Source organism: Caulobacter vibrioides, assembly GCF_002858865.1.
GTDB classification, from domain to species: Bacteria; Pseudomonadota; Alphaproteobacteria; order Caulobacterales; family Caulobacteraceae; genus Caulobacter; species Caulobacter vibrioides.
This window is the reverse complement of sequence record NZ_PJRR01000016.1, coordinates 109438-164448: the sequence shown is the minus strand read 5'-3', so window position 1 is coordinate 164448 and position 55011 is coordinate 109438. Positions and strand designations below refer to the sequence as shown.

The 55011-nt window shown below is 68.1% G+C and carries 53 protein-coding genes, 4 pseudogenes and 1 riboswitch (2 of these 58 cut by a window edge); of the genes and pseudogenes, 21 read left to right on the top strand and 36 right to left on the bottom strand.

Features of this window, described 5'->3' with window-relative positions; all coding sequences use genetic code 11:
• The 4 genes in view from CVUC_RS12765 to CVUC_RS12750 are tightly spaced (at most 55 nt apart) and all read left to right on the top strand, a layout consistent with a single transcriptional unit that may run on beyond the window.
• Positions 1–1048: the 3' portion of a winged helix-turn-helix domain-containing protein gene (locus CVUC_RS12765; protein WP_096034387.1), read on the top strand. The gene continues 182 nt to the left of window position 1, outside the view; the window shows 1048 of its 1230 coding nt (coding positions 183–1230); the start codon falls outside the window, past its left edge; it ends in the stop codon at positions 1046–1048.
• Positions 1049–1103: 55 nt separating this feature from the next.
• Positions 1104–1916 (top strand): response regulator transcription factor, encoded by an 813-nt coding sequence (locus CVUC_RS12760; protein ID WP_024265940.1) that lies wholly within the window; start codon positions 1104–1106, stop codon positions 1914–1916.
• Positions 1883–3256, top strand: coding sequence for a FecR family protein (locus CVUC_RS12755; protein ID WP_096034388.1), 1374 nt, complete (start codon positions 1883–1885; stop codon positions 3254–3256). Before CVUC_RS12760 ends, CVUC_RS12755 begins: the two co-directional genes overlap by 34 nt.
• Complete coding sequence (locus CVUC_RS12750; RefSeq protein ID WP_096034389.1) at positions 3253–5538, top strand: CHASE2 domain-containing protein; 2286 nt, start codon at positions 3253–3255, stop codon at positions 5536–5538. The genes CVUC_RS12755 and CVUC_RS12750 overlap by 4 nt, the downstream gene beginning before the upstream one ends.
• Here the strand turns inward: CVUC_RS12750 and CVUC_RS12745 are convergent.
• From CVUC_RS12745 to CVUC_RS12730, 4 genes and pseudogenes are all read right to left on the bottom strand, one after another.
• Positions 5535–6032 carry a hypothetical protein gene (locus CVUC_RS12745; protein WP_010921159.1) on the bottom strand — a complete coding sequence of 166 codons (498 nt, stop codon included), beginning with the start codon at positions 6030–6032 and terminating at the stop codon, positions 5535–5537. The genes CVUC_RS12750 and CVUC_RS12745 overlap by 4 nt on opposite strands.
• Before the next feature lie 46 nt (positions 6033–6078).
• A pseudogene (locus CVUC_RS12740) lies at positions 6079–6407 on the bottom strand (hypothetical protein).
• A 101-nt stretch (positions 6408–6508) separates the two neighbouring features.
• Entirely contained in the window at positions 6509–6634 is a 126-nt protein-coding gene (locus tag CVUC_RS12735; RefSeq protein ID WP_024265941.1) for a hypothetical protein, read from the bottom strand.
• 106 nt (positions 6635–6740) lie between these two features.
• Complete coding sequence (locus CVUC_RS12730) at positions 6741–8174, bottom strand: protein adenylyltransferase SelO (RefSeq protein WP_096034827.1); 1434 nt, start codon at positions 8172–8174, stop codon at positions 6741–6743.
• Between the two features lie 244 nt (positions 8175–8418).
• Here CVUC_RS12730 and CVUC_RS12725 point away from each other — a divergent pair, with 244 nt between their 5' ends.
• Together CVUC_RS12725 and CVUC_RS12720 are read left to right on the top strand one after the other, a co-directional pair.
• Complete coding sequence (locus CVUC_RS12725) at positions 8419–10932, top strand: TonB-dependent receptor (RefSeq protein ID WP_096034390.1); 2514 nt, start codon at positions 8419–8421, stop codon at positions 10930–10932.
• A gap of 169 nt (positions 10933–11101) precedes the next feature.
• A complete protein-coding gene (locus CVUC_RS12720; protein WP_101685830.1) occupies positions 11102–13519 on the top strand; it encodes a M28 family metallopeptidase in 2418 nt (805 codons plus the stop codon).
• Positions 13520–13523: 4 nt separating this feature from the next.
• Here CVUC_RS12720 and CVUC_RS12715 read toward each other — a convergent pair whose 3' ends face one another.
• The 4 genes from CVUC_RS12715 to CVUC_RS12700 all read right to left on the bottom strand — a co-directional run bounded on the left by CVUC_RS12715 (position 13524) and on the right by CVUC_RS12700 (position 17868).
• A complete protein-coding gene (locus CVUC_RS12715) occupies positions 13524–15389 on the bottom strand; it encodes an AMP-binding protein (protein WP_096034391.1) in 1866 nt (621 codons plus the stop codon).
• 90 nt (positions 15390–15479) lie between these two features.
• On the bottom strand, positions 15480–15755 hold the full coding sequence (locus CVUC_RS12710; protein WP_096034392.1) for a hypothetical protein: 276 nt from the start codon (positions 15753–15755) through the stop codon (positions 15480–15482).
• 37 nt (positions 15756–15792) lie between these two features.
• Positions 15793–16266 (bottom strand): DUF6491 family protein, encoded by a 474-nt coding sequence (locus CVUC_RS12705; RefSeq protein WP_096034393.1) that lies wholly within the window; start codon positions 16264–16266, stop codon positions 15793–15795.
• A 69-nt stretch (positions 16267–16335) separates the two neighbouring features.
• Positions 16336–17868 (bottom strand): class I SAM-dependent methyltransferase, encoded by a 1533-nt coding sequence (locus CVUC_RS12700; protein ID WP_096034394.1) that lies wholly within the window; start codon positions 17866–17868, stop codon positions 16336–16338.
• Here CVUC_RS12700 and CVUC_RS12695 point away from each other — a divergent pair.
• Complete coding sequence (locus CVUC_RS12695; RefSeq protein WP_101685829.1) at positions 17867–18205, top strand: hypothetical protein; 339 nt, start codon at positions 17867–17869, stop codon at positions 18203–18205. The genes CVUC_RS12700 and CVUC_RS12695 overlap by 2 nt on opposite strands.
• Positions 18206–18596: 391 nt before the next feature.
• Positions 18597–18821, top strand: coding sequence for a hypothetical protein (locus CVUC_RS12690; protein ID WP_024265944.1), 225 nt, complete (start codon positions 18597–18599; stop codon positions 18819–18821).
• Positions 18822–18985: 164 nt separating this feature from the next.
• Here CVUC_RS12690 and CVUC_RS12685 read toward each other — a convergent pair whose 3' ends face one another.
• Positions 18986–19615, bottom strand: coding sequence for a TetR/AcrR family transcriptional regulator (locus tag CVUC_RS12685; protein WP_024265945.1), 630 nt, complete (start codon positions 19613–19615; stop codon positions 18986–18988).
• A 291-nt stretch (positions 19616–19906) separates the two neighbouring features.
• On the opposite strand from CVUC_RS12685, the gene CVUC_RS12680 reads away from it, so the two are divergent.
• From CVUC_RS12680 to CVUC_RS12670, 3 genes are all read left to right on the top strand, one after another.
• Positions 19907–20752 (top strand): UDP-2,3-diacylglucosamine diphosphatase, encoded by an 846-nt coding sequence (locus tag CVUC_RS12680; RefSeq protein WP_010921173.1) that lies wholly within the window; start codon positions 19907–19909, stop codon positions 20750–20752.
• A complete protein-coding gene (locus tag CVUC_RS12675; protein WP_010921174.1) occupies positions 20752–21843 on the top strand; it encodes a glycosyltransferase family 4 protein in 1092 nt (363 codons plus the stop codon). The genes CVUC_RS12680 and CVUC_RS12675 overlap by 1 nt, the downstream gene beginning before the upstream one ends.
• Positions 21844–21919: 76 nt before the next feature.
• On the top strand, positions 21920–22762 hold the full coding sequence (locus CVUC_RS12670) for an alpha/beta hydrolase (protein WP_096034395.1): 843 nt from the start codon (positions 21920–21922) through the stop codon (positions 22760–22762).
• A 6-nt stretch (positions 22763–22768) separates the two neighbouring features.
• Here the strand turns inward: CVUC_RS12670 and CVUC_RS12665 are convergent, their stop codons facing one another.
• From CVUC_RS12665 to CVUC_RS20035, 3 genes and pseudogenes are all read right to left on the bottom strand, one after another.
• Positions 22769–23548, bottom strand: coding sequence for an HTTM domain-containing protein (locus CVUC_RS12665; protein ID WP_015923256.1), 780 nt, complete (start codon positions 23546–23548; stop codon positions 22769–22771).
• Complete coding sequence (locus CVUC_RS12660; RefSeq protein ID WP_015923257.1) at positions 23446–23931, bottom strand: hypothetical protein; 486 nt, start codon at positions 23929–23931, stop codon at positions 23446–23448. The genes CVUC_RS12665 and CVUC_RS12660 overlap by 103 nt, the downstream gene beginning before the upstream one ends.
• Positions 23922–24000, bottom strand: a pseudogene (locus tag CVUC_RS20035) (hypothetical protein). Before CVUC_RS20035 ends, CVUC_RS12660 begins: the two are co-directional and overlap by 10 nt.
• Positions 24001–24110: 110 nt before the next feature.
• Here CVUC_RS20035 and CVUC_RS12655 point away from each other — a divergent pair.
• Positions 24111–25880 (top strand): methyl-accepting chemotaxis protein, encoded by a 1770-nt coding sequence (locus tag CVUC_RS12655; RefSeq protein WP_096034396.1) that lies wholly within the window; start codon positions 24111–24113, stop codon positions 25878–25880.
• A gap of 49 nt (positions 25881–25929) precedes the next feature.
• On the opposite strand, the gene CVUC_RS12650 is transcribed toward CVUC_RS12655, so the two are convergent.
• The 6 genes from CVUC_RS12650 to gcvT all read right to left on the bottom strand — a co-directional run bounded on the left by CVUC_RS12650 (position 25930) and on the right by gcvT (position 31529).
• Entirely contained in the window at positions 25930–26427 is a 498-nt protein-coding gene (locus CVUC_RS12650) for a hypothetical protein (protein WP_096034397.1), read from the bottom strand.
• Positions 26424–26843 (bottom strand): hypothetical protein, encoded by a 420-nt coding sequence (locus tag CVUC_RS12645; protein ID WP_096034398.1) that lies wholly within the window; start codon positions 26841–26843, stop codon positions 26424–26426. The genes CVUC_RS12650 and CVUC_RS12645 overlap by 4 nt, the downstream gene beginning before the upstream one ends.
• Before the next feature lie 132 nt (positions 26844–26975).
• Positions 26976–28556: an aminomethyl-transferring glycine dehydrogenase subunit GcvPB gene (gcvPB, locus tag CVUC_RS12640; RefSeq protein ID WP_096034399.1), complete on the bottom strand. Its 1581-nt coding sequence runs from the start codon at positions 28554–28556 to the stop codon at positions 26976–26978.
• Positions 28553–29899 carry an aminomethyl-transferring glycine dehydrogenase subunit GcvPA gene (gene gcvPA, locus CVUC_RS12635; RefSeq protein WP_096034400.1) on the bottom strand — a complete coding sequence of 449 codons (1347 nt, stop codon included), beginning with the start codon at positions 29897–29899 and terminating at the stop codon, positions 28553–28555. Before gcvPA ends, gcvPB begins: the two co-directional genes overlap by 4 nt.
• Positions 29900–30017: 118 nt before the next feature.
• A complete protein-coding gene (gcvH, locus tag CVUC_RS12630; RefSeq protein WP_010921183.1) occupies positions 30018–30383 on the bottom strand; it encodes a glycine cleavage system protein GcvH in 366 nt (121 codons plus the stop codon).
• An 18-nt stretch (positions 30384–30401) separates the two neighbouring features.
• Positions 30402–31529, bottom strand: a complete 1128-nt coding sequence (gene gcvT / locus CVUC_RS12625; protein ID WP_096034401.1) for a glycine cleavage system aminomethyltransferase GcvT — start codon at positions 31527–31529, stop codon at positions 30402–30404.
• 168 nt (positions 31530–31697) lie between these two features.
• Positions 31698–31788: riboswitch (glycine riboswitch) on the bottom strand.
• A 124-nt stretch (positions 31789–31912) separates the two neighbouring features.
• Here gcvT and CVUC_RS12620 point away from each other — a divergent pair.
• Positions 31913–32716, top strand: a complete 804-nt coding sequence (locus CVUC_RS12620) for an ORF6N domain-containing protein (RefSeq protein ID WP_096034402.1) — start codon at positions 31913–31915, stop codon at positions 32714–32716.
• Here CVUC_RS12620 and CVUC_RS12615 read toward each other — a convergent pair.
• Positions 32713–35217 carry a zinc-dependent metalloprotease gene (locus CVUC_RS12615; protein WP_096034403.1) on the bottom strand — a complete coding sequence of 835 codons (2505 nt, stop codon included), beginning with the start codon at positions 35215–35217 and terminating at the stop codon, positions 32713–32715. The two genes, CVUC_RS12620 and CVUC_RS12615, sit on opposite strands and share 4 nt — an antisense overlap.
• Positions 35218–35419: 202 nt before the next feature.
• Between CVUC_RS12615 and CVUC_RS12610 the strand changes: the two genes are divergently transcribed.
• Entirely contained in the window at positions 35420–37213 is a 1794-nt protein-coding gene (locus CVUC_RS12610; protein WP_010921187.1) for a methyl-accepting chemotaxis protein, read from the top strand.
• Positions 37214–37326: 113 nt separating this feature from the next.
• On the opposite strand, the gene argS is transcribed toward CVUC_RS12610, so the two are convergent.
• Together argS and CVUC_RS19900 are read right to left on the bottom strand one after the other, a co-directional pair.
• Positions 37327–39129, bottom strand: a complete 1803-nt coding sequence (gene argS / locus CVUC_RS12605; protein ID WP_096034404.1) for an arginine--tRNA ligase — start codon at positions 39127–39129, stop codon at positions 37327–37329.
• Positions 39126–39848, bottom strand: coding sequence for a hypothetical protein (locus CVUC_RS19900; protein ID WP_024265947.1), 723 nt, complete (start codon positions 39846–39848; stop codon positions 39126–39128). Before CVUC_RS19900 ends, argS begins: the two co-directional genes overlap by 4 nt.
• A gap of 141 nt (positions 39849–39989) precedes the next feature.
• Here CVUC_RS19900 and ispH point away from each other — a divergent pair, with 141 nt between their 5' ends.
• The gene (gene ispH / locus CVUC_RS12595; protein WP_096034406.1) at positions 39990–40949 is read left to right on the top strand and encodes a 4-hydroxy-3-methylbut-2-enyl diphosphate reductase; all 960 of its coding nucleotides are present in this window, start codon (positions 39990–39992) and stop codon (positions 40947–40949) included.
• A gap of 610 nt (positions 40950–41559) precedes the next feature.
• On the opposite strand, the gene CVUC_RS19895 is transcribed toward ispH, so the two are convergent.
• Positions 41560–41715 carry a hypothetical protein gene (locus tag CVUC_RS19895; protein WP_164512747.1) on the bottom strand — a complete coding sequence of 52 codons (156 nt, stop codon included), beginning with the start codon at positions 41713–41715 and terminating at the stop codon, positions 41560–41562.
• Between the two features lie 83 nt (positions 41716–41798).
• Here CVUC_RS19895 and thrB point away from each other — a divergent pair, with 83 nt between their 5' ends.
• Together thrB and rnhA are read left to right on the top strand one after the other, a co-directional pair.
• On the top strand, positions 41799–42752 hold the full coding sequence (gene thrB / locus CVUC_RS12585; RefSeq protein WP_096034407.1) for a homoserine kinase: 954 nt from the start codon (positions 41799–41801) through the stop codon (positions 42750–42752).
• A complete protein-coding gene (gene rnhA, locus CVUC_RS12580; protein WP_010921194.1) occupies positions 42749–43198 on the top strand; it encodes a ribonuclease HI in 450 nt (149 codons plus the stop codon). Before thrB ends, rnhA begins: the two co-directional genes overlap by 4 nt.
• Here rnhA and CVUC_RS12575 read toward each other — a convergent pair.
• A complete protein-coding gene (locus tag CVUC_RS12575) occupies positions 43195–43608 on the bottom strand; it encodes a rhodanese-like domain-containing protein (RefSeq protein ID WP_096034408.1) in 414 nt (137 codons plus the stop codon). The two genes, rnhA and CVUC_RS12575, sit on opposite strands and share 4 nt — an antisense overlap.
• A gap of 87 nt (positions 43609–43695) precedes the next feature.
• On the opposite strand from CVUC_RS12575, the gene ftrA reads away from it, so the two are divergent.
• Entirely contained in the window at positions 43696–44655 is a 960-nt protein-coding gene (ftrA, locus tag CVUC_RS12570; RefSeq protein ID WP_096034409.1) for a transcriptional regulator FtrA, read from the top strand.
• A 108-nt stretch (positions 44656–44763) separates the two neighbouring features.
• On the opposite strand, the gene CVUC_RS12565 is transcribed toward ftrA, so the two are convergent.
• Positions 44764–45210, bottom strand: a complete 447-nt coding sequence (locus tag CVUC_RS12565) for a winged helix-turn-helix transcriptional regulator (RefSeq protein WP_096034410.1) — start codon at positions 45208–45210, stop codon at positions 44764–44766.
• A gap of 78 nt (positions 45211–45288) precedes the next feature.
• Between CVUC_RS12565 and CVUC_RS12555 the strand changes: the two genes are divergently transcribed.
• Together CVUC_RS12555 and CVUC_RS12550 are read left to right on the top strand one after the other, a co-directional pair.
• Positions 45289–46143, top strand: coding sequence for an SDR family oxidoreductase (locus tag CVUC_RS12555; protein ID WP_096034411.1), 855 nt, complete (start codon positions 45289–45291; stop codon positions 46141–46143).
• A gap of 88 nt (positions 46144–46231) precedes the next feature.
• Complete coding sequence (locus CVUC_RS12550; RefSeq protein WP_096034828.1) at positions 46232–46684, top strand: recombinase family protein; 453 nt, start codon at positions 46232–46234, stop codon at positions 46682–46684.
• A gap of 150 nt (positions 46685–46834) precedes the next feature.
• On the opposite strand, the gene CVUC_RS12545 is transcribed toward CVUC_RS12550, so the two are convergent.
• The 5 genes from CVUC_RS12545 to CVUC_RS12525 form a co-directional block, all read right to left on the bottom strand.
• Positions 46835–47596 (bottom strand): ABC transporter permease, encoded by a 762-nt coding sequence (locus CVUC_RS12545; protein ID WP_096034412.1) that lies wholly within the window; start codon positions 47594–47596, stop codon positions 46835–46837.
• Positions 47593–48537 (bottom strand): ABC transporter ATP-binding protein, encoded by a 945-nt coding sequence (locus CVUC_RS12540; protein WP_096034413.1) that lies wholly within the window; start codon positions 48535–48537, stop codon positions 47593–47595. Before CVUC_RS12540 ends, CVUC_RS12545 begins: the two co-directional genes overlap by 4 nt.
• Positions 48538–48640: 103 nt before the next feature.
• A complete protein-coding gene (locus CVUC_RS12535; protein ID WP_010921203.1) occupies positions 48641–49105 on the bottom strand; it encodes an NfeD family protein in 465 nt (154 codons plus the stop codon).
• 1 nt (position 49106) lies between these two features.
• Entirely contained in the window at positions 49107–50081 is a 975-nt protein-coding gene (locus CVUC_RS12530; RefSeq protein WP_096034414.1) for an SPFH domain-containing protein, read from the bottom strand.
• Between the two features lie 34 nt (positions 50082–50115).
• Positions 50116–50544 carry a TIGR02301 family protein gene (locus CVUC_RS12525; protein WP_010921205.1) on the bottom strand — a complete coding sequence of 143 codons (429 nt, stop codon included), beginning with the start codon at positions 50542–50544 and terminating at the stop codon, positions 50116–50118.
• Between the two features lie 162 nt (positions 50545–50706).
• Between CVUC_RS12525 and CVUC_RS12520 the strand changes: the two genes are divergently transcribed.
• Positions 50707–50934, top strand: coding sequence for a hypothetical protein (locus CVUC_RS12520; RefSeq protein ID WP_164468289.1), 228 nt, complete (start codon positions 50707–50709; stop codon positions 50932–50934).
• Here the strand turns inward: CVUC_RS12520 and CVUC_RS12515 are convergent.
• The 7 genes and pseudogenes from CVUC_RS12515 to CVUC_RS12490 form a co-directional block, all read right to left on the bottom strand.
• On the bottom strand, positions 50931–51470 hold the full coding sequence (locus CVUC_RS12515) for a hypothetical protein (protein WP_096034415.1): 540 nt from the start codon (positions 51468–51470) through the stop codon (positions 50931–50933). The two genes, CVUC_RS12520 and CVUC_RS12515, sit on opposite strands and share 4 nt — an antisense overlap.
• Positions 51471–51580: 110 nt before the next feature.
• On the bottom strand, positions 51581–52546 hold the full coding sequence (locus tag CVUC_RS12510) for an NAD(P)H-dependent flavin oxidoreductase (RefSeq protein ID WP_096034416.1): 966 nt from the start codon (positions 52544–52546) through the stop codon (positions 51581–51583).
• A 68-nt stretch (positions 52547–52614) separates the two neighbouring features.
• Positions 52615–52837, bottom strand: a pseudogene (locus CVUC_RS20475) (hypothetical protein).
• Between the two features lie 53 nt (positions 52838–52890).
• Positions 52891–53673, bottom strand: a complete 783-nt coding sequence (locus CVUC_RS12500; RefSeq protein WP_010921209.1) for an SDR family NAD(P)-dependent oxidoreductase — start codon at positions 53671–53673, stop codon at positions 52891–52893.
• Between the two features lie 64 nt (positions 53674–53737).
• Positions 53738–54505, bottom strand: coding sequence for a site-2 protease family protein (locus CVUC_RS12495; protein WP_096034417.1), 768 nt, complete (start codon positions 54503–54505; stop codon positions 53738–53740).
• Between the two features lie 72 nt (positions 54506–54577).
• Positions 54578–54701 (bottom strand): annotated as a pseudogene (locus CVUC_RS20470) (hypothetical protein); the annotation flags it as partial.
• 220 nt (positions 54702–54921) lie between these two features.
• On the bottom strand, positions 54922–55011 hold the end of the coding sequence (locus tag CVUC_RS12490) for an NUDIX hydrolase (RefSeq protein WP_096034419.1). 330 nt of this gene lie beyond the right edge of the window; only the last 90 of its 420 coding nucleotides appear in the window; the start codon falls outside the window, past its right edge — the gene reads right to left on this strand; its stop codon occupies positions 54922–54924.

Here is a 55011-nt window from a genome sequence, read left to right as displayed (position 1 = left end):
CCGCCTGGGCGCCTACGACCGCGCCCTGCTCGAGGACCTCGCCTGGGGGCGCAAGCCCGCCCTGGCCGAATACTGGGCGCACGAGGCGTCTCTGACGCCGCTCGCCACCCATCCGCTACTGCGCTGGCGCATGCAGGACGCCCGCGACGGCGTGGGAGTCTGGAAGAACGTCGCCAAGTTCCTGCACACCCATGCCGACTTCATCGATCAGGCGCTTAAGGCCGTCGATAAGCGCGGACCGCTCGCCGCCTCCGAACTGGCGTTGGGCGCGAAGGGCGCGGGCGGCTGGTGGGGCTGGAGCGAGGGCAAGCGGGCGATGGAGTGCCTGTTCTGGACCGGCCGCCTGACCACCGCCACACGTCGCGGAGCCTTTGAGCGCGTATACGACCTTCCCGAGCGGGTCCTGCCCAAGGCCATCCACGACGCGCCCACGCCTGATCGGGTTGAGGCCTGCCGTGCGCTGCTCAGGATCGCCGCCCAGGCCATGGGCGTCGCGACCGAACGCGACCTGCGCGACTATTTCCGCCTTGGCGTGAACGATGCGCGCGACGGCGTCGCCGCCTTGGCGGCGGAAGGCGCCCTGGTTCCGGTCAAGGTCGCCGGCTGGGATCAACCGGCCTATCTCTGGCCCGAGGCCCGGCGTCCACGGGCGATCAAGGCCGCCGCCCTGCTCTCCCCCTTCGACAATCTGATCTGGTTTCGGGAGCGCGCCGAGCGACTGTTCGACGTGCGCGTGCGCCTTGAGATCTACACGCCCGCCCACAAGCGCACCCACGGCTACTATGTGCTACCCTTTCTGCAGAACGAGGCGATCACGGCCCGGGTGGACCTCAAGGCGGATCGCAAGGCGGGCCGGCTTCTGGTCCTGGCGGCGCACGCCGAGTCACGGGCCGACGCGAAGACCCCCCTGGCCCTGGCCGGGGAACTGGCCCTCATGGCCCATTGGCTTGGCCTTCAAGGCGTCGAAGTCCGGCCGGTCGGCGATCTCGCCCCCGCCTTGGGTTCGGTTGTGGAGCCTCGCGCCAAAGACGCCTCGACCGGACTGTAAAGCATTGTAAAAATGCGGCCTCAGGTCGAGCGGGCAAGGGCGGAGCAAGGTACAGATGAACAGCTGGACGCCTGCTTGTCGCCCCACCGACAGAGAGTCGCCCGCGGCGCGTTCCGCTCCCCCGCGGGACGCGCCACTTCCCAGCTTAAGTGAGCTTATGAAAGTCGCCCTGCTCGACGACGACCAAAGTCACAACGCGCTCGTGGCTTCGGTTCTGGAGCCCGCCGGATTCGTCTGCACCAGCTTCACGACGCCGTCGCGCTTGCTGGCCGAGCTGCGCAAACAGACCTTCGATCTGATCATCCTCGACTGGAACATGCCCGAGCTGTCCGGCGTCGAGACCTTGAAGCTTCTGCGGGAGGATCCCGCGACGGCCCCGCCCGTACTGCTGCTCACCAGTCGTTCGGTGGAGGCCGATCTCGTCGAGGGCCTGAACGCCGGCGCCGACGACTACATCGTCAAGCCGCTGCAGCCGCAGGTGCTGCTGGCGCGCGTGAACGCCGTTGTCCGGCGTATTCACCGGCCGGCGTCACAGCCGCAGACGGAACAGTACGGGCACTATCGACTGGACCCCGGCGCCCAGACCGCCAGCTGGAACGGCCAGGTCGAAGCCCTGACGCCCAAGGAGTTCCAGTTGGCTTCGCTGCTGTTCAGCAATCTCTCACGGCCCCTGTCGCGGGAGTATCTGTTGCGGCGCATCTGGGGGCAGAGGCCGGACCTGGAGACCCGCACCCTGGACGCCCATGTCTCTCGGCTGCGCTCAAAGCTTCACCTTCGTCCCAGCAACGGTTTCCGGCTGAGCACGGTCTACGGTTTCGGCTATCGTCTTGAGGCGTGCGACCCGGATACGGCGGGCGGGGGAGACTGAGCATGATCAAGGCCGCTGGGGTGAGTTTCGTGGTTCTGGCGCTGGCGGGCGGCGCGAGCGCCTGGGCCCAGACCCCGCCCGCCGAGCCGCCGGTGGCCTATGTGGTCAAGCCCGGCGACACCCTGATCGGTCTTGGTCGCGCCTATCTGAACCGCCCCAGCGACTATCGCCGGGTCCAGAAGGCCAATGGCGTCCAGGAGCCAAGGCGACTGCGTCCGGGCTCGCAGTTGAACATCGACCCCAATCTCTTGAAGTCGACGCCGATCGCCGCGACGCTGTCGGCCTTCACCGGCCCCGTTCAGATCGAGACGAATGGCCAGCGCACGCCCGCCCGCGTCGGCATGCCGCTGTCGGAGGGCCAGTGGATCATCACGGGGCCGGGCGCCTTCGCCACGTTCGAGCTGGAGGACGCCTCGCGCGTCACCCTGCCCTCGAACACGCGGATCCGGATCGCCAAGCTGCGCCAGGTCCTGATCAACAATGCGCCCCAGCGGGTGTTCCAGCTGGAGCAAGGCAAGGGGACGATTTCGGCCACCCCCACGCCGACGCCCGGTGCGCGGTTCGAGGTGCGCACCCCCGTCTCGGTGTCGGCGGTGCGAGGCACCGAGTTCCGCGTCGGGGCCGGGGCCGACAAGGCTCAGACCGAGGTCCTGGTTGGCGCCGTCGGCGTCGACGCCGGCGCGAGCGCCAGCGACAACGCGCCCATCCAGGCCGGCTTCGGCGTCAGCGCCTCGGCCGATGGTGTCGGCGCGCCGGTCGAGTTGCTGCCGGCGCCCAAGCTTGGCGCCGGGGGGCAAACCCAGAGCGACGCCCTGGTCCGCTTCAGCCTGGAGCCTGTGACAGGCGCGGCGTCATACCGCGTTCTGCTGGCTCGCGACGCGGGCTTCATCGATATCTTCGCCGAGGCGACGACCCAGACCACGTCCCAGCAGTATCCGATCGTCGACTTCGGCCAGGTGGCCAACGGGACCTATTTCGTCCGCCTGACCGCGATCGATCCGGGCGGCCTGGAAGGCTTCCCGGCCGATTACAGCTTTGACCGGGACCTCGACACCCTGGACGCCGCGCCGCCCAGCGACGCACGCGACGGCAAGCACCGCAAGTTCCTGTTTCGCTGGAGCTCCGCCGGCGACGGCGTGCGGAACTACCGGTTCCAGATGTTCGCCAATGGCGACACTCAGACCCCGATCGTCGACCAGCCCGGCCTGACCGAGCCCTATCTGACGCTGACCGATCTGGCGCCGGGCGCCTATGCCTGGCGCGTCACCGCGCTGCGCTTCAAGGACGGCGTGATGAGCGAGAAGCAGGGGCCGCTGCAGCAGCTGCAGATCGGGAAGTGAGGGAGACCGGCTCCCGCCCGTCACGCTCAGGCGAACGGCGGCTGTCGTGGCTCTGGCTGGCGATGGCCGCCAGCCTGGTGTTCGCCGTCTTCGCGGTACGGCCGCCCAGTCGGATCGATAATGTCCTCTACGACGTTCTGACGCGCGCCAACGCCCATCCCGCCGATGACTCCATCCTGATCGTCGACATCGACGATCGCAGCCTGGCCCGGATGGGGGCTTGGCCTTGGGGGCGCGACACGCACGCCCGGATGGTCGACCAACTGACCCAGGCGGGGGCCAAGACCATCGTCTACGATGTGCTGTTCAGCCAGCCGTCGCGCGATCCCGCCCAAGACCGTGCGCTGGGCGAAGCGATCGCCCGTTCCGGACGGGTCTACCTCCCGGAGTTCCTGATCGACGGCGGCGAGCAAGCGCCTCCTCGCGTCGTCGGATCGATTTCCGAGATCGCCCGGGGCGCGGCCGGGGTTGGTCTGGCGCACGTGCGCTTCGATGACGACGGCGTGGTGCGCCGCATGGCGCCGTTCGAGGCGAACGGGCCCAGTCTCAAACCCGACCTGATGACCGTCGTCCACCGCGCCACCCGTCCGCCGGGCTCGCCGGATGTGACACGGGGTAATGAGCAGACGCTGCTGATCTCCTTTGCGGGCCCCCCGTCGATCTATCGCCATGCCAGCTTCGCGAGCGTGCTCGACGGGGAAGTGCCCCGTGAGTTGATCGCGGGACGGACCGTCTTCGTCGGCTTGACCGCGCCGGGCCTTGGCCCCGCCTTTCCGACGCCCGTCACCCCGGACGCCGCCAGCATGACCGGCGTTCAGCTGCAGGCCAGCGTGCTCGACGCCTTGCGAAGCGGCCGGATGATCACGCCGGCCGGCCCCTGGAGCCGCGTCGGGTTCAGCCTGACATTGCTCTGGCTACTGATGATCGGGTTCATGGCCCTGCCGCCACGCGCCAATCTGCTGCTGACCATCGGCCTCTGCCTGGTGGGTCTGGCCTATTCGGCGGCGCTGTTCTGGCTTAGCCATATCTGGCTCTCCCCGATCACGACCGTGATCGGCCTGCAACTCGTCGCCCTGATCTGGGGCTGGGGCCGCCTGGGCCAGGTGAACGACCTGATCGGACGCGAGCTGGCGCGCGTCCGGGCCGTTGTTCGCGGGCGAGGCGCGAAACCCGCCGCGTTCTCCGGCGACGTCGTGACGCGCCAGGCTTCCAGCCTCGGTGACGCGATCACACGCATGGACGATCTGCGCCGCTTCTCGGCCGACGCCCTGTTCAGCCTGCCGGACGCCACCTTGGTGGCGAACGAGCAAGGGCGGGTGATCGCCGCGAACGCTGCGGCCCAGGCCCTTTTCAAGCCGCATCAGGCGACCCTGAACGGCGCATCGCTGGCGGACTTGATCAATCTGCTGGACCCCCTGGGGCGACGCTTCGAACTCGACTGGCCGCAGGCCACGGACCGCCACGATCCGATCGACCTGCACCTGCCCGACGGCCGGGCCTTTCAGCTGCAGACCGTCCTTCGTCGAGACGAGCATGGCGGCCCCGCCGGATGGATCGTTCGCCTGGCCGACATCTCGATCCTGACCGCCGCCATGCGCCAGCGGGAGCAGGCGTTGCAGCTGCTGACCCATGACATGCGCTCGCCGCAGACCTCGATCCTGGCCTTGCTGGCCACTACGCCCGACCTGCCCAAGGAGACGGCCGACCGCATCGCCGCCTATGCTCGCCGCACGCTCGCCCTCGCCGACGGCTTCGTGCAGCTGGCTCGCGCCGAGGTCACGCCGGTCTCGCTGGAACCCCTGGATCTGGCCGATGTCGCGGTCGAGGCGATCGATGAAGTCTGGCCCCAGTCCTTGCAGCGCAAGATCCGCATCGAGCAGGTCGGCGGCGAAGCGCCCTTGATGGTGCTGGGGGACCGAAGCGTGCTCGCCCGCACGTTCGTCAACCTGCTGGGCAACGCCCTGAAATACAGCCCCTCTGGATCGACGATCACGGTCAACCTGGCTGAGCAGCCCTCACCCAGCGGACCGGTCGCCTGCATCGCCATCGCCGACCAGGGACCCGGTTTCTCCCGCGAAGAGGCGGCGACCGCCTTTCGGCCCTTCCAAAGGTTCGAACGGCCGGGGCATGAGCTGGCCAGCAACGGCGTCGGTCTTGGACTGGCGTTCGTACAGGCGGCGGTCGCCCGGCACGGGGGCGAGGTTTCCTGCCGCAGCGAGCCCGGCGTGGGCGCTGAATTCACCGTGCGCCTGCCACGACACGGCGTCGTGCAAGGCGGTTAAGGCCGGTCTGCGCCCTTCAGGGCGTCCACCAGAAGCTTGGCGACAGCCTCCGGCGCTTGCTCTCCGACCCGAACCGAAGACCACGCGATGGTCTTCCCGTCCCGCGCGTCGATCACGGCCAGAGTGACAGCACGCGTCGCGCGGCCTTTCGCCCAAGGTCGCCACCAGGGCGCGGTCGCGCTCGGGCTCCGCCAAGCGGTGGGATCCAAGGCGCCCGCAGCGCTGGAGACGCCGACGTCCGCGACCGCCCTTGCAACGCCGACCTGCACGAGAAAGACGGGCTTGTCGGCGCCGCGCGACGCGCCCAGTCGGGTCAGGACGCCGTCTTGGATCGCGCGGACATAAGCCTCATCCGTTCGATCGGTCGGAGCGCCATGGACCGCTGCGGACGCCCCCGCAACCGGGCTCACATCGCCTTGCCCGATGGCGCGGGGCGACGCGCAAGCGCCCAGACAGAGAACGGCCAGCCCTAAGGCGACGATCGATTGACGCATGGTGCCTGGCTCCTACGACCGCTGGGACAATAGCACGATCACCAGATCATCCGAGCGACAGCCTCAGGACGGACCACGCCCAATAGAGCCCGCCCCACAGCACCAGGGCTACGATGATCCCGACCAGCCCCCACAGGCTCCGAGAGCCGCTGCGCGGGACGGTATCAACGGCGGGCTCTGATCGCTGAGCGGGGTCGCGGCGCCTCTCGCCCATGATGGCGAGGCCGGACTCCGGGCTTCCTGGCGACGCGCTCGATCCGAGCGTCCCGGTCGGAAGCCGTCGAAATTCCATCTCCATCCGCGCCGCCGCGCTCCCCGTCCGCCCCTCCGATCACGGTTAGACGACACGGACGCGCGCTCGACCAGAGGTCGCAAGGCCCATTTTACAATGGATTACATTGCCGCCGGCGCGATTGTCCGGCGGCTAGGGCCGGGACGTCGGACTCTGCCAACGCGTCTTTGGCTTGATCCGAGACCTAGGCCGGTTCCGCGCGGTCACGGAGACATTCGCCGATCGCGCGCGCGCAGCCTGGAATGCCCAGGGCGCCGACGAACGACATGGCTACGGCGCAAACCAGCATGATCGGTTGGAAGATGCGCATCGGGTCGGTCTCCACGCGGCGTTCGTCTGGAGGCAGTGTGCCGCAGTTGTAAGACGGAACCTTGACGGTTGTTCCGCGCCCGAACGAAAAAACCTCCGCACAGCACTCAAATCTGGGCTTGGCCCAGCGCGTAGGCCTCTCGCGCGGCGTCTATTCGGGCGAGCTTGGCGTTTAGCGGGCCCCAATCATCGGCGTCGGCGATCGGCGACCAGAGCGCCTCGACCTCGTCGATGATCAGCTCCTCGGGTTCGGGACGAGCGAAGGCCGGATGCGCCAGACGTTCCGGGCGATCGGGCTCGAAATCGGCCAACGCCCGTCGCAGGTCGAGGAACGCCTCTCCCGCATAGAGCCCGGCGCGAGGGCCTCGCAGCGCGCGCTCCTCCGAGGCCGCGCCGCCGAACCAGTCGAAGAAGAACGGCTCCCAGCGCAGCGGTTCACCGCCCTCCGCCAGCGCCCTGAAGGCCGTGTTGACCAGGGCGATATCGGCCTCCGCGCCACGGCTCTTGAGGCCCAGCCGATCCAGCATCGCCCCCCGCAGCGCCGCGCGGTAGAGGTCCGAGAAGCTGTTCAGGGCCGCCAACAGGGCGGCCTGGTCGGTCACGAGGCTCAGACAGCCCGCCAGTTGCTGCAGGTTCCAGAACACCGCCTCGGGCTGCCGCCCGAAGCTGTAGAGACCGGCATGGTCGAAATAGGCGGCGACGAAGTTCGGATCGTTTCGCGGCAGGAAGCGCCATGGGCCGTAGTCGAAGCTTTCGCCCGTGACGACCATATTGTCCGTGTTCAGCACGCCATGCACGAAGCCGGCGGACATCCAGCGGGACAGCAGTCGCGCGCTCGCCGAGACCACCGCGCGCATCAGGACGGCGGGGCGATCGGACTCGTCGGCCAGATCCGGGAAGTAGCTCTCGATCACATGGTCGACCAGTTGGACCATCAGGTCTCTACGATCGAGGTAGGCCAGGCGCTGAAAGGTCCCAAAGCGCATATGGCTGTGCGAGAGCCGGGTCAGGACCGCCGATCGGGTAGGGCTGGGCTCATCCCCCCGGGTCAAGGCCTCGCCCGTCTCGACAAGCGAGAAGGCTCTAGAGGTCGGAACGCCCAGCGCCTCAAGGAAACTCGCGGCGAGAATCTCCCGCACGCCGCCCTTCAAGGTCAGCCGACCATCGCCCGCGCGGGACCATGGGGTCTGCCCCGAACCCTTCGTGGCAAGGTCCAGAAGGCGGCCTGCCCCCGCCTCGCGCAACTGGCCAAACAGGAAACCTCGTCCGTCTCCCAGGTCTGGATTGTAAACGCGGAACTGATGGCCGTGATACCGCATGGCCAGCGGCCGGGTCTGGTTATCCGGCAGCGGTTCGAAGCGCCCGAAGTGGCGCAGCCACGCGCGATCGTCCAACGTCTCCAGCCCCACCGTCGCCGCCGCGCGATCGTTCCGGAACCGCAACACCGTCTCCGGAAAATCCGCGGGCTCCACAGGATCGGCGAACTCTCCGCCCAGGGCCTGGAAACGCGGATCGGGATGGTAGGCGGGGGCAGGGATCATGCACGCCACATGCGGTCACACCCTGCGCGGCGCAAGCCCCTTTCGAATGTCGATGACGGTGATCGAACGCTGTCGCTTCCCAGCAACAGAGCACCTTGGAACCCTTCATTACAAGGGATTTCACTTGCCGACACGGGGGACGGCGCCTAACCCTTAGCTATCCATTCGAACACTCGTTCGGCGGACCAACGAAAAACAAGCCGGAGGCGGGCAAGCGTCTTCGGCCAACGAACCGAGGTAGGAAATGCGCTTTTCCCAGGTGCTTTGCGGCACTGCGTCCGCTGTTGTCCTCGCCGGTCTTGGCGCCACGAGCGCCGCGCAGGCTCAAGAAACCGATATCCCGACCGTCGACAGCATTATCGTCACCGCCCAGAAGCGGGAACAGAACCTGCAGGACGTCCCGGTGGTGGTCACCGCCGTTGGCGCCAAGCTGCTGCAAGACACAGGCGTCCGGGACATCAAGGACCTCACGATCCTGACGCCCGGCCTGACGGTCACGTCCACCTCGTCGGAAGCCTCGACGACCGCCCGCGTCCGCGGCGTCGGCACCGTCGGTGACAACCCCGGCCTGGAAAGCTCGGTCGGCGTCGTGATCGACGGCGTGTACCGCCCCCGCAACGGCGTCGGCTTCGGCGACCTGGGCGAAATGGAGCGCATCGAAGTGCTGAAGGGGCCGCAAGGCACTCTGTTCGGCAAGAACACCTCGGCCGGCGTGATCAACGTCGTCACCAAGGAGCCGGAGTTCGGCTTCGGGGCCAGCGCCGAAGTGACCCTTGGCAACTACGACGCCAAGGGCGTGGCCGCCTCGGTCACCGGTCCGCTGATGGGCGACAAGCTGGCCGGCCGCCTGTACGTCGCGGCCCGCGAGCGTGACGGTTTCAACGACGTGATCGTGGGCGCCGGTCCGTCCGCCCGCAAGCAGGACGCCGACCAGAACTTCTACACGGTGCGCGGGCAGTTGCTGTTCATCCCCGATGACCAAGCGACTTTCCGGTTCATCGCCGACTACAGCCGTCGCGACGAAAACTGCTGCGGCGCGGTGCAGATCCGCACCGGTCCGACGGCCGGAATTCTGGGCGTGGTCTCGGGCGGCACGGCTCTGGCGCCGACCGCCAATCCGTATGACCGGGTCGCCTATTCGAACCGCGGCGCGCCCGCCAAGATCGAGGACAAGGGCGTTTCGCTCCAGGGCGACATCGACCTGCCGATCGGCACGCTGACCAGCATCTCGGCCATTCGCCAATGGCGCACCGACAACGGTCAGGACTCCGACTTCACCACCGCCGACATCACCTACCGTAACAAGGACGGCACGAACTATTCGGAGTTCACGACCTACAGCCAGGAACTGCGCCTGGCCGGCAAGTCGGACAAGTTCGACTGGATGATCGGCGCCTTCCTCGCCGACGAACGACTTGAGAACCGCGCCAACTTCCTGTTCGGCAACCAGTACGAACAGTATCTGGGCCGCCTCCTGTCCCGTTCGGCGGCCAACCCGGCGGGCATCCCCAACTTCATCGCCCTGCTCTTGAACCGTGCGCCGAACACCTCGTTCACGCCGGGCCAAGGCCTCTACGATCGTTATGATCAACGCGCCAAGACGGTGGCTCTGTTCACCAACGAAACCTGGCACGTGACGGACGCGTTCGAGATCACCGCCGGTCTGCGCTACACCGTGGAAAAGAAGGATCTCACGACCTTCCAGACCAACAGCGATGGCGGCGTCGGCTGCGGCACGGCCCTGACCCCGGCCGGTCAAGCTCGGATGGCGGGCATTGTCGGCGCGGCTGCGGTCGGCACTATCGTCGGCAACCTCTGCCTGCCCTGGGCCAACCCGCTGTTCAACGGCCGCGGCACCAGCCAGGAGCGGACGGACAAGGAGTGGAGCGGCACCATCAAGGCGTCCTACCGCTTCTCGCCCGAAGTGTTCACCTACGCCTCGTTCGCTCGCGGCTATAAGGGCGGCGGCTTTAACCTCGACCGCACGCAGTCCTCGAACGGCCTGCCCTCGGGCGGCGCTGGCGTGACGCCGATCTATGACACCTCGTTCCCGGCTGAGTTCGTCGACAGCTACGAGCTGGGCATGAAGAACACCCTGTTCAACCGCTCGGTTCTGTTCAACGTCAGCCTCTTCCAGCAGAAGTTCACCGACTTCCAGCTGAACACCTTCCTGGGCACCTCGTTCGTGGTGCGCTCGATCCCCGAGGTGACGTCGAAGGGTGTCGACGCCGACTTCATGTGGTTCACGCCGGTGCGCGGCCTGGTCATCCAGAGCGGCTTCACCTACGCCGACACCAAGTACGGCAAGCAACCGATCCCGAACGATCCGGGCAACGCCCTGGCCCTTCTGCCCGGCAGCAACCTGTCGCTGGCGCCGAAGTACTCGGGCTCGGCCTCGGTGACCTATGAGGCTTCGGTCGGCGACAACCTGAAGGCTCGCTTCAACATCGGCGCGAAGTACTCCTCGGAGTACAACACCGGCTCCGACCTGTTCCCGCCGAAGCTCCAGAAGGCCTTCACGGTGGTCAACGGCCGCGTCGGCCTGGGCAGCGACGACGAACGCTGGGCTGTCGAACTGTGGGCCCAGAACCTTCTGAACGAGAAGTACATGCAGGTGGCCTTCAACGGCCCGCTGCAAGGCGGCTCGGGTCTCAGCGCCACGCAGAACACCTACAACGCGGCCCTGGACACGATCACCTACAACGCGTTCCTAGGCGCGCCGCGCACCTACGGCGTGACCCTGCGCTCGAAGTTCTAGTTCTGCCGGGAGGGGGACCGGCGGCGCCAGCCGCGCCGCCGACTTTCGGAAGAAGAAAGGGCGATCCGCTTGGCGGGTCGCCCTTTTTCCTTGTCCGGAGGGGTTTCAGATCGGCGCGCATCGCCGCAGCATACCTTTGGGGATTCGCTTTCCGCCCGGAGGCACGCCGATGAAGACCATTCGCTTCCTCGGATTCTGGATCTGTCTCGCCTTGGGGCTGGCGCTGGGCGCGCTGAGCCAACAGCCCCCGCCTCCGGTCGGCGTCACCGCACCCGCCACCGCGTTTTCGGCCGACCGCGCCATGGCTGATGTCGCGGCGATCGCGCAGAAGCCCCATCCCACTGGCTCGGCCGAGATTGCAAGGGTCCGCGATCACCTGCTGTCGCGCATCAACGCGCTGCGCCTCGAGGTCTCGGTCCGCCCGGGCGAAGGCTTCTCCCAGCACGACTCGGACGGCCGGACCTTGAGCGCGGCCGCCGTGCAGAACCTGGTCGGCGTCCTGCCGGGCCGTGACCGCAGCTTGCCGGCCATCCTGGTCATGAGCCACTACGACTCGGTGCACAACTCGCCGGGCGCAGCCGACGACGCCTCGGGAACCGCCGCCGCCCTGGAGATCGCCCGCGCCCTGAAGGCGAGCGGGCCGCATGCCCGGGACGTGATCTTCCTGTTCACCGACGCCGAGGAGGCGGGCCTCTTGGGGGCTGACGCGTTCTTCGCCCGCGATCCCAGCCTCGCACGCGTGGGCTTGGTGGTGAACATGGAGGCCCGGGGCGACGCTGGTCGCGCGGCGATGTTCCAGACCGGCCCCGGCAACGGCGCGCTCATCGGCGTTTTTGGTCGCGAGGCCAAGGGAGCGTCGGGCAACTCGATGGCCTCGACCGTCTACGAGAAGATGCCCAACGACACCGATTTCACCCACGCGGTGAACAAGGGTCTGCCGGGGCTGAACCTGGCCTTCATCGACAACCAGCTAGCCTATCACACGCCGCTGTCGCGCCCCGACCATCTGCAGCGGGGCAGCCTGCAGCATATGGGCGATCAGGTCCTGCCGACCGTGCGGGCTCTCGCGAACGCGTCCGAACTGCCCGCCAGGACCGAGAATGCGATCTATTCCGACGTCCTGGGCCTGTTCATGATCCGCTACCCCCCGGCGGTGGGCTGGGCGCTCTTGGCGCTGGCCGCGGCCCTGGTCGGCTTCTGCGCCTGGCGCGCGCTGGCGGGCCGAGGCGCGAGCGGCTGGGAGATCGCACGCGGCGCGGCCGGACTGCTGCTCACCGCCGCCAGCGCCGGTCTCGTGCTACATCTGCTTGGCCGCCTTCTGATGATCGACGGCGTCCAGCGCTACTACGGCCTGCTGACGCGCTTTGACTTTCTGCTCTGGGGCGCGGGTCTGCTCGCCGCCGCCGCGGGGCTCGGCGTCGCCACCGCCCAGGCGCGTGGCGCTCGGCGGGTCATTCCCTGCGTCGTCGCTCTCGTCCTGGGCGGCGCCTGCAGCCTGGTCGGCGGGTTTGATCCCATCGGTCTTGGGCTTGGGCTGGCGGCCTGCGTTCTGGCCGCCCTGGCGCTGGGCTTCCGGACCGAGGTTCTGGGCGCATGGATCGGCGGCATGATCGTGGTGCTGCTGCTGGCGATCGCCGCCCAGGTCCTGGCGCCCGGCGCGACGGTGATGCTGACCTGGCCGCTGCTGGTCGCCGCCGTCGGCGCGGCGCTGGTGATCGGAATCGGCGGCACGCGGGACAAGCGGGTCGCCCTGGCCCTGACCACCGTCGTCGGTCTTCTGGCCATCCTGTCGACCGCCCAGCTGGCCGCCTGGGGGGCCTGGACCTTCGCGGGCGTCGGCCTGATGGAGCCGGCCGTGCTGGCGGTGTTCGCGATGCTGGCCGCCCCGGCCCTGTCGCCACTCGCGCACGACTTCGCCGCCACGCGCTGGGCCTGGCGCGCCGCCGGGATCATGGCCCTGGTCGGGGTGGCGCTTACGGCCAACGCCGCCCGCCTCGGCGGCGAGCCCTCCCGCCCCGCAATCACCCAGGCTCTGCACGTCGCCGACCTGTCCACCGGCAAGGCCTGGCGCGTCGCCGGCCTGACGAGACTGGACGCCTGGACCCGCGCGGTCCTGCCCGACGACGGCGGGTCTGAGCCCCGGCAGCAGGCCCTGGCGCCGTTCTGGAAAAATCCGGTGTGGATGTCGGAGACCCGGGTCGTGCCCGTGGCCAGCCCACAGCTGACCGTCGACCGCGCCGAGGATCGCCTGCTGATCCGCCTGATCCCCGCGCCCGGCGCTGAGCTGGTCAGCCTACGCCTGCGGCCGAGCACGCCGCTCAGCCAACCGCGCCTGAACGGCCGCCCGATCACCCTGGCGACCCAGGCCGGCGAGTGGTCGAGCCTGACCTATCATGCGCCCGATCCGAACGGGATCACGCTCAGCTTCACGACCGCCGGCCCCGGACAGGTCGAGGTCGCCGCGTTGGAGCATCGCGACGGCTGGCCGACCCTGGCCAAGGCGCCGCCGCCGAAGCCTGCGGACCTGATGGCCTTTGGTATGTCGGACAAGACCGCCGTGCTGGTGCGCGGCGGCCTGTCCTGGTGAGCCGCTAGACTACGAAGACCCCCTCGCCCGGCGTCTTGGCGTAGAGCGCCTCGACGCGATCCGCGCGGCGCTCCAGAGTCGCGCGCTGATTGACGTAGCCTTTGTCGGTGATCTCGCCGGCGTCGATCGACGGCGGCTCGGTCAGGATCGTGAACCGGGCCACGCGCCGCGACGAGCCGCCGGCGCCGGCGTTGAACGCGGCCAGACGGTCCTTGAGGATCGCGACCAGCTTCTCCAGCGGCGTTCCGGGCCCAGGATCGGCCACTAGGGCCGCCAGCCCGGCCGGCGAGGGCCAGAGCATCGCCCCGATGAACGCCTTGTCCTGGCCGGTGATCACCGCGTCGTGGATGTAGGGGCTGCAGGCGGCCACCAGATCGGGGCGCAGCACCCCGACGCTGACCCAGGTGCCGCTGTCGAGCTTGAAGTCCTCGGTCACCCGGCCGTCGAACACGAGCCCCTTGGCCGGGTCCTCTGGATCGACGAACCGCGCCGCGTCGCCCAGCTTATAGAAGCCCTCCTCGTCGAAGGCCGCCGCCGTGCGCTCGGGGTCCTTGTGATAGCCGGCCGCCACGGTCGGGCCCTTCACGCGGACCTCGTACTTCGACCCGCTGGGCGCCAGCTTCAGCTGGATGCCCGGCAGCGGCAGGCCCACCAGCCCGACCCGCTCGGTGATCCAGTGGGTGACGGTGATGCCTTGCGTCTCGGTCGCGCCGTACATCGTGGTCAGCGGGATGCGATGCCCGGTCTCGGCCACGGCCAGGGCCTGGATGCGCTCATAGACGTCATTGCTCAGGGTGGCGCCGCCATAGCCCATGTAGCGCAGGTTCTTAAAGAACGAGCGCCGCAGCACAGGATCGTTCTCCATCGCTTCGGCCAGCATCGAGAACGCGATCGGGGCCGACCCGAACACGATCGGCGAGACCTCGTAGAGGTTCTTGATCGTGGTCTCGAACATGCCCGGCAGCGGCTTGCCCTCGTCGATGTGCAGGGTGCCGCCGCCCCAGATCACGGCGTTGAAGCCGATGTTGCCCGCCGAGATGTGGCTCCAGGGCATCCATTCCAGGCTCTGGGGAACCTCGTCGGTCGGGACATCGGTGCGCAGGCCCTCCTGCCCGGCGATGACGCCCGCCATCATGCCGTGGGTCTGGGGCACGGCCTTGGGCAGGCCCGTCGAGCCGGAGGTGAAGAGATACTTGGCCACCGTCGCGGGACCCACCGCATCCCGCGCGGTCGCCACGGCGGCGGTCGGCGTGGTCGCGGCGACCTCGGCAAAGGTGATCGCCCCCTCGCCCGCCCCATCGGCGGTGATCACCAGGAGGCTCGGGTCCAGGGCCTTCAGGGTAGCCAGGGCCCCGGCGAACATCGCTCCGCTCTGGGCGAAGACGACGCGGGGCGCGACCTTTTCGAAGCAGTGCTTGAGCTTGGCGTGGTCGGTGGAGATCAGGCTATAGGCCGGGCTGATCGGCGCAGCCGGCACGCCGGCCGTATAGGCGCCCAGCGTCATCAGGGCGTGCTCGATCGAATTGCCCGACAGGATCATGACGCTGTCGTGGGGCTGAAGCTTCTGATCGATCAGCCACTGGGCGATGCCCTCGACCGCGCGATGCGCCTCGCCATAGGTGACGCCGCGCCAGGGACCGTGGTTCGGTTCGCGCTGCTTCAGGTAAGGCCGGTCGGGATGTTCGGCGGCCTTGGCGGCGATCAGGTGGGCGATCGAGCGCGGCCCTTCGCCCGGCGCATGGTTGGAGGTGATCACGATCGAGCCGTCCGGTCGGCGGTCGACCGACACTTCGGGGCCTTTCATGGCCAGCGGCTTGAACGGAGCGCTGGAGACGTCGCGCGGAGGCGACGCGCCATCGGGCGGCGTCATGGTCTCACTCCCTAGGTTATCATTGTTCTGTTGGGAGCGACGTTAGCTGAACCCCGCCGCGCGGCAAGGTTGATGTTGCGAAATCGGTCTTCAGGCGCGCGGTCTTCGCCGCGCGGCGCGGGCGGCCGTCTCGGCGGCGGTGACCTGGGCCGCGAAGGCCGCCATGTCGACGCCGAAGCGCTCGCCGCAGCCGCAGTCAATGACCGGCAGCATCCGCACCGCTTCGATCCGGGCCGGGGCCTGTCCGCCGCAGTGCGGACAGGTGAAGTGCAGTTCTACGCCACTAACGTCCAGACCAGCCATGTCGGTCGCTCGCGCTTTAGGTCCCGACTCACAGGGAACCACAAGGACGATGACAGTCGCCACCCTGGCCGCGCCATGCGGCGCTTTGTCCGGGTTGACGTCAGCGCGCCGCCGAAGCCAGGACCGAAACTTCCTGGGTCGTGAGGCGGCGCACGCCGGTGACGTGGCAGCGCTTGGCGGTCGTGGAGATCCGCGCGATCAGCTCGGCGCTGTCGCCAGAGCAGATCAAGTCGCTGCCGTTGGCGCGCACCGTCAGCTTTTCGGCGTTGTTCAGACCGTCGCACGCCCCGGTCAGACGCATCTGGTAGATGCCGCCCTGCTGCGACTGGAGATAGACCGTCTGGGCGCCCGAACGGTTGACGCCCGCGATGCTCTTGCCGTTGAAGCACTGCCTGTGGAGGTTCGGCGGCCTGCCGTCGTCAACAGCCCGGTCGCCGCGGCGCGGCGCCTCGTAGGCGGGGCCGTATTGAACGCCCTGCTGGCCCTGATCGCCCTGGTTCTGATTGTCGGCCACGGCCGGAACCGAGATCAAGGCGACGGCGGCGACAGCGCCGAGTAGCAACACAGCCTTCATGGCCGGACTCCCAGATTTGTTCTCAACCAAGCGTAGTCGAGTATCGCCGTTCGCGGAAGGTGCGAATTGTCACGCGATCCCCAGGCCTCGCCAGCACGGCAGCACGGTGTCGGCGAAACCCACAGCCTGGCCGTGCAGGGCCGCAATCGCCGCCTCCCCGCCCAGCGGCGCGCCGTCGACCACCAGGGCCTGACCCTGCTGGGCCAGCGTGTTCGCCGCGAAGCTGGCCCACTCGCGCGGACCGCCGCCCTCCTGCAGGGCCAGCCAGAACATCTGGTGGAAGCGCGAGGCGCCGACCGAACCGCCGGTGGCCGGCGCGGCCAGGAAGCTCAGATCCGTCGACTCCACGGCGCGGCGGGCCAGTTCGCGGTTCAGGGCCCGGGCCGTGCCCGCCGCGCGCGCCGTGGCGTCGGCCGACTGGGCCGGCTGCACCGCGCCCTGGCTCATCAAGAGGATCAGGGCCGTCGTCAGCTGCGGCAGGGTCGAGCCTTCGGGCAGCGCCGCCTCGATATCGCCGATCGTCCGGGGCTGGCCATCGGCCAGCAGGTCCCGGATCGCCTCGTGGGCCGGACCGCCCATGACCATCTCGGCAAAGGTCCCGCGCGCCTTGTCGGGCCACTCGGCCGCCGGACGGGCCAGGGCCACGCGCTGGTCGCGGATCGCCCGGCGCTGGTCGGCGGCGGTCAGGGCTGAGGCCCCGCGCAGCCAGTAGTCGCGGCGAAACTGGGCCTGCACCGCAAAGTCGCGGAAGGTCTCGCGCAGTGACGGATCAGGCAGCTCGCGCAGGAAGCCGATCATGTCGGGCGACAGGTTCAGCTCGTCCACATGGTCCGACGCATAGGCCGAGGCGGCGAACGACAGCTTGGCCGAGGACAGCCGCGCCTCGACCTCGGCGAACCACATCGGGACCCAGTCGCGGTTCATGTATTCGTGGACCAGATAGGCGCGGTCCTGGCGCATCACCGCCGCCAGCCGGTCGGTGACCCCCGAATTGATCCGCGAATAGACAGGATCGAGATCGAAGAACCGCTTCATGGTCGACAGGGCCGCGTCGAGATTGGCGGCGGGACCCAGGCCCGGCGCGCCCAGGGTCTCGGCGTGGCGCTTCATCAGGTGGCGCAGCGGCCCGGCCAGGGCCCAGCCCGGCTGGGTGTTGTAGGAGATGTAGACGAGGCCCCCGGGCTTCAGCCGCCGGCGCAGGAAGGCGACGATCTTGTCGCGCGCGGCGTCGTTGACCCAGCTCCACACGCCATGCAGCGCCACAAAGTCGAACTCGGGCAGGCCCGGCCGCTCGGCGAATTCGTCGAAGGCGTCGTCGAAGAAATTGGCCCGCGCGCCGCTGGCCGCCACAAGGTCGCGGGCGAACACCGCCTGGGCCGGCGCGAAGTCGCAGCCCCACCATTCGATGTCGGGTTGCGTGGCCGCATGCACCGCCGCCGAGCAGCCCTGGCCAAAGCCCAGCTCGCAGGCCGTCTCGATCTTGGGGGCCCGAAAGCCCTTGGCCAGCAGCGGCAGGGCCGCCCGCACCGGGTTCAGCTCGGGATAGCAGCCATAGGTGTAGCCGGTCTCGACCACATAGCCGGCGCTCCAGTCCTGGTTCATGCGTGCTCCCCCGAGTCGTTTGGGAACGGTGGGCCGGGCGGGCGACGGCGGCAAGGGGCGGGCTGTGGGTTTCTCCCTGACCCTCGATGGGAAGGGCGGAGGACGCGTTTCACCGGCCTCACGCGATCACTCGCTGAAGGTTCGGAAAGGGCTGCGGAGCGCCGGACCTTCGTCCGGACTGTGTGTGTTGAGTACCGTTTCGACGAAGCCGCAACGCTCCGCGCAGCCGTTATCCGCCAGCGTCCCGTCAGGTGGCCCTGTTCAGGCCTTACCGGGACCCGAGCCCCCGGTTTCCCGGGCGCGCGACGGTCGGAGAGGACGAGCCAATACAGGCTAAGACACATCCTTTTGCCTCCAACCACGCCGACGGCGGGCGGGCCTGGCCAGCAACCAGGTCCCCGGACCGTCCGAGTATCCCCCTCGGACCTCCACCGCTCGACCGCCCCCCGCCGCCGCAATCGGTCGCTGGCCAACGCGCCCTTTCCCCGCGACGAGGTAGCTAGAGTATGCGGGCGGACTCAACGCCGGGGACAAGGCGGCGCGAGAAAATTGCAAACTCTTGATTCAGTTGCCGTCTCAGCGCGGAAAGACGGGGATTGAGCCTCGCCAATCCCCATCGTTGGAGGCCGCCCTTCAGCCGCGCTATCGCCCCCCTCAGCGGAACTGGTTTGATGCGCGGGACCGCGCGCGGTTGGGTGAGGCTCGGTTTCACCCTGGAGTGGGAAACAATGTCCAAGCCCCGCACCACGTCCGCGCCGTTCGATCGCGGCCAGAGCCTCTCGCCCTGGCTGGCCTGCGCCGCCAACGCCATTCCGCTGTGGGTGACCCTGGTCGCCCTGCTGCACTGGAGCCTGGGCCCGCTCACGCCGCCGGCGCTGCTGGCCGCCTATGTCGCGGTTCTGGCGCTGTGGATCGCAGTGTTTAAACCCTGGGCGGCCCAGCGGGCGGGTTGAGCGCCGGCGCTGATATTCCAAAGGTCCGCTAAGGGTGGATAGTTGCCCCAATCCTCCCCCTCTGGGGGGAGGATTTTTCGAGCGTCCCCTCCGGGTCGAAAGCCGCCCTCGGCTTCGCAACGACAATCTGCCTCTGGCCACGCCATCGCCGACCCGGAGCGCGCCTACTCCGGCCAGAGATCCTGCACGTCGCCTTTGCGATTGAGCATGTGCGTGGCCCGCTTGATCACCGCCAGCAGGCGCTCTTTCCGGCCATCCTTGTCATAGGTCAGGGTGGTGCGGGCCAGGCCCTCCAGCATGAACCGGGCAAGGTCGCGGCTGGCCTGGAAGCGGGGGCCGGCGCCCGCGTGGAGGATCTTCAGGAAGTGGTCGCCGGCCTGGGCGCGGTCGAACTCGGCTTGCGCCGGGGCCAGCAGCGCGTGGATGGCCGGGTCGGTGCGGCCGGCGGCCTCCAGCTCGGCGAAGGCGGTGAAGGGCACGCTGTGCAGCAGGTCCCAATAGCTGTCGATGGCGTGCTCGGTGACGTCGGCGCCGGCCGGCAGGCTGTCGGCGGCGGCGCGGAACAGGGCCGAACGCTCGGCCTGGATGTGGGCGACGGCCGCCTCGACCAGGGCCTCGCGGGTCGGGAAATGGTAGAGCATCGCCCCGCGCGTCAGGCCCGAGGCGTCGGCGATGGCCGGGTTGGTGGCGGCGTGATAGCCGATCTCGGCGAACAGATGCATCGCCCGGTCGAGAATCCGCGCGCGTGTCTTCTGTGACTTGCGAGTGTCCTTGGCGAGGCGGGCGGCGTCCATCGACTTGATCTAGTGCGGCCGATGCTGCACCGCAACAGGCCGCTGACCCCTTGCGGCGAAAGGATCCGGCGCGCGGCGCAGTTTTTGACAGTTTGGTCGAAAGTGCGCGTTTTTCAGGCTGCCTGTCAGAAAGTCCGCATCCCAGCCCGGCGCATGGGCTTCATCAAAGCGACATGCAATCGGCTTAATCGCCACCCACCGGCCGCCGTCGCGCCGATCCGGGGACGGAGCGATCTCTTGGCGGTTTAGAGGGTCGCCCCGCGCGGGGGCGACCGCGAGGGGGATTCGATCATGAGCGCCCACGTCGCCGTCCGCCACTATCGCGCCGTGTTCATCAGCGACCTGCACCTGGGCACGCGCGGCTGCCAGGCCGAGCTGCTGCTGGACTTCATCCGCCATATCGAGTGCGACAAGCTCTATCTGGTGGGCGACATCATCGACGGCTGGAAGCTGCGCGGTGGCTGGCACTGGCCCCAGACCCACAACGACGTGGTGCAGAAGATCCTGCGCATGGCCCGCAAGGGCACCGAGGTGATCTATGTGCCCGGCAACCACGACGACGGCGTGCGCGAGTTCTGCGGCGTCCACTTCGGCGGCGTGGTGGTGGCCCGCGACGTGATCCATGAGACCGCCGACGGCAAGCGCTACCTCGTCGTGCACGGCGACGAGTTCGACGGCGTGGTTCAGCACGCCAAGTGGCTCGCCTTCCTCGGGGATTGGTCCTATAGAACCATCCTCATGCTGAACACTTTGGTGAATCGCCTGCGGCGTCGCCTGGGGTTCGGTTACTGGAGTTTCTCGGCCTATCTGAAGGTCAAGGTGAAGAACGCGTTGCAGTTCATCGAGAACTTCGAGGCCGCCGTGGCCGACGAGGCCCGACGTCGCGGGGTGGACGGCGTGATCTGTGGTCACATCCACAAGGCCGAGATGCGCGACATCGACGGCATCCACTACGTCAACGACGGCGACTGGGTGGAAAGCTGCACGGCCCTGGCCGAGCATGCCGACGGCCGCCTCGAGATCGTCGAATGGGCCAAGGTGCGGTCGTGGTCGGTCATCGACCGCGCGCCGGCGCCGGCCGCGACACCCCAAGGCCATGAAGGCGATAAGCCCATGCCGGAGCCGGCCGCCGCCTGATGCGAATACTGCTTGCGACCGATGCGTGGGAGCCCCAGGTCAACGGGGTGGTGCGGACCCTGAGCCGTGTGACTGAAGAGTTGCGGGCCATGGGCCATATCGTCGACGTGGTCAGCCCTGACCAGTTCCCGACCTTCCCGCTGCCGACCTATCCGGAAATCAAGCTGGCCATCGGCGCCTATGAGCCGGTGCAGGAGCGCTTCAAGCTGTTCGAGCCCGAGGCGATCCACATCGCCACCGAGGGTCCGATCGGCCTGGCCGCGCGGCGCATCTGCCTGGAATGGAAGCTGCCGTTCACCACCAGCTACCACACCAAGTTCCCCGAATATGTCTCGGCCCGCCTGCCCCTGCCGCTGGCGGCCGGCTACACCTATATGCGCTGGTTCCACAAACCGTCGGGCCGCCTGATGGTGGCCACGCCGACCATGCGCGACGAACTGGCCAAGCACGGCTTCCGCAATCTCTCGCCCTGGTCGCGCGGGGTGGACACCGACATCTTCAAGCCCCGCCAGCCGGGCGAGCCCGACCTGTTCGAGGGCCTGGCCCGGCCGATCTTCCTCAATGTCGGCCGGGTGGCCGTGGAGAAGAACATCGAGGCCTTCGCCAGCCTTGATTTGCCCGGCACCAAGGTCGTGATCGGCGATGGCCCGCAGCGCGAAGAGCTGGCCGAGAAGTATCCCGAGGTGAAGTTCCTGGGGGCCAAGTTCGGCGACGAGCTGGGTCGCTATTTCGGCTGCGCCGACGTGTTCTGCTTCCCGTCGCTGACCGACACCTTCGGCCTTGTGATCCTGGAAGCCATGGCGGCCGGCGTGCCGGTGGCGGCGTTCTCGGCCCCGGGTCCGGTGGACATCATCCCCGGCTCCAACGCCGGCGTCCTGGCGCCGGGCCAGACGGAAGGCCTGCGCGAGGCGTGCCTGGCGTGCCTGGACCTTGACCGCACCGTGGTGCGCAAGTTCGCCGAGCGGTTCTCGTGGCGCGCCTGCGCCGAGGAGTTCTTCCGCAACCTGCAGCCCTATCCGGAACCGGAAAAGACCCGCTTCTGGCGCCGGCTGCGACGCCTGGCGCGCCTGCGCAAGAAGACGGCGGCGTAGTCGCTTCCTGTCTGCATTGTAATTGGCGCGGCGCGCAGACCTCGGATAACGCTGGTCTCTCGATAGGGGGAGCGGCATGAAGCTCATCATGATCGTCATGGGACTGTGTCTGGCGGTCAGCGCCGCCCAGGCCCAGACGAGCACGCCCGCGCCCGCTCCCGTCATCGAGACCTACAAGACGGTGGGCGATCAGGCCCTGAAGGCCCACGTGTTCAGCGCGGCCGACAAGGCGCCCGCCCCGCGCGCGGCGGTGCTGCTGTTCCACGGCGGCGGCTGGACCGAGGGCGAGGCCGAATGGACCTATGGCCGCGCGACGATGCTGGCCGCGATGGGCCTTGTGGCGATCCCGATCCAGTACCGTTTGACCCGTAAGGACGTATCGCCGCTCGATGCGCTGGCCGATGCCTGCGACGCCTTCGCCTGGACACGGGCCAACGCCAAGCGCCTGGGTGTCGATCCCAAGCGGGTGGCCGCCTACGGCGTCAGCGCCGGCGGCCAACTGTCCGCAGCGGCGGGCCTGGGGGCCTGCCCGGGAAAGCGGCGCGGTCCGGACCTGATGCTCTTGTGGTCGCCGGCTCTGGACGTCGCCGAAGACGGCTGGTTCCGCAAGATCATGGCGGGCAAGGATCCCGCCAAGGTTTCCCCGCTCGCCCTGGCGGACCAACAGGGCCCGCCCACGGCCATCGTTCAGGGCGAGGCCGACACCCTGACGCCGCTGAAAAGCGCCGAGGCGTTCTGCGCCAAACGCCGGGCGGCCGGCGGGGTGTGCGAGATCAACCGCTATCCGGGGCTGGGTCACTTGCTGACGCGCAATACCAGCAACCAGGAGAGCAATTTCGACATCGACCCGCAGGCCAGTCGCGACGGCTTCGCCAAGCTGCAGGCCTTCCTGACCGCGCGCGGCTACGTCCGCCCCTAAAGGGGCCTAGAATACCCGCCCCTGCAGCCACAGGATTGCGGGATAGGCGCTCAGCCACGTCCAGAAGAAGCGGTTGAGCCCGAACAGGCAGGCGTTGGCCAGGTGGAAGGTTCCGGCCACGACCAGACCCACCATCAGGGCCGGCGGCCACAGCAGGGTCAGCGGGAAGGCCAGCTCAAAGCCCATCACGCCCCAGGACATCGCCCGCAGCAGACCCGGTCGCTGGGCGAAGCCGCGCAGGCTCTCGGCCACCGGATAGGCCGAGAACTGGAAGACGTCCCGCAGCGCCCGTCCCGAGCGCCAGTCGGGGTTCACCACCTTGACCCAGCCTGAGATGAAATAGGACAGGGTCAGCTGCGCCCCCAGATAGCCGAAGGCCAGCTCGGCCAGGATCGGGGTCGGCGCCAGGCTCGACAGCGTCAGGCACCAGAGGATCAAGAGCCCCATCCGGTCGCTACCGCCGTTATAGGGCCCCTGGAAGCGGTGCAGGATCAGCAGCGACAAACCCGCCAGCCCGACCAGCGGCCAGGGGCCGGCGACGCCCGCCAGCACCAGGACCGCCAGGACGATCCGGGCGCCGAACAGAATCCGCTCATCGCGGAACCCGCGCAGGTGCTCCAGGCTCTGCTGGATCAGCGCCAGGGCCAGCAGGATCTCGACGAGGCGACGGGCCAGCTCCAGGCTCATCGGATGTCGATCTCCGCCAGCCGGCGCGGCGCGGGCTGGACCATCACCTCCTCGGTCAGGACCTCGCCCTCGCGATGGACAAACACCAGGCGAAAGCACAGCCACGGCCGCGCGGGGTCGGCAGGCTCGGCGGCCAGGTCGGCGGCGATGCGCTTGAAGAGCTCGGCTTCGCTGTGTTCGGGCGTACGGTCCTCGGCCAGCCGCTCAGCGCAACTCATCACGAACAGGTTCTGGTTCCAGCGCGGATTCCAGACCAGGCGCTGCAACATCTCAGGCAGGGACACCCGCGCGGGCCTTGGCCGAAACACCCGCCAGGTCCCGCTCGTATCACCAGGCGAAGCCAGCAGGGCGTACTCGACGCGCGGCGCCGGCGCGATCACGTCGAAGAAGTTCCACGACGGAACCAGGGCCGGGGCCAGGAGCTTCAGCGGCGCCAGGAGCGGCTCGGTTCGGCGGGGCATCCGGGGTCCTTTCAGCGCCAAGCTAAGCCGGAACGCAGACTCAATTCAATCGGGGGCAGTCCGCACACGATCAATACATCCGTAGATCATCACAAATATCCATCGCCCGTCTTTGAGATTGAAAATCAAGACGCCGCTGCAATCCCAGAAACGTCCTCAATCCGAGATGAGCGACAAAAGGCCACACTATTCGAAAGGTTATGTTTTACCCGAAATTCACCGAGACAAATCAGCGTTATATGGACTTAGGCGGTCTTCCGCCTCGCAAGACGCACGGATCGCGGCGAATGATCAAACTTCTGAACGGCTCTGCGGGCGACGCCAGCCAGAAGATCGACGCACTCGACAAATCGCTCGCGATGATCGAGTTCGACGTCAAGGGAACGATCCTCGCGGCCAACGCCAACTTCTGCAAAGCCATGGGCTATGAGGCGCGGGAGATCATCGGCAAGCACCACAGCCTGTTCGTGGACCCCGAATACGCCGCCAGCCAGGCCTATCGCGACTTTTGGATGCAGCTGGGCCAGGGTCAGTTAGACGCGCGGGAGTATCTGCGCCTGGGCAAGGGCGGCAGGGAAGTCTGGATCCAGGCCTCCTACAACCCGGTCAAGAACAGCGCCGGCAAGGTGACCCGGATTCTGAAGGTCGCGACCGACATCACGGCTCAGAAAGAGGTCGAAGCCGAGCGGACGGCCAAGCTCAACGCCGTGGAGCGTGTCCAGGCCACGATCGAGTTCACGGTCGACGGCGTCATTCTGAACGCCAACAAGAACTTCCTGGCCACCGTCGGCTACGCGCTTTCCGAGATCCAGGGCAAGCATCACAGCATGTTCGTCGATCCGGCCGAAGCGCGGTCGGAGGCCTATGCCGCGCTCTGGCGCCGGCTGAACGCCGGCGAGTTCGTCGCCGAGGAATTCCGGCGGATCGGCAAGGGCGGCAAGGAGGTCTGGATCCAGGCGTCCTACAATCCGGTGTTCGACTCCAAGGGTCGGGTGGTCAAGGTCGTCAAGTTCGCGACCGACGTGACCGGCCGCGTGGATGCGATCAATCAGATCGCCCAGGCCCTGGCGTGTCTCGCCGCCAACGATCTGAGCTATCGGATGGCGGCGCAGATCGACGCCCGGTTCGCCTCTGTCCGCGACGACTTCAACGACGCCGTGGCGGCGCTTGATGAAACGATTGGAGCGGTCGCCTCGGCCACGCGGAACGTCGCCACCGGCGCCAATGAAATCTCGACCGCGTCAGACAATCTCTCGCGGCGTACGGAGCAGCAGGCCGCCAGTCTTGAAGAAACCGCTGCGGCGCTGGATGAGATCACCGCCACGGTCAGCCGCAGCGCCGACGGCGCCAAGCGCGCGTCGGTGGCGGCCTCCGATGCGCGCGTTGACGCGGCCAAGTCCGGAGAGATCGTCGGAGAAGCGGTCTCGGCGATGGATGGCATCGAGTCGAGCTCGAACCAGATCAACCAGATCATCAGCGTGATCGACGAGATCGCCTTCCAGACCAACCTTCTGGCCCTGAACGCCGGCGTCGAGGCCGCGCGCGCGGGCGAGGCGGGACGAGGCTTCGCCGTGGTGGCTCAGGAAGTGCGCGCCCTGGCGCAACGCTCGGCCGATGCGGCCAAGGAGATCAAGGTCCTGATCGCCAACAGCTCAACCCAGGTCGAACGCGGGGTGAAACTGGTCGGCGACACCGGCCGCGCCTTGCAATCGATCGTCAGCAAGGTGAGCGAGATCGACACCCTGATCAGCGAGATCGCCCAGTCGTCGCGGGAGCAGGCGACAGGGCTGGGCGAGGTCAATGTGGCCGTCAACCAGATGGACCAGGTCACCCAGCAGAACGCGGCCATGGTGGAGGAAGCGACGGCGGCGGCGGCGAGCCTGCGCCACGAAGCCGACGAACTCGACAAGCTGATCGCGCGCTTCCATGTGACGGCGCGCGCGGCCCGTCGTCCCCGGCTGGTGGCGTAGGATCATCAACCGCCCCCCGCGCGCCCCCCGCGCCGGCTGATGGACCACATCAGATCGGGTGAAGAGAGCTGTCCTTGGCCGCCGACAAGGGGGCCGGCGGCGCGATCGGCGCTCGAACCGTCTTCCGCGCCACATAGCGGCGCACGCGCTTGCGGGTCTTTTTGAGCAGGCGCCAGCGGGCCTTGCGCAGGACCAGCTTCTCGGTGCGCAGCATCTGTTGCCAGACCACCAGCAGCACCTCCGGCTCGCGGCGCATCAGGCGGCGGATCGGGAAAACGAGCTTGGGATGGCGGCGCTGCCAGCGGATGAACTGCTTGCGGGCCTGGAACGAGTAGCGCAGCACGATCATCAGACCGATGACCAGCAGCGGCAGGCCGATATGCCCGGGGAGCGGTGTCAGAACGGCGCCGACCAGGATGACCAGGACGCCAAAGCTGAGGGCCGTCCACCGGAAGGCGCGGGCGGCGGCTTCGCGTAGCAGCAGGGCCAGCCGCGCGCGGCGCCGGAGCCTGTGCTTGACGCCGTCCAAGGCTGGGGCGGCGGTCACCGGCCCGTTTGCTTGCGTGTGCGCCGCTTGAGGGACTTGCGCCAGCGCACGCCCACGCGCCACTTGCGCGGCATGACGATGCGCTCGATGCGCAGCGCCTGTTGCCACGCTACGGGAATGACCTCGGGCTCGCGCCGCAGCAGGCGACGGATCGGGAAGATCAGCTTGGGGTGCGCCTGCTGGAAGCGGACGAACTGCTTGCGGGCCTTGAACGAGTTGCGCAGCACCAGCATCAGGCCAATGACCGTCAGCGGCAGGCCCATCGGACCCGGCAGCGGCGCGATCAGCGCGCCGCCGGCGATGAACACCAGGCCAAGCGCCACCAGCGCCACGCGCAGAAAGCGCGCGACGAGCTCACGGGCGAGGTCATCGGCGGTGCGGCGGGCGCGCGGCATGGCGAGGGCAAAAGCGTTCATCGGGGGTCAACGGGGCTCGCGCCTCGCCTGCTCCCTGGGAAAACCAGTCAGCCCCGACGCGCCTCCCCGATATGTGGAGGGAAGAAGGCGCCGTAAAGGCGCCCTCTCGTCGCAAGGGGGGTATGGAAAATGCTATTCAGCCGCTAGTGGCGCCGCAGCAACAGGTTTCCACCTCAACCGGGGCTTGCGGGCGGCCTGGGTCTCGTCCAGGCGCCGGAGCGGCGCGTGGAAGGGCGCGCCCTTGAACCGCTCGGTGTCCCCAGCCTTGGCGGCGCCCGCCAGGGCGCGCAGGGCGGTGATGAAGCGATCCAGCTCGTGCTTGCTCTCGGTTTCGGTCGGCTCGATCAGCATCGCGCCGTGGACGACCAGCGGGAAGTACATGGTCATCGGGTGGAAGCCCTCGTCGATCATCGCCTTGGCGAAGTCGAGCGTGGTCACGCCGGTGCCTTCCAGCCAGCTGTCGTCGAACAGCGCCTCGTGCATGCACGGCCCTTCGGGGAAGGCCGGGCTCATCACGTCCTTCAGCTGGGCCTTGATGTAGTTGGCGTTGAGGACGGCATCCTCGGCCACCTGACGCAGGCCGTCGGCCCCGTGGCTCAGCATGTAGGCGTAGGCGCGGACATACATGCCCATCTGCCCGTGGAAGGCGCTCATGCGGCCAAAGGCGGTCTTGGCGTCGTCGTCGCCGGCGTGCTCGGCCAGCTCAAAACCGTTGTCGCCGTGGGTCAGCCAAGGCGTCGGCGCGAACGGCGCCAGGGCCTCCGACAGCACTACCGGACCCGCGCCCGGACCACCGCCGCCGTGCGGCGTCGAGAAGGTCTTGTGCAGGTTGATGTGCATGGCGTCGACGCCCAGATCGCCCGGACGCACCCGGCCGACAATGGCGTTGAAGTTGGCGCCGTCGCAGTAGAAATAGGCCCCGGCCGCGTGGGTCAGACGGGCGATCTCGACGACGTCGCGCTCGAACAGGCCGCAGGTGTTGGGGTTGGTGACCATGATGGCGGCCACGTGGTCGCCGAGCTTGGACTCCAGGTCCGCCAGGTCAACGCGGCCGTCTTCCGTCTGGGCGATCTCGACGACGGTGTAGCCGACGAAGGCCGCCGTGGCGGGGTTGGTGCCGTGGGCGCTGGTGGGCGCCAGGACCGTCTTGCGGTGGCCGTTGCCGGCCGCCTCGTGGGCGGCGCGGATGGCCAGGAGGCCGCAGAGCTCGCCATGGGCGCCGGCCTTGGGCGTCAGGGCGACGGCGGGCATGCCCGTCAGGGTCTTCAGCCAGTGGGCCAGGCGGTCCATCAGCTCAAGCGCGCCCTGCACCGTCGACTGCGGCTGCAGCGGGTGGATGTCCGAGAAGCCCGGCAGGCGCGCCATCTTCTCGTTCAGGCGCGGGTTGTGCTTCATCGTGCACGAGCCCAGCGGATAAAGCGCCAGGTCGATGGCGTGGTTCTTTTGGGAAAGGCGCACGTAGTGGCGGACGGTCTCCGGCTCCGACAGGCCCGGCAGGCCGATCGGCGCGTCGCGCAGCAGGCCATTGAGGTCGCTGGACGGCGCGGCGGTGACGGGCGGCAGGTCGACGCCGGTCTTGTTCCAGCCGTCCAGTTCGAAGATCAGGGCCTCGTCCTGCAGCAGACCGCGAGCGCCGGTCAGGGTCTCGTGACCGTTGGCGGCGTCGTTTGCGGCTTCGGGACGCGTGGGGCGGCCGACATTGTTCATGCTCATTGGGCGAACACCTTGGTCAGGGCCTTGGCGAAAACAGGGATGTCGATATCGAGCGTGGTCTCAGTGGCGGCGACCAGCAGCACGTCGTCGAGGCCGGCCTTGGCGTCGAGACGCGAGAACGGCACGCCGGCGATGACGCCGTGGGCGGCCAGGACCTCGACGACCTCGGCGGCCTTGCCTGGAACCTTGATGGCGAACTCGTTGAAGAAGCGGGGCGTGAGGATCTCGACGCCCGGCACGGCCTTCAGCGCGTCACGCAGGGCCAGGGCCTTCTGGTGGTTGACCGCCGCCAGCTGGCGCAGGCCGGTCTCGCCCAGCAGGCTCATGTGGATCGAGAAGGCCAGGGCGCACAGGCCGCTGTTGGTGCAGATGTTGCTGGTGGCCTTGTCGCGGCGGATGTGCTGCTCGCGGGTCGAGAGCGTCAGCACGAAGCCGCGCTTGCCGTCGGCGTCGACCGTCTCGCCGCACAGGCGGCCCGGCATCTGGCGGACGAACTTTTCCTTGCAGGCGAAGAGGCCGACATAGGGGCCGCCGAAGTTCAGGCCGTTGCCGATCGACTGGCCCTCGGCCACGGCGATGTCGGCGCCCATCTCGCCGGGCGACTTCAGCAGGCCGAACGAGACGGCTTCGGTGGTGACCACGATCAGCAGCGCGCCGGCGGCGTGGGCCGCCTCGGCGATCTTGCTCACGTCGGTGACCGTGCCGAACACGTTCGGGGTCTGGACGACGACGCAGGCGGTATCCTGGTCGATGGCGGCGATCACCGCATCCTCGGCGTCGACGGCGGCCGGCAGGGCCTGGGTCGCGACGCCGGCGGCGTGGGCCAGGGTCTCGATGGCGCCGACATAGTGCGGGTGCACGCCGCCCGACATCACCGCCTTGTTCCGGCGGGTGACGCGCTGGGCCATCATCACGGCCTCGGCCGCGCCGGTCGAGCCGTCATAGAGCGAGGCGTTGGCCACTTCCATGCCGGTCAGGGCCGCGACCTGGGTCTGGAACTCGAACAGGACCTGCAAGGTGCCCTGGGCGATTTCCGGCTGGTAGGGCGTGTAGCTGGTCAGGAACTCCGACCGCTGGATGATGTGGTCAACCGTGGCCGGCACATGGTGGCGATAGGCGCCGGCGCCGCAGAAGAACGGCCCCTCCCCCGCCGCGCGATTGCGACGGGCCAGGCCCGCCATCTCGCGTTCGACGTCCAGTTCGCCGGCATGGTGCGGCAGGTCGACCGGCGCATCGCGACGGGCCGAGACCGGCACGTCGACAAAGAGATCGTCGATCGACTTGACGCCGATCGCGCCGAGCATCTCGAGGCGGTCTTCGGGAGTCAGGGGGAGGTAGCGCATGTTTTTCGTGCCTAGCTTGTCATCCCGGCCGGAGCGAAGCGGAGAGCCGGGACCTTACGAAAGCACGGCGCTTCCGGCGGTCCCGGATCGACCTGCGGTCGTCCGGGATGACAGATTTCTACAGAGTGCCCAGGAAGGCTTCGTAGGCGTCGCGGTCCATCAGGGCGTCGAGCTCGGCCGGGTTGGCGAGCTTGATCTTGGCGAACCAGCCGCCGCTTTCCGGCAGGGCGTTGACGGTCTCCGGGGCGCCGGCCAGCTCGCCGTTGCCCTCGATCACCTCGCCCGACACCGGGGCGTAGACGTCCGAGGCGGCCTTGACGCTCTCGACGACGGCCAGGCCTTCGCCCTGCTTGACGACCTTGCCCGCTTCCGGGGTCTCGACGAACACGACGTCGCCCAGCTGCTCGGCGGCGTAGGCGGTGATGCCGACCGTGGCCACATCGCCCTCGACGATGACCCACTCGTGATCCTTGGTGAAACGCATCTTGGTGAGTCCCCTGAGTTAGATTTTGCGGACGTAACGGTTCGGAACGAACGGGCTGGCCACCACCTCGGCGGCGGCCGGCTTGCCCCGGACGATGACCTTGAGCTTGGTCCCCACCGCCGCATAGGCGGGCGGGGCGAAACCGATGGCGATCGGGAAGCCGAGGCTGGGCGCGAAGCCGCCGCTGGTCACCTTACCGATGACATTGCCCGCTTCGTCGGCGATCTCGGCGCCTTCGCGGGCCGGCGCGCCTTCCAGCACCTTCAGATTCACCCGGACGCGCGACAGCTCGCCGGCCAGCTCCTTGGCGATGCGGGCCGCGCCCAGATAGTCGCCGGCCTCGCGGCGCGACTTGCCGACGGCGAAGTTCAGACCCGCCTCGATCGGCGAGACGGTCTCGTCCAGGTCGTGTCCGTAGAGGGGCAAGCCAGCCTCCAGGCGCAGGCTGTCGCGGGCGCCCAGGCCAATCGGCTTGACCCGCTCATCGGCCAGCAGGGTGTTCCACACCCGCTCGGCGGCGTCGGCGGGCACCGAAATCTCGTAGCCGTCCTCGCCGGTATAGCCCGAGCGCGAGATGATCGCATCGACGCCGAAGGCGCTCAGGGCCTTGGCGTCCATGAACACCATCTGCGCGGCTTCCGGGACATGGGCGGCCAGCACGGCGGCGGCCTCGGGGCCCTGCAGCGCCAGCAGCGCGCGGTCTTCCAGGCGGGTCACGGTGGCTTCGCCGGCCAGCTCACGGGCGATGATGGCGTAGTCGTTGTCCTTGCAGGCGCCGTTGACCACCACGAACAGACCATCCTCGTCCGGGCGCGCGGTCATCAGGTCATCGACGATGCCGCCGTCGGCGTTCAGCAGCACGCCATAGCGCTGCTTGCCGGCCTTCAGGCCCTGATAGTCGGCCGAGACCACCTTCTCGAAGCTCTTGGCGGGGTTCTCGCCCCGGATGCGGGCCTGGCCCATGTGCGAGACGTCGAACAGACCGGCGTGCTCGCGGGTCCACAGGTGCTCCTTGAGCACCCCGTCCTTGTACTGCACGGGCATCGCATAGCCCGCGAACGGAACCATGCGGGCGCCGGCCGCCACGTGGGCGTCGTAAAGCGGAGTCTTCTTCAGATCTTGATCGGACGAGTCTTGGCTGGACAAGCGGGGCGGGCTCCAAGCGGGGACGGCGACGGGACCGGCCTTACGCCGGTAAGTCGCCCCCGCTGTCCCTTGGGCCTGAGAGATTCCGGCCTCGCCCCTCTGCCGGACGGGTTTGGCCTTGCTCCTTCGGCGAGCCCCTCCGGTGGAGAGACTGCTTTCCAGCGTTCCTAAACCCGCGCGGTCCTTTTGCCTGAGCGTTTCCGGGGCGGTTGCGCCTTCGGCCTCGGGAGCGAATCCCGATGTCTCCCGCGAGGGTCGAGGGCTCTTTGGGGGACAGGGCGGGCGGAGTCAACGGCGGACGTCAAGGCTCGCCCGATGATTGCGAACAATACGGGAACATGTTCAAGCTTTGAGGTCGCATTCTGTGACCTCAAAGGGCGCCCATGACGAACCTTATCGACCCGATCCACGCGCTGGCGCCGCCTGCGGTATTCGAAGTTCGCCGCCAATGGGTGGTCCTGGACGCCGATCTGGCCCGACTTTTCCAGGTGGAAACCAGAAGCTTGAACCAGCAGGTTCAGCGGAATGCGCGGAAGTTCGAGGGGTTCGCCTTCAGGCTTTCCGACGAGGAGCGCGCGAACTTGACATCACAAAATGTGATTTCAAGTGACGGGCATGGCGGCCGGCGCCACCTGCCCTTTGCCTTCACCGAACACGGCGTCGTCATGGCCGCGACGGTCGTGAAATCCGAGCAGGCCATCACAGCCACGCGCTTTATCATCAGCGTTTTCGTCGAGGCGCGACGGAAGGCGCCGGACGGCAGCAACCTGCCCGGCCTGATGGACGCGCGGCGGCTGCCCTCGCTGGAGGCGCAAACCCGCCTCACCCTCAGCGGCAAGCTGAACGACGCTTTGGGCCGGGTGCTGGACGCCATCGCAGACCCCGTCGCCCAAACCACTGTGCGCGACGAGGCCCGCGTCCTGGCCGCAGAGGGTCTTGCAAGCCTCAAGGAACATCTCCGCACAGCCGGCGTGCAGAACGAGAAGACCCTGGCCGAGGTTCGCAAGCTGCTGGCCGAGGCCGAGGCGCTTGAGGCCGAGACCGCGCTGCGCGTGACCGAGACCCAGCATCGGCAGTTGGCCCTGCTGGCCAAGCAGCTGCGACTGGTGCTGGTCGCCCAGCAGGCCCTCGACCGCGGCGGCGTCGAGGATCTGCTGGCCGTCTTGAAGGACCTGGAACGAAGCTAGTTCGCCAGGATGTCCCCGAACCAGTCCGTCTCGCCGATCGGCGGGCCGGGCGGGATGTCGACCTTGGCCTTGCCGCCTTCGACGAGGGCTGCGAGGCGTGCGCCGGTCTCGTCGGCGACAATCCCCGCCAGAAGCCGCGCCTGGGCGCGGTCGGCGCTGTCGCCACCAGCCTTGGCCAGACCCTTGCCCCAGTCGACGAGGCGGGCGCGGATCACGGCGGCTGCGGTCGGCGCCAGGGTCTTGTCGTTCAGGGTCTGGGCCAGGCTGACGACCAGACGCTGGCGAACGCGCCGGGCCAGCTCGGCCTGACGCCCGGAGGCCTTGCCGTCGAAGGCGACGGCGGCAAGGGCCTTGTCGAGCACGCCGTCGAGGCCGAGTTGGCCGGGATCGCGACGCTTGGCCTCGACCAGGCGGTTTAGGCGCGCCGGCGCGAACAGGGCGCTCCAGACCAGATCCGCCGCCACCTCGGACGCGGCGGGCAGGTCGAAGACCGGGCCCTGGCCGAAGGTCTCGATGTCATAGGCCTTGTCATTGCCCTGCGACTGGCCCGCGCTCAGCACGTCCAGCGTCTTGTCGCTGAGGTCCAGCGCGGCGGGCGACAGGGTCCGCAGCAGAGCGTCGACAGCCGCGGCCTGACGCGCGACCGGAACCACCTTGCTGGCCTCATGGCCGTCGCCCTCGGCGGCGTAGGTGAAGTCGATCCCGCCGACCAGCTTGGCGGTGGCGTCGATCTGGTAGCGGTGGAAGATGTAGATCGGCACGATCACCCGCCGCAGGTCGGCGACCGAAGCGCCCTTGGGCAGGTTGCCGAGCCCGAAGCGGTCCAGCGCGACCTTGCGAACGGCCATCAGGTGATCCAGCTCGGCGACCGGATCGCTTCCGTTGTCCCAGACCGCGCCCAGCGGGTGGGCCGTGTCGGCGCTGCGGCCATCCTCGTCCGAGACATAGCGCAGACCGGCCGCCTGGCTCCTGTCGGCCTTGGCCTTGAGCCAGGTCTTCTCGTCGGCGCCGGCGGGCGCGGGACCGTACAGCCAGTCGATGGCGAACTTGTCCCAGTCGCCGACGCCCCGGCCATAGGCGTCGGTGAAGTCGAGCTTGCCGTCCTTCAGCGCGATCTTGGGCGCCGGGTAGTCCATCACCGAGGCGCGGCCGCCATAGGCGCTGGCGGCGAAATTGTGCTGCAGGCCGATCGAGTGGCCGATCTCGTGGGTGGCCAGCTGGCGCAGGCGGGCCAGAGAGATTTCGATCGGATCGTTGGGTCCGCCCTTGCCGGTGGCGTCAGAGCCGGCCAGGCCCTCGAAGATCAGGCGATCCTGGCGAATGCGCTGCGAGCCCAGCAGCACGTCGCCCTTGACGATCTCGCCGGTGCGCGGATCGACCACCGCGTGACCGTAGGACCAGCCGCGCGTCTGGCGGTGCACCCAGTTGACGACGCTGTAGCGCGCGTCGAGCGGACTGACTCCCTCGGGCAGCACCTCGACCTTGAAGGCGTCGATGAAGCCGGCCGCGTCGAAGGCCTCCGCCCACCAGCGCGCGCCGTCCATCAGGGCCGAGCGCACGGGCTCAGGGGCGGCGCGGTCGATATAGAACACGATGGGCGTCTTGACCGGCGAGCGGGCGGCGGTCGGATCGGTCTTCTCCAACCGGAAGCGGTGGACGAGGCGGTGGACGATCGGCTCGTTCAGCGGCGCGGAATAGTCGGCCACGGTGTGATCGATCACGCCGACGCGCGGATCGTTCTGGCGCGGCTGATAGCCGGGCTCGGGCAGAGCGACCAGCGAGTGGTGCAGCACCAGGGTGACGTTGCGCGGATCCGGCACGATGCCACGCACCTCCGACCCCGGCTCATCGCCGACGAAGGTCTGCACCGCCTCGAGCTCGATGTTCTTGGGGAAGGCGTTCACGGCCCCGGTGTCGGCGTAGGACAGGCCGTCATGCAGCCTGAAATCGCCCTGCCTGCTGCGCTTCAGGGTCTTGGCGATGCCTTGCGCGTCGCGGGTCAGGAACGAGGTCACATCGACCAGCAGTCCCCCGTCCGCCCGCTCGGCCTCGATCACGTTCGACCAGACGGTGGAGACCGGGAACGATTCGGCCACCGCCTTCTGTTCGTCGGCCGAGCCGCGCGCGGCCGAGAAGCCCCAGTTCTCGAACTGGGCCACGACCTTCCCGCCCACCTTGCGGAAGGCGATGATCTGAGTGTCGCCGGGCGCCGAGCGATCAAGACCCGTCGGATTCGAGCCGAGGCCAGCGCGCAGATAGGTCTGGTAGAGATACCGCCCCGCGATCCCGTCTGCGCCCGGCTTGGGCAGAAGCAGCAGGACCTTGCCGTCCTTCTTGTCGACGAAGACCGGAACCAAGCCATCCTTGCGCTCGAGCCCGGCGATGGCCTCTGCGAACTTGTCCACGGGCTTGGCCGGCGACTTGTCGGCTGCGACCGCCGAACCGGCCAGGGCCAGGGCGCATGCGCCCGCCGTCAGCGACTTGATGAACGTCTTCCCCATGGCCCCCTCGCACCGTCATGTCGGCGCAGACTGTCTCGTCGGCCACGCGGAAATCAATCCATAAGACCGCGCACTCGCTTTCCGGGTGCTCGCGTGGCGAGACAATCTGTCGCGGGTATGGTTACGGCCGCGTTTACCATCGGCCGAGCATCGTTGCAGCGCAGTTCAAGCTTGATCATTCAACCCCAAGCCCCGGGTTCAGATGCTGCGCCTCAACGCCTTCCTGAAACTGCTGACCGTCGCGTTGATGGTCGGCACAATCCTTGCCATCGCCGCAGCGACGTTCGGCCTTTTGCATCTGCGGGTCGGCGGACCGATCGCCAACCGTCAAGCCGCCGCCTTCGATCTCGTCGCCGACATCCTGCCGCCGCCGGCCTATCTGGTCGAGAGCATGCTGGTGGTCGAGCAGGGCAGCCAGGACCCCAGCGCCGCCGAAGCCACCCTGGTCAAACTGGCCGCGCTGCGCGCCGACTATGAGGCCCGCGTAGCTTACTGGCGAAAATCCGACATTCCCGAGGACGCCAAGGTTGCGCTCGATCGCCTGGACGTCAGTGGTCGCGCCTTCTGGCGTGAGGTGGACCAGTCCTATGCTCCGGCCCTGCGGTCGGGCGACGTGATCGCTGTGAACATGGCGGCGGCCAAGCTGGATGGCCACTATCGCCGTCACCGCGTGGGCGTTGACGAACTGACGATCAAGGCGCGCGCCATGGTGGCCGCCGCCGCCAGGGAATCGCAGGACGCCTCCCTCACCGTGTTCGCCGGCCTGGGCGTGGTGGCGGTCGCGATGCTCGGGATGATCCTTCTGGGGGTCGGGGCGCTTCGCAAACGCATCATTCAGCCCCTCGCGGGAATGACCGCCTATATGGGCCGGCTGGCCGAAGGGGACTATTCCCAGGAGCCGCCCATGCGCGAGCGCAAGGACGAGGTCGGCGAGATGGCCGCCGCCGTCTCGGTGTTCCGCGCCGCCGCGATCGAACGTCGCCAGGCCGTCCAGCTGGAGAAGGACCGCGAGGCGGCGGCGCGCGAAGAGGCTTTTGTGGCGGCCGAGGCCGAAGCCCGGGGCCGGCGCTCGTTCGTGGTGGACGCCCTCGACGAAGGTCTGCGCCGCCTAGCTCAGGGCGACCTTTCGCAGCGGATCGACGCGGCGTTCCCCGAGGAGTTCGAACGCCTGCGTCGCAATTTCAACGACTCGATCGTCACCCTGCGGGAAACCATCCACCAGGTCGTCTCCAGCGCCAGCGCCGTCGGCGGCGGGGCGCGGCAGATCACGGTGGCGGCCGACGACCTCGCGCGGCGCACCGAGCAGCAGGCCGCCGGACTGGAACAGACCGCCGCGGCGCTCGACGAGGTGACAGCGACGATCAAGACCACCGCCATCAACGCCCGGACCGCCTACAACGAGGTGGCGGTCAGTCGCGACCTGATCGGCGCGTCCAGCGCCGTGGCCAGCGAGGCCGGGGTGGCCATGGAGCGGATCGACACCTCGTCGCGCAAGATCGGCCAGATCATTACCGTGGTCGACGAAATCGCCTTCCAGACCAACCTGCTGGCTCTGAACGCCGGGGTCGAGGCCGCCCGTGCGGGTGAGGCCGGTCGCGGCTTCGCCGTCGTGGCCATGGAGGTGCGGGCCCTGGCCCAGCGCTCGGCCGACGCGGCCAAGGAGATCAAGACCCTGGTCGAGGAAGCCGGCCGCAGCGTCGAAAACGGCGTCGAGCTGGTCGGCCGGGTCGGGAACGAGCTCACCGGCGTCGTCGCCCAGTTCGGTAAGATCCAGACGCTCGTCGAGGGCATCGCCCAGGCCGCCCACGATCAGGCCACGGGCCTGGGCGAGGTCAACAGCGCCGTCGGCCAAATGGATCAGGTCACCCAGCAGAACGCCGCCATGGTCGAGGAGACCACCGCCGCCAGCCACAGCCTGACCAACGAGGCCCGGCAACTGGCGCAGCTGATGGATCGGTTCAAGACCGAGGGCGGCGCGGCCACCCTGGCGGCGTAGAGCCCTCTAGCTTTGGATGGGAGCATCCAAAGCGTTGGAAAGAGATCTAAATATCTGATTTTAAAGCCTGTCGTGTTTGGATGGCTTCATCCAAACACGACAGGCTCCAAGCCTTACATCCGCTCTGGCGCTTCGATGCCCAGCAGATCCAACGCCAGCTCCAGCTGGCGCAGGGTCGTCTCGGCCAGGGTCAGGCGCGAGGCGCGCAGCGTCTCGGTGTCAGCGCTCATGATCGGGCAGGCCGCGTAGAACTTCGAGAACGACTGCGCCAGCTTGTAGGCGTGCTCGGCCACGAAGTTGGGGGCCTTCTTGTCATAGGCCTCCTGCAGCGCGCCCTCGAAGGCGTCCAGCAGCATGGCCAGATCGCGCTCGGCCGGTTCATGAATTTCGACACGGCCAGCCACAGCGCCGCTCTCGGCGGCGCGGCGCAGCACGCTCTTGATGCGCACCGACTGGTACAGCAGGTACGGACCGGTCTTGCCCTCGAAGCTGGTGAAGCGGTCGAGATCGAAGACGTATGAGGTGCCGCGGAAGTTCTGCAGATCGGCGAACTTCAGCGCCGCGACGCCCACCTTGTGGGCCGTATCCTCGAACTGCTCTTCGGTCAGCTCCGCGCCGAGGCCCGCTTCGCGCAGGCGCTCACGCGCCTTCTCGCGCGCCATCTCGATCAGGTCGTGCAGCTTCAGGACCCCGCCGGCGCGGGTCTTGAACGGCTTGCCGTCGGCGCCGTTCATGGTGCCGAAACCGATGTGCTCCAGCGCGCCCTCTTCGGCGTAGCCCGCCAGGTAGGCGGCGCGGAACACCGTCTCGAAGTGGTCGGCCTGGCGCTGGTCGACGCAGTAGAGGATCAGGTGCGGGTCGAACGACTTGCGACGGTCCAGGATCGTGGCCAGGTCGGTCGTGCCGTACATGGCCGAGCCTTCCGACGACACCACCAGGAGCGGGGGCACGTCGCGCTTGTCGCCTTCGCGGGCCACGCGGACGATGCGTGCGCCCTGGTCCTGGACCAGCAGGCCCTTGGCCTCCAGCTGCAGCACCATCGGCTCGATCAGGTCGTTGACGTCGCTTTCGCCCTTCCAGAGGTCGAAATCGACGCCCAGCGCATGGAACTCACGCTCCAGCGCGACGCGGCTGACATTGACGAAGTGGCGCCACAGCAGGCGATAGCCGAAGCGGCCGTTCTGCAGTTCGGCGGTGGCCTTGCGGGCGCGCTCCTTGAACGCCGGATCTTCCTTCTGGCGCACTGAGGCGGCCGGATAGATGCGGTCGAGGTCGGCCAGGGTGATGCGCTTTTCGAACTCGGCCATCACCTTGGCCTCGTCAGCCGACGAGAAGCCGCGCGGGGCCTCCGGTAGCTTTTCCATCAAGGCGTTGATGAACGGGTCCTCGTCCATGATGGCGCTGATCAAGAGGCCCATCTGGAAGCCCCAGTCGCCGAAGTGGGCGTCGCCCACCACGTCATCGCCGCGGAAGCGGTACAGGCGCTTGACCGACTCGCCGATGATCGAGGCGCGCAGGTGCCCCACGTGCATCGGCTTGGCGACGTTGGGGCCCGCATAGTCGATCAGCACGCGGCGCGGCGTTTCCAGCAGCTGGGCGCCGGTGCGCTCGTCAGCCGCGATCTCGCGGGCGCGGGCCGAGAGGGCCTCGTCGCTGACGCGCATGTTGATGAAGCCGACGCCGGCGATCTCCACCGAGGCCAGGCGCGGGTCGCCCTTCAGGATGTCGACGACCTGAACGGCGATCTCGCGCGGATTGCGCTTGGCGCTCTTGGCCGCCGCAAGGGCGCCGTTGCACTGGAAATCGGCCAGGTCTGGTCGATCGGAGGCCGTGACGCGTCCGAATTCGGGAGGCAGTCCGGCGGCCTGGAAAGCGGCCGCGGCCGCCTCGCTCAAGGACCGCTTCAAATCATTCATTGCTTGGTGGTCGTCCCTGGTTGGGTTTGGCCTGGTTGGGCCTGGCCTTGCTGGGCGGGCGCCGTCTGGCCGGCATTGACCCGGAAGCGCTTGCCGTCGCGGTTGAAGGCGGCCATTTCCGGCGTCACGTCAAAGCCCAGCAGGACCTCGAAATTCCCGCCGCTGACCTTGGCGTCAGCGCGGGGGATGGTGATCTGCTCGATCGTCTCGCGCGCATAGACGCGATCCTCGCCGGCGGCGAAGCTGACGGGGAGATCGAAGTATTCCTTGGCGATGACCGCCTGATTGCGCTCGGTCACCGCCACCCAGTAGCGATAGACGTGCTTGTCGCCCTCGGCCTGCGGGCCACGGCCCAGCTGGAACAGCGCCTCGATGCGGATCTTGATCGGCTCGTCGCCCTTGTAGGCGCAGCCCGAGGTCAGGCTCTGGATCTCGCCGGTGAAGCCGGCCTGGGCGGCCGATTCCTTGCCGTCCTTGAACTGGACATAGCGGCTGGCGTCGTAGAGCACCTTCACATAGGGGCAGGGACCCGCGTTGCGCAGCTGCGGCAGCGGGGCCTTGGGCTGGTTCCACTCTTCGTCACGCTTGCGCTTCTTGGCCGCGTCGTCTTCGCCGCCGCCCTGGTCGCCGCGCGATTGGGCGTGGACGGCCGTCGCCGTGGTCGCGGCGATCGAGACGGCCATCAGGGCGCTGAGAGCGAGCGTGAAAGTGCGGCGCATGAAACGTCGGTTCCGGACACAAGAGCCAAGCGGGGCCACAGCGCCCCGCCAGCGTCATGCAGCCTGATAAAGGCATATGCGTGACGTCGCAACGACGCAGACTCCTGGCGAACGGACCTGCGAGACGCTAGGTTCCCCGCCATGAACGCCCAGACCCCGATCCGTCGTCCGATCTCCCTCGTTCTGGCCAGCCCGCGCGGCTTCTGCGCCGGTGTCGACCGGGCCATCCAGATCGTCGAACGCGCCGTCGAGAAGTTCGGCGCGCCGGTCTATGTGCGCCACGAGATCGTCCACAACCGCCACGTGGTCGACCGCCTGAAAGCCCTGGGCGCGGTGTTCATCGAGGAGCTGGAAGAAGCGCCCGACGATCGCCCCGTCGTGTTCTCGGCCCACGGCGTGCCCAAGTCGGTGCCGGCCGAGGCCAAGGCCCGCCAGATGATCTATCTGGACGCCACCTGCCCGCTCGTGTCCAAGGTCCATGTCGAGGCCCAGAAGCACTATGACGCCGGCCGCGAGATCGTCCTGATCGGCCATGCCGGCCACCCCGAGGTGATCGGCACCATGGGCCAGCTGCCCGAGGGCGCAGTGACCCTGATCGAGGACATCAACGACGCGGCGACCTGGACCCCCAAGGATCCGGCCAATGTCGCCTTCCTGACCCAGACCACCCTGTCGGTCGACGACACCGCCGACATGGTCGCGTTGCTGCGCGAGCGCTTCCCCGGCATCGCCGCGCCGCACAAGGAAGACATCTGCTACGCCACCACAAACCGCCAGGACGCGGTCAAGCACCTGGCCGAGCAGTCCGAGCTGATCCTGGTGGTCGGTTCGAGGAACTCGTCGAACTCGGTGCGCCTGAAGGAGGTCGGCCTGAAAGCCGGCGCCCGCGATGCGCATCTGATCGACGACGCCTCGGGGATCGACTGGGCCTGGTTCGACGGGATCTCGCGCGTGGGCCTCACCGCCGGCGCCTCGGCCCCGGAGGATCTGGTGCAGGGCGTTATCGACGCGATCTCGGCGCGGTTCGATACGACCGTCGAGGAACTGGTCGAGGCGCGCGAGACGATCACGTTCAAGCTGCCGAGGTTGCTGACGGCTTAAGGGGGGTGAGTTCACAGCCGTGCGGTAGACAGGCTGGGTTGCGAACGTAGGCTCAGTTGATGGAAGGTCGAGAGAGAACATGCTGAGCATCGCCCTGCTGTTCGCGCTTGCCTCGTCTTCCGGCGCACCCCATCGGCTACCTCCAGGCGCATGGGCCTCGAAGCCTACCGCAAATGACATCGCACGCTGCATGCCTCATAGTACTGACATCCCGCCGGGCGAAGTACTGTTGATCTGCGGAGTGCGTGCTGACGGATACCTAGCCGACTGTCAGGCCCAGAGAAGTAGAGAGCCTCGATTAGAGGAATGGGCGCTCTGCGCTGCGCCCAAGTTTCGAGCTACGAAACGCTACAAGGGCGAGAAAATCGAAGTGCCGCTCCGCTGGGCTTCTCCCCGCTAGGATCCGCACAACGTCGCAAACCGACCTCCAGGTCGGTGCGATCCTTAAGTCTCTTGGAGGCTGCAGCGTGCGGGGCTGATCAGGTCAGTCAAGGATCGCCTCCGGCGACCGCGCCGCGGCGACGCGCAGCGTCGTCCTTGAGTGACCTGATCAGCCCTGCGATCGTCTCGCCGTGAGATGTAAGGATGGCTCCCGCCTGCGGCGAGAAGTTCACTCTGCCAGGGCCTTGAAGGTCTCTCGATAGCGCTCAAGAATTTCAAGGCCTAGCTTGACCTGCCGATCCAGCTCAGCGTCGCGTCGGTCGGCATCGACATTGCAGTCCGGGCGCTGCGGCGCGGACGACGGCTGGCGTTCTGACTCGTCCATATCAGGCCTCCTTAGACACCATCATAGCATACCGGCCAGATCACCCCCTTGACCGCCAGCGCCCGCTCCCGCATCCCGGCGTCATGGCCGTCTATACCGACATCACCGACCAGGAACTCGAAGCCTTCCTCGAAGGCTATGACCTCGGCGCGCCGCTGGCGTTCAAGGGCATCGCCGAGGGCGTGGAGAACTCCAACTTCCTGCTGGAGACGGAGAAGGGTCGCTACATCCTCACCGTCTACGAGCGGCGGGTGAAGGCGGAAGACCTCCCGTACTTCCTCAACATGCTGACCTGGCTGGCCGACAAGGGCTATCCCAGCGCGCGGCCGATCCCGACGCGCACGGGCGCCACACTGTCGAGCCTCCGCGGCAAGCCCGCCGCCATCGTCGAGTTCCTGCCCGGCCTGTCGGTGCGCAAACCCACCGCCGCGCATTGCCGCGAGGCCGGCGAGGGCCTGGCGTGGCTGCATCTGGCCGGCGAAGGCTATCCCGGCCGGCGCGCCAACGATCTTGGCCAAGCCGCCTGGTCGCCGCTGTTTTCCAAGCACCGCAAGGCCGCCGAGGATCTCAAGCCCGGCCTCTCGGCGACCATCGACCAGGACCTGGCGCAGCTGGCGCTGATGTGGCCGCGGAATCTGCCGAGCGGGACGATCCATGCCGACTATTTCCCGGACAACGTCTTCTTCCAGGCGAACGGCAAGTTCGCTGCGGCGATCGACTTCTATTTCGCCTGCGACGACGCCTACGCCTACGACGTGGCTGTGACCCTGAACGCCTGGTGCTTCGAGGCCGACGGCAGCTTCAACATCACCGCCGCCATGGCGCTGCTGAACGGCTATGAGCGCCGCCGGCCGCTGAGCCCGATCGAGAAGGAAGCCCTGCCGATCCTGGCGCGCGGCGCGGCGATGCGGTTCTTCCTGACCCGCCTGGCCGACTGGGGTTCGACCCCGGCCGGCGCCCTGGTCAGGCCCAAGGACCCGCTGGAATACGAGCGCAAGCTGGCCGTCCACCGCGAGGGTCTCGTGCTGTTCGCATGACGCCGAAGGTCACGATCTATACCGACGGCGCCTGCAAGGGGAACCCGGGCCCCGGCGGCTGGGGCGCCATCCTGTTCTATGGCGACAAGAAGAAGGAAATCTGCGGCGGCGAGCCGGGGACGACCAACAACCGCATGGAGTTGATGGCCGCCATCCAGGCGCTGGAGCTCCTGAACCGTCCCTGCGTGGTCGAGCTGCATACCGACAGCCAGTACGTGATGAAGGGCATTCAGGAGTGGATCCGCGGCTGGAAGGCGCGCGGCTGGAAGACCGCCGACAAGAGCCCCGTGAAGAACGACGACCTCTGGAAGCGGCTCGATGCGGCCCGCGCCCGCCACGACGTCGACTGGCGCTGGGTCAAGGGCCACGCCGGCCATCCCCTGAACGAACGGGCCGACGCCCTGGCCAATGAAGGCCTGCGTCAGGCCAATCCGCGGGTGATCTAGAGGCTCCCCGGCTCAGCCCCTTCGGCGAACGGCAGGCCCTCGTCGGCCCAGCCGGTGATGCCGCCGATCATCAGCTTCACCGGCCGTCCCAGGCGCGCCAGCTTCAGGGCCGCCTGGTCGGCGCCGTTGCAGTGCGGGCCGGCGCAATAGACGACGAACAGGGTGTCGGCGGGCCAGGCCGCCATGCGCTCGGCGCTGATCTCGGCGTGGCGCAGGTGGATCGCGCCGGGCACGTGCCGACGGGCGTAGGCTTGCGGCGCGCCCACCACGTGCAGCAACACGAAGTCGACCTCGCCGGCCTTCATGGCGGCGGCGACATCGGCGCAGTCGGTCTCCAGCGACAGGCGGGCGGCGAAGTGGGCGGCGGCGACCTCGGGCGCGGCGGCGGGGATGGCGGAAACAAAGCTCATGCGGGCCTCCAACGATTTGACGCCCAGACCTTGCCGCGCCGCCGCTCCTGGCGTTAGCTGGCCAGATCGACATTGAACGTAAAGATCATGCCAAACGCCTCGCCGCTGGTCGTCGCCCTCGCCTATGACGGCCTGTGCACCTTCGAGTACGGGGTCGCCGTCGAACTGTTCGCGCTGCCCCGGCCCGAGATGGGTGAGGGATGGTACCGGTTCGCGACCGCCGCCGTGGAGCCCGGAGACCTCAGGGGCCTTGGCGGCGTTCACGTCGTCGGCGACGGCGGCCTGGAGCTGCTGGCGGGGGCCAGCATCATCGTGGCGCCGGGCTGGCGCGGCCTGGACGCTCCGGTTCCCCAGCCCCTGATCGAGGCTCTCCGCGCGGCGCACGCCGGGGGCGCGCGGCTGATGTCGATCTGTTCAGGCGTCTTCGTTCTGGCCGCGACGGGGCTGTTGGATGGTCGCCGCGCCACGACCCACTGGCGCTATGCCGACGCCCTCAGAGCGCGTCATCCGGCCATCCAGGTCCAGCCGGACGTGCTCTATGTCGACGAGGGCGACGTGCTGACCTCGGCCGGCAGCGCCGCAGGCATCGACCTTGGCCTGCACCTGATCCGCCGTGACTTCGGACCCGAGGCCGCCAACACCGTCGCGCGCCGCCTGGTCGTGCCGCCGCATCGCGACGGCGGGCAGGCCCAGTTCGTTCAGCGTCCTGTGCCCGTCGCGCACGAGGCGTCGCGGCTGGGCCCCATTCTCGACCAGATGCGCGCGGATCTGGCGGGCGAGCACACCATCAAGACGCTGGCGGCCCTGGCCGGCATGAGCGAACGGACCTTCCTGCGGCGCTTCGAGGCGGTTACGGGCGCGACGCCGGCCCGGTGGCTGCTGGCCGAGCGCCTGAACCACGCGCGCGACCTGCTGGAGACCGCCTCGACGAGCATCGATCAGGTGGCCAGGGCCGTGGGCCTGGGCGCGCCCGCCCTGCGCCACCACTTCCGCCGCCAGTTCTCGACCACGCCGGGCGCTTATCGCGCGCGGTTCGCCCGGACCTAGAGCGTGACGCCGAAAGTGGGAACCGGTTTCGGCGCTAGTCACGCTCTAAGTGTTTGATTTAGAGCCTTGTTATCGCGTCAAAACGATTCCGTTTTGACGCGCAAGGCTCTAAGCGACCGTCTCCGGCGCGTAGGACGCCACTGCTTCAGGCTCCCAGTTCTCCAGGATGCGCGGCAGGTTCACCTCGATCCAGTCGGCCAGACCCCGCACCCGCTCGGCCACCTCCAGCCCCAGGGGCGTGAGGCTGTACTCGACATGCGGCGGCACGACCTCGAACGCCTGGCGAAGTACGAAACCGTCGCCCTCCAGAGCCTTGAGCGTCTGGGCCAGCATCCGCTCGCTGACCCCGCCGATCTGGCGCTTGAGCTGACTGAACCGCAGGGTGCGGGTCTCCAGCGCCATCAGCACCAGTACGCCCCAGCGGCTGGTCACGTGATTGAGCACCTCGCGCGAGGGGCAGGCCGCCGCCATCAGGTTTCCCTGCAAGTCGCCATTGACGACGATCTCGGAGAGCGGCCGGCGCGGAGCCGGTCTGGGGGGATCTGGCTTTTTCATACTTACCTCAATGTACGTACTTACGAAAAGTAAGCAATAGGCCTAGATGACGATCGTCCGCTGAAAAGGAACAGGAACATGACGATCATCGCCATCACCGGCGCCACCGGCCAACTGGGTCGCCTGGTCATCGAGAAGCTGAAAGCCCGCGCGTCGGCCGAGACCCTCGTCGCCCTGGTCCGCGACCCGGCCAAGGCGGCCGACCTGGGCGTTCCGGCCCGCGCCGCCGATTACGACAAGCCCGAGACGCTGACGGCGGCGCTGGCGGGCGTCGATGTGCTGCTGCTGATTTCCAGCGACGCGATCGGCCAGCGCATTCCCCAACACCGCAACGTGATCGAGGCCGCCAAGGCCGCCGGCGTGAAGCGGATCGCCTACACCAGCCTTCTGCACGCCGACACCACGCCGATCGGCCTGGGCGCCGAGCACCACGCGACCGAGGCGATGATCCGCGAGTCCGGCCTCGCCTACACCCTGCTGCGCAACAGCTGGTACCTGGAGAACTATGCCGGCGCGATCGCCGGCGCGCTTCACGCTGGCGCCTTCGTCGGCAGTGCGGGCGAAGGCCGCATCTCGGCCGCCACGCGGGCCGACTACGCCGACGCCGCAGCCGTGGTGCTGACCAGCGAAGGCCATACGGGCAAGACCTACGAGCTGGCCGGCGACGAGGCCTTCACCATGGCCGATCTCGCCGCCGAGGCCTCGCGCCAGACCGGCCGTACGCTGCCCTACAACAACCTGCCGGAAGCCGCCTACGCCAAGGTCCTGGAGAGCATCGGCCTGCCGCCGCCCGCGGCCGCCATGCTCGCCCAATCGGACGTCGGCGCCGCACAGGGCGGGCTGTTCGACGACGGTCGCCAGCTCTCGCGCCTGATCGGTCGTCCGACCACGCCCTGGACGGCGTTCGTCGCGGGCGTCCTGGAGTCGCTCTAGCCCCGCCTGACCGCGACCGCCCGCGAAGTCTGTGGGCGGTCGCGGTTTTCCCCTCGCCAGAGGGCGGCGGGTTTGCGATGGGCGGATGATGAAAGTCGTCGGCTACTATCGCGTGCCGCCCGCGCCGGGGGTATTCTTCAGCCCCGCCCAGGAAGAGCGCCTGCTGCTGCTGGGCTGCGAGCAGGTGTTCAGTGACCGCTGCCTGGCCTCGGGCGTCGTGCGGCCGGGCCTCGAGCGCGCCCTTGAAGCCCTGGAGCCTGGCGGCATGCTAGCCGCACCAAGCCTGCACGCCCTGGGCGGCGATCTGGTCGCGGTGATGGACATCGTGCTGAAGCTGCGCGCGCGCGACCTGCATCTCGTGATCCAGCAGCCCGAGATCGACACCCGTCAGAACTCTGGGTTCTTCGAGGCCTGCCAGGCCCTGGCCGCCTTCAACGGCGAGCGCGCCATGGTCCGCCGCGCCGAGACCGCCCTGGTCGCCAAGGGCGCCAAGGCGGGCGGGTTGAAGGGCCTGAAGGCGGCCGAGGACAAATCCGAATAGCCCTCGTTTTCGTGTCATCCCGGCCGCAGCGAAGCGGAGCGCCGGGACCCAGGGGGTGACGAAACGCCGTGCGCGCCGCCCCTGGGTCCCGGATCGCCCCTGCGGGCCGTCCGGGATGACACGGGGATTGCCGGGCTCTGGGACAGCCCCCTAGACCTTCAACCGGTACCCCGTCCGGAAGATCCACCAGACCGCAGTCAGGCACACCGCCAGGAACACCGCCGTCATGGCCAGGCTGACGCCCACCCCAACGTCTGACTGGCCGTAGAAAGCCCAGCGGAAGCCGCTGATCAGATAGACGACCGGGTTGAACAGGGTGATCTTCTGCCAGATCTCCGGCAGCATCTTGATCGAATAGAAGCTGCCGCCCAGGAAGGTCAGCGGCGTGACGATCAAGAGCGGCACGATCTGCAGCTTCTGGAAGTCGTCGGCCCAGACCCCGATGATGAACCCGAACAGGCTGAAGGTGACCGAGGTCAGCACCAGGAACAGCAGCATCACGAACGGGTGGGCGATCTCGAACGGCACGAAGATCCGCGCCGTGGCCAGGATCAGCAGACCCAGGCAGATCGACTTGGTCGCCGCCGCGCCCACATAGCCGATGACCGTCTCGTACCAAGCCACGGGCGCGGACAGGAGCTCATAGATCGTGCCGGCCCATTTGGGCATGTAGATGCCGAACGAGGCGTTGGAGATGCTCTCGCTGAGCAGCGACAGCATGATCAGGCCCGGCACGATGAAGGCGCCGTAGCTGATCCCGTCGATGGCCTGCATGCGCGAGCCGATCGCCGAGCCGAACACCACGAAATAGAGGCTGGTCGACAGCACCGGCGAGATGACGCTCTGGGCCAGGGTGCGGAACCACCGCGCCATCTCGAACTTGTAGATGGCCTTGATCGCATAGAGGTTCATTGCGGGGCCCTCACCAGGCTGACGAAGATGTCTTCCAGCGAGCTCTGGTCGGTCTTCAGGTCCTTGAAGTCGATCCCCTGCTCGGAGAGGCGCTTCAGCAGATCGGCGATGCCGGTGTCGTCGGCCTGGGCGTCGAAGGTGTAGACGAGGTCTGCGCCGTCATTGGCCAGGCTGAGCGAGGCGTCGGCCAGAGCGGCGGGCAGGTCCGCCAGCGGCGCCTTCAGATGCACGGTCAGCTGCTTCTTGCCGAGCTTGCGCATCAGGACGGTCTTGTCCTCGACGAGGATGATCTCGCCCTTGTTGATCACCCCGATCCGGTCGGCCATCTCCTCGGCCTCCTCGATATAGTGGGTGGTCAGGATGATGGTGACGCCGCTTTCGCGCAGCTTGCGGACCATCTCCCACATGTCGCGGCGCAGCTCGACGTCGACACCGGCGGTGGGCTCGTCCAGGAACAGGATGGTCGGCTCGTGGCTCAGCGCCTTGGCGATCATCACCCGGCGCTTCATGCCGCCCGACAGCGCCATGATCTTGCTGTCCTTCTTGTCCCAGAGCGACAGGTCGCGAAGGATCTGCTCGATCAGGGCGTCGTTGCGCGGCTTGCCGAACAGGCCGCGCGAGAAGCTGACCGTGGCCCACACCGTCTCGAAGGCGTCGGTATGCAGCTCCTGCGGCACCAGGCCGATCTTGGTGCGGGCGGCGCGATAGTCGCGGACCACGTCATGGCCGTCGGCCAGGATCACGCCCTGGCTCGGATTGACGATGCCGCAGATGATGCTGATCAGGGTGGTCTTGCCCGCCCCGTTCGGCCCTAGGAGCGCGAAGATCTCGCCCTGCCGGATGTCGAGGTCGATCCGCTTGAGGGCCTGATGGCCCGACGCATAGGTCTTGGTCAGACCCTGTACCGAAATGATGGACGTCACGCCGTCTCCCCTCACCACAGCGATGCAGCGCCGTGGGACCCTACTGGTGGCTGGTCAGCGCTAGATGGTGTCGAGGCGGCGCGATAACAGGGCCGCGCGACGCGTTCTGTCAGCAGCTCGCTCAGGTCGGGATCTTGCGCACCTTCAGGATCGCGCCGTCCACGCCGACCACCACGACTTCCTGGCTGATCGCCGGGATCGGCTCGTCGGTCTCGGCCGCCCAGTCCTTGCCGTCGATGAAGACGCGGCCGCGCCCCTGCTCGAAGGTCGACAGCACCTGGCCCCGCTGACCGATCAGCCGCTGCATCGGATCGTTCAGATCCGGCCCGGACGCCTCCAGCACCGGTCGCAGAAAGCGCTTGGCCAGATAGGTCGAGGCGATCGCCAGCGCCGCGAACAGCCCAAGCTCGATCACGAAACTGGTCGGCAGCAGTTGCGCGATGACCCCGACGACAAAGGCGCTGGCGGCCGGCCACAGAAGCCAGCCCGTGCCGGTGGCGACCTCGACGGCCAGGAAGGCGGCCGCCACGGCCAGCCACAGCCAGAACGGATGAAGGGCGTGGAAGCCGGCGATCGCGTCCATCACGTCACTCTCCGCGCTTGCCGCCGGCGGGGGCGCTGGTCGTCCCCCGCGACGGCGGAACCGGACGCGGCGCGTCCGCGCCCAGCGACTTGATCAGCTCGCCCACGCCCGCGACCGTGCCGGTCAGGCCGGCGAAGTCGGCGGGGACGATCACAGTCTTCTGCTGCGGGCTGCGGGCCAGTTCGGCGAAGGCCTCGACATATTTCTGGGCTACGAAATAGTTGATCGCGTTGACGTCGCCCTTGGCGATGGCCTCGGAGACGAAGGCGGTCGCCTTGGCTTCGGCCTCGGCTTCGCGCTCGCGGGCCTCAGCGTCGCGGAACGCGGCCTCGCGGCGGCCTTCGGCCTGCAGGATCGCCGACTGCTTCTGGCCCTCGGCGCGGGCGATCTGGGCCTGCTTCTCGCCCTCGGCCTCGGTGATCACCGCGCGGCGCTCGCGCTCGGCCTTCATCTGGCGGGCCATGGCGTTGGTGATGTCGGCCGGCGGGGTCAGGTCCTTGATCTCGATCCGCGCGACCTTGACGCCCCAGGGCCCGGTGGCGTGGTCGATGGTCGACAGCAGGCGGCTATTGATCGCGTCCCGCTGGCTCAGCACCTCGTCCAGCTCCATGGCCCCGACCACGGTGCGCAGATTGGTCTGGGCCAGCTGGGTGATGGCGTACATTAGGTTGTCGACCCGATAGGCGGCGGCCGCAGCGTCCATCACCTGGATGAAGACGATGGCGTCGACCTTCACCGAGACGTTGTCCTTGGTGATGACCTCCTGCTGGGGCACGTCCAGGACCTGCTCCATCATGTTGACCCGGCGGCCCACCGTCTCGAGGAACGGCGTCAGGATCGTGATGCCCGGCTTCAGCGTGCGGGTGTAGCGGCCAAAGCGCTCGACCGTGAACTCGCGCCCCTGCGGCACGATCTTGATCGCGCTGAACAGCAGCACGAAGGCGAAGGCCAGGAAAACCAGGACGACAATGCCGCTCAAGACGGTCGCTCCCCAACTTGAAGTTGGATGGAGGTTAGCGCGCTCCTGCGTCCACCGCCACGGAATCCGGCGCCGGCGCGACGCCGCGGACCTCGCGCATGGTCTGGGACAGCTTCAGGGCCAGGGCCTGGCCCTTGCGCGCCACCGCCTGCTCGGCCTTACGGCTGGCGTCGTCACAGATCGGGTACTCGCTGCGGCGCGAGGCGAAGCCGGTGTTGAACCGTTCGCGCATCTGGGCGTCGAAGGCCTGGTCGGCCTGCTCCACCTCGGTCAGCCGCACCATGCGCGAGCGCCAGTACTGGTCGCCTTCGCCCTGGCAGGTCTGCCGCAGGGCGTGGCTCTCACCCAACGCATAGGCGATATCCAGCAAGCGTTGGCGGTCCTCCGGCGCCCTTTCCTGGGCCAGGACCGGAGCGGCGATCAGGCTCGCCAGACAGACGCCAATGAGGAACGGACGCGACATAGGCTGGTTATCGCCAACTCCCGGCCCGCTGTCACGACCACGCCTCCCAACGGGCGAAAGCCGACGCGGTGGCGCTTGGGGACAAGTTTCGCCGCAGTGCAGAAAAAAGTTCGCAAAATAAAGGCCTTGCGATCGCCACGGATCGGGTTTTCCCTGTGGATACTGCAAGGAGGTCTGACCATGACTGAGGTGCATTACGGCGTGGTGCGGGTTGGCGACCATTGGGCGATCGTCGGTGACAACCTTCGGTTCGGCGCCTATGAAACGCGAAGCCAGGCTCAGGCGGCCGTGCGTCGCCTGGCGGCGTTTCCCGCAGGCCTTGGCCTGCCGGTAATGCTGCATGAGCAGGAAGACGACTGGGTGTTCCCCGGTCCGACGCTTGTCAGCTAGGCTGTTTCGGCCTCGTCAGGGCCGTAGAGCAGCGGCTTGACGAACCGCCAGACCTGCAAGGTCGACGCGATCGCCCCGACGACGGAGGCGACGACCTGAAACGCCTGCCAGACGAAGCTGATCAGCGGGTCCTCGCCCAGCATGGCGACCAGCGGGTAGATCAGGTTGCTGACCGCGATCCGGAACTCGGCATAGACGGCAGAGTACTCCACCGACGCCCCGGCGATGGCTGCGGCGACCACCACCGCCAGCACCGGCGCCCACAGCAGCGGCAGCACCAGCAAGAGCGCCAGGGCCGTGATCAGCGACTTGGTCGACAGCCCGACGTCCTTGACCACCGTGATCCCTACCCCGGCGATCACCGCCAGCCCCAGCAGAGCCAGGGCGATCGGCAGCACCAGATCGGCGGCGGCCGCCAGCGGCGTTTGGACGCCGAACACCATAGCGGCCATGGCCAGCAACGTGCCGACAAACCCGCCCAGCCACAGCGCCCCGTACTGGCTGAGCCGACGCCTCAGGTGCTTGCGCGCGATCATCGCTGTCTCCCCCGCGATCAGCCTGAGCGTGCGTCGGAAGAGGCTCGCCGTCCATGGGAAACTCGGCCATGCGTGGCGTGCGGCAATCGCCTCGCGCGAAAGGTCGCGCCTCAGGTCCTGAAGGCCGAGGCCTTGGCCAGCGCCGTCTCGGCCTCGGCCATCAGCCGCTTGACGATCTCGCCGGCCGGCAGGATCTCGCGCACGCCGCCGGCGCTCTGGCCCATGGCGAAGCAGGACTTGGCCGCGTCCAGCCCCTCGATCTGGCCGCCGATGCCGCCCATCGCGCCATTGCGAATCGAGACCATGGCCTGCTGCGGGAAGGGCTGGATGTCGCCCGGACGCGCTTCCCAGTCGTCGACATAGGGGTTCTTCTTCACCCGCATCGGCTTGCCCGAGTAGCAGCGCGTGCGCACCGTGTCCTCGTCGGCGGCCTCGACCACCGCCTGGCGGTAGAGATCGCCCGCATGGGCCTCGTGCGAGGCGATGAACCGCGTGCCCATCCACACGCCTTGCGCGCCCAGAGCCAGGGCCGCCGCCAGCCCGCGGCCGTCATGCAGGCCGCCGGCGGCGACCACCGGGATCTTCACCGCCTCGACCGCCTGGGCCACCAGCGGCAGGGTGCCGACAAGGCCCGTGTGCCCGCCGCCCTCGCCGCCCTGGCAGATCACCGCGTCGCAGCCGGCCTGCTCGGCCTTGACCGCATGCTTCACGGCTCCGCAGACGACCATGACCTTCAGGCCGGCGGCCTTGAGCCGTTCGATGATCGGCATGGGCACGCCCAGGCCCGCGACAAACGAGGAGGCGCCCTCCTCGATGATGACCTCGACGGACGCGGTCAGCGCATCCGGCGTGGCGGCCAACAGGTCCACGCCGAACGGCTTGTCGGTCAGGCTTTTGACCTCGCGCATCTGGGCGCGGATGAAGTCCGGGCTGGTGCCGGCCATGCCCAGGACGCCATAGCCGCCGGCGTTGGAGACGGCGGCGGCCAGCGGGGCGTAGGAGACCCCGCCCATGCCGGCCAGCAGGATCGGATGCTCGATATCCAGCAGATCACACAGCGGCGTGCGCAGGCCCATGGTCGTTTCTCCCCGTTTATCGGGCGAGGATCAGGGCGTGGCCGCCGCCTCACAAGCGTGCCGCGAGGTCAGTCGCGCCGGACGAGCTCGGCTTCCAGGTCCGCCCCATGCGTCCAGAAACAGGCCATCATGCTGGTGAAGGCCAGGGCCAGCATCAACAGCAAGCCGCGCGGCGGAGCCAGGCTGACAACGTCTTGGGGCGTCATCTCTCTCGTTTCCTCGTCGGCGCCCGGATCTTCTCGTCCAGGCTGCCGTGGGAGGAAGCTTCACACCGCCGGGCCGCCCGCGCAACCCCCTGTTTTCAATAGGTTTTTAATGGACTTCAGAGTCCAAAAATCAAGCCGCTAGAAGATCGAGTAGCCGCCGTCGATCACCAGGGTCGTGCCCGAGTGATAGCTGGAGGCGTCCGAGGCCAGATAGACGGCCATGCCGCCGAAGTCCTCGGGCTCGCCCCAGCGGCGGGCCGGAACGCGCGGGATGACCTTTTCGGCGAAGGCGGCGTTGCCCTGGGCCCCGGCGGTCATGTCGGTGGCGATCCAGCCGGGCAGGATGGCGTTGGCGCGCACGCCGTAGCGGGCGTGCTCAACGGCGACCGACTTGATCATCGAGATCACCGCGCCCTTGGTGGCGGCATAGGCCTCGTTGCGGGCCGCGCCCTCGATGGCCGCCAGCGAGGCGACGCCGACCAGCGAGCCGCCCGGATCCCCGGCCTTGGCGCGCTCGACCATGTGGCGGCAGGCCTCGCGCAGGGTGAAGAACACCCCGTCCAGATTGACCGCCAGCACCTTGCGATAGACCTCGGTGCTCATGTCGACGAACGAGGGCGAGCCATAGCCGATGCCGGCGTTGGCGAAGACGCTGTCGACCCGGCCCATGGCGGCGACGGCCTCTTCCATGCCCTCGCGGACCTGGGCCTCGTCCGAGACGTCGACGGTCTGGGCCTTCACCCGCACGCCCAGGGCGGTCAGGGTCTGCTCGGCGGCCAGGTTACGCTCGGGGTTGGAGCCCCAGATGACGATGTCGGCGCCGGCCTGCGCCATGGCCTTGGCCATGCCAAGCCCGATGCCCCGATTGCCGCCGGTGACCAGGGCGACCTTTCCCGACAGGTTGAACGGCGCATAGGCCATGACGAACCCTCCCTCATTGTTCTTGAAACGCTTGTTTGAAGGAGAGAGGGTCAGAGGCCGAAGGTCAAGAGCCCCAGAAGTGGAAGGTTCTCCAGCCGTCGCCGATCGCCGGACGCGAAACGCCCAAGAGGTCGGTGATCGTCAGGGCCGCAGCGAAGATGAACTCACTGACCCCGGGCGCCCAGAAGATCAGCGCGAACAGGATCAGAAAGCCCACGCGCTCGATCTTGACCATGCGCGCCTGGACGCCCTCGGGCAGGAACGGGCGGATGACGCCGTAGCCGTCCAGGCCCGGGACGGGCAGCAGGTTCAGGACCAGCGCGCTGGCCTGCAGCATGGCCAGCAGCGACAGGGCGTTGAACAGCGGCGGGCTGGCGGCCGCGAGCGGAAGGCTGACGGCGATGACGACCAGCACCACCAGCGTCCCCAGCGGCCCCGCCAGCGAGGCCAGCGACCGCCAGCCGCGCGAGCGCATCAGGTCCTCGCGCAGATAGACCGCCCCGCCCGGAAAGCCGATGCCGCCCAGGGCCAGGGCGACCAGCGGGATGATGATCGTCGTGAAGAGGTCCGAGTATTTCAGCGGATCAAGGGTCAGATAGCCCTTCTCGACGATCGTGGTGTCACCGGCCTTGTAGGCGGTGAAGGCGTGGCCGAACTCGTGGATGCCGACGCTCAGCACCCAGGCGGCGGCCACGAAGGCGAAGGTGATCACGCCCAGCGGCTGAACCTCCGTCGCCACAGCCCAACCCAGGCCGATAACGGCGGCGATCAGGATCAGGGCGTTGGGACTGATCGGCGCACGCGGCCGGGCGGGGGCTTCGAGGATAGTCATGATCCTGATGTCGGGGACCTTGGCCGGGAGCGCAAGCGCGGTGTTGGCATGGAGCAGAATGCGCCCCCTCCGTCACGATGCTTCGCATCGCGCCACCTCCCCCGTTTCACGGGTGAGGAGGATGCCGCAGCCCTCCTGCCCCGCAAAGCGGGGGAGGTGGATCGCTGCGGATACGCAGCGAGACGGAGGGGGCGTTGAGAGCCAAAGGTCCGCTTTCCACCCGGAGCGGACAGCTCGAAAATCCTCCCCCAGAGGGGGGAGGAGGCCGAAGGCCGGAGGGGGAAGCGCCGCTGAGTCGGCCTCTTCCCCCTCCGTCGGCTTCGCCGACACCTCCCCCGCTAGGGGGAGGATTGGTCCGGTCCTCACCCTTCCAAGGGGAGGAATGCTATTCCAAGTCAAACGCGGGCCAAGTCCGTCTACCGCCCAAACCGCTCAACCGCTTCCGTAATCACCCGCCGCGTCTCTTCCCACTCCACCAGCGCCATCGCCTCATCGCGCGTGACAAA

Bases quoted from the DNA above. Each gene is read 5' to 3' on its own strand.
- CVUC_RS12760 (WP_024265940.1), top strand. From the start codon at position 1,104: ATGAACAGCTGGACGCCTGCTTGTCGCCCCACCGACAGAGAGTCGCCC.
- CVUC_RS12745 (WP_010921159.1), bottom strand. From the start codon at position 6,032: ATGCGTCAATCGATCGTCGCCTTAGGGCTGGCCGTTCTCTGTCTGGGC.
- CVUC_RS12735 (WP_024265941.1), bottom strand. From the start codon at position 6,634: ATGCGCATCTTCCAACCGATCATGCTGGTTTGCGCCGTAGCCATGTCG.
- CVUC_RS12730 (WP_096034827.1), bottom strand. From the start codon at position 8,174: ATGATCCCTGCCCCCGCCTACCATCCCGATCCGCGTTTCCAGGCCCTG.
- CVUC_RS12725 (WP_096034390.1), top strand. From the start codon at position 8,419: ATGCGCTTTTCCCAGGTGCTTTGCGGCACTGCGTCCGCTGTTGTCCTC.
- CVUC_RS12720 (WP_101685830.1), top strand. From the start codon at position 11,102: ATGAAGACCATTCGCTTCCTCGGATTCTGGATCTGTCTCGCCTTGGGG.
- CVUC_RS12715 (WP_096034391.1), bottom strand. From the start codon at position 15,389: ATGACGCCGCCCGATGGCGCGTCGCCTCCGCGCGACGTCTCCAGCGCT.
- CVUC_RS12705 (WP_096034393.1), bottom strand. From the start codon at position 16,266: ATGAAGGCTGTGTTGCTACTCGGCGCTGTCGCCGCCGTCGCCTTGATC.
- CVUC_RS12695 (WP_101685829.1), top strand. From the start codon at position 17,867: ATGCGTGCTCCCCCGAGTCGTTTGGGAACGGTGGGCCGGGCGGGCGAC.
- CVUC_RS12700 (WP_096034394.1), bottom strand. From the start codon at position 17,868: ATGAACCAGGACTGGAGCGCCGGCTATGTGGTCGAGACCGGCTACACC.
- CVUC_RS12690 (WP_024265944.1), top strand. From the start codon at position 18,597: ATGTCCAAGCCCCGCACCACGTCCGCGCCGTTCGATCGCGGCCAGAGC.
- CVUC_RS12685 (WP_024265945.1), bottom strand. From the start codon at position 19,615: ATGGACGCCGCCCGCCTCGCCAAGGACACTCGCAAGTCACAGAAGACA.
- CVUC_RS12680 (WP_010921173.1), top strand. From the start codon at position 19,907: ATGAGCGCCCACGTCGCCGTCCGCCACTATCGCGCCGTGTTCATCAGC.
- CVUC_RS12675 (WP_010921174.1), top strand. From the start codon at position 20,752: ATGCGAATACTGCTTGCGACCGATGCGTGGGAGCCCCAGGTCAACGGG.
- CVUC_RS12670 (WP_096034395.1), top strand. From the start codon at position 21,920: ATGAAGCTCATCATGATCGTCATGGGACTGTGTCTGGCGGTCAGCGCC.
- CVUC_RS12655 (WP_096034396.1), top strand. From the start codon at position 24,111: ATGTTTTACCCGAAATTCACCGAGACAAATCAGCGTTATATGGACTTA.
- CVUC_RS12645 (WP_096034398.1), bottom strand. From the start codon at position 26,843: ATGAACGCTTTTGCCCTCGCCATGCCGCGCGCCCGCCGCACCGCCGAT.
- gcvPB (WP_096034399.1), bottom strand. From the start codon at position 28,556: ATGAGCATGAACAATGTCGGCCGCCCCACGCGTCCCGAAGCCGCAAAC.
- gcvPA (WP_096034400.1), bottom strand. From the start codon at position 29,899: ATGCGCTACCTCCCCCTGACTCCCGAAGACCGCCTCGAGATGCTCGGC.
- gcvH (WP_010921183.1), bottom strand. From the start codon at position 30,383: ATGCGTTTCACCAAGGATCACGAGTGGGTCATCGTCGAGGGCGATGTG.
- CVUC_RS12620 (WP_096034402.1), top strand. From the start codon at position 31,913: ATGACGAACCTTATCGACCCGATCCACGCGCTGGCGCCGCCTGCGGTA.
- CVUC_RS12615 (WP_096034403.1), bottom strand. From the start codon at position 35,217: ATGGGGAAGACGTTCATCAAGTCGCTGACGGCGGGCGCATGCGCCCTG.
- CVUC_RS12610 (WP_010921187.1), top strand. From the start codon at position 35,420: ATGCTGCGCCTCAACGCCTTCCTGAAACTGCTGACCGTCGCGTTGATG.
- argS (WP_096034404.1), bottom strand. From the start codon at position 39,129: ATGAATGATTTGAAGCGGTCCTTGAGCGAGGCGGCCGCGGCCGCTTTC.
- CVUC_RS19900 (WP_024265947.1), bottom strand. From the start codon at position 39,848: ATGCGCCGCACTTTCACGCTCGCTCTCAGCGCCCTGATGGCCGTCTCG.
- ispH (WP_096034406.1), top strand. From the start codon at position 39,990: ATGAACGCCCAGACCCCGATCCGTCGTCCGATCTCCCTCGTTCTGGCC.
- CVUC_RS19895 (WP_164512747.1), bottom strand. From the start codon at position 41,715: ATGGACGAGTCAGAACGCCAGCCGTCGTCCGCGCCGCAGCGCCCGGAC.
- thrB (WP_096034407.1), top strand. From the start codon at position 41,799: ATGGCCGTCTATACCGACATCACCGACCAGGAACTCGAAGCCTTCCTC.
- rnhA (WP_010921194.1), top strand. From the start codon at position 42,749: ATGACGCCGAAGGTCACGATCTATACCGACGGCGCCTGCAAGGGGAAC.
- CVUC_RS12575 (WP_096034408.1), bottom strand. From the start codon at position 43,608: ATGAGCTTTGTTTCCGCCATCCCCGCCGCCGCGCCCGAGGTCGCCGCC.
- ftrA (WP_096034409.1), top strand. From the start codon at position 43,696: ATGCCAAACGCCTCGCCGCTGGTCGTCGCCCTCGCCTATGACGGCCTG.
- CVUC_RS12565 (WP_096034410.1), bottom strand. From the start codon at position 45,210: ATGAAAAAGCCAGATCCCCCCAGACCGGCTCCGCGCCGGCCGCTCTCC.
- CVUC_RS12555 (WP_096034411.1), top strand. From the start codon at position 45,289: ATGACGATCATCGCCATCACCGGCGCCACCGGCCAACTGGGTCGCCTG.
- CVUC_RS12550 (WP_096034828.1), top strand. From the start codon at position 46,232: ATGAAAGTCGTCGGCTACTATCGCGTGCCGCCCGCGCCGGGGGTATTC.
- CVUC_RS12545 (WP_096034412.1), bottom strand. From the start codon at position 47,596: ATGAACCTCTATGCGATCAAGGCCATCTACAAGTTCGAGATGGCGCGG.
- CVUC_RS12525 (WP_010921205.1), bottom strand. From the start codon at position 50,544: ATGTCGCGTCCGTTCCTCATTGGCGTCTGTCTGGCGAGCCTGATCGCC.
- CVUC_RS12515 (WP_096034415.1), bottom strand. From the start codon at position 51,470: ATGATCGCGCGCAAGCACCTGAGGCGTCGGCTCAGCCAGTACGGGGCG.
- CVUC_RS12510 (WP_096034416.1), bottom strand. From the start codon at position 52,546: ATGGGCCTGCGCACGCCGCTGTGTGATCTGCTGGATATCGAGCATCCG.
- CVUC_RS12500 (WP_010921209.1), bottom strand. From the start codon at position 53,673: ATGGCCTATGCGCCGTTCAACCTGTCGGGAAAGGTCGCCCTGGTCACC.
- CVUC_RS12495 (WP_096034417.1), bottom strand. From the start codon at position 54,505: ATGACTATCCTCGAAGCCCCCGCCCGGCCGCGTGCGCCGATCAGTCCC.